Source organism: Gelidibacter mesophilus DSM 14095, from assembly GCF_000423005.1.
In the GTDB taxonomy this organism is placed as follows: Bacteria; Bacteroidota; Bacteroidia; order Flavobacteriales; family Flavobacteriaceae; genus Gelidibacter; species Gelidibacter mesophilus.
In genome coordinates this window covers 205482-263152 of the sequence record NZ_KE383968.1, presented here as the reverse complement: position 1 = coordinate 263152, position 57671 = coordinate 205482, and the positions used below count along the sequence as shown (strand labels likewise).

At 37.4% G+C, this 57671-nt stretch carries 45 protein-coding genes and 1 pseudogene (1 of these 46 only partly in view); 22 read left to right on the top strand and 24 right to left on the bottom strand.

Annotation, left to right across the window (positions count from 1 at the left end):
- The 4 genes from G525_RS0119095 to G525_RS0119080 all read left to right on the top strand — a co-directional run.
- Positions 1-10, top strand: the 3' portion of a protein-coding gene (locus tag G525_RS0119095) for an isoaspartyl peptidase/L-asparaginase family protein (RefSeq protein ID WP_027127568.1). 1076 nt of this gene lie to the left of the window's left edge; only the last 10 of its 1086 coding nucleotides appear in the window; its start codon lies beyond the left edge, outside the window; it ends in the stop codon at positions 8-10.
- A gap of 73 nt (positions 11-83) precedes the next feature.
- On the top strand, positions 84-5666 hold the full coding sequence (locus G525_RS0119090) for an alpha-2-macroglobulin family protein (protein ID WP_027127567.1): 5583 nt from the start codon (positions 84-86) through the stop codon (positions 5664-5666).
- Between the two features lie 299 nt (positions 5667-5965).
- Positions 5966-8317 carry a penicillin-binding protein 1C gene (pbpC, locus tag G525_RS0119085; protein WP_027127566.1) on the top strand — a complete coding sequence of 784 codons (2352 nt, stop codon included), beginning with the start codon at positions 5966-5968 and terminating at the stop codon, positions 8315-8317.
- Positions 8318-8377: 60 nt separating this feature from the next.
- Positions 8378-8815 carry a hypothetical protein gene (locus tag G525_RS0119080; RefSeq protein WP_027127565.1) on the top strand — a complete coding sequence of 146 codons (438 nt, stop codon included), beginning with the start codon at positions 8378-8380 and terminating at the stop codon, positions 8813-8815.
- Positions 8816-8992: 177 nt separating this feature from the next.
- Here G525_RS0119080 and G525_RS0119075 read toward each other — a convergent pair whose 3' ends face one another.
- Positions 8993-9424 carry a tellurite resistance TerB family protein gene (locus G525_RS0119075; protein WP_027127564.1) on the bottom strand — a complete coding sequence of 144 codons (432 nt, stop codon included), beginning with the start codon at positions 9422-9424 and terminating at the stop codon, positions 8993-8995.
- Between the two features lie 213 nt (positions 9425-9637).
- Here G525_RS0119075 and mfd point away from each other — a divergent pair, with 213 nt between their 5' ends.
- Positions 9638-12997: a transcription-repair coupling factor gene (gene mfd, locus G525_RS0119070; protein WP_027127563.1), complete on the top strand. Its 3360-nt coding sequence runs from the start codon at positions 9638-9640 to the stop codon at positions 12995-12997.
- Between the two features lie 92 nt (positions 12998-13089).
- Complete coding sequence (locus G525_RS21475; RefSeq protein ID WP_051210025.1) at positions 13090-14412, top strand: peroxiredoxin family protein; 1323 nt, start codon at positions 13090-13092, stop codon at positions 14410-14412.
- A gap of 42 nt (positions 14413-14454) precedes the next feature.
- Here G525_RS21475 and lysM read toward each other — a convergent pair whose 3' ends face one another.
- Positions 14455-14964: a peptidoglycan-binding protein LysM gene (gene lysM / locus G525_RS0119060; protein WP_027127562.1), complete on the bottom strand. Its 510-nt coding sequence runs from the start codon at positions 14962-14964 to the stop codon at positions 14455-14457.
- A gap of 165 nt (positions 14965-15129) precedes the next feature.
- Positions 15130-16083: a hypothetical protein gene (locus G525_RS0119055; protein ID WP_027127561.1), complete on the bottom strand. Its 954-nt coding sequence runs from the start codon at positions 16081-16083 to the stop codon at positions 15130-15132.
- Positions 16084-16295: 212 nt separating this feature from the next.
- Between G525_RS0119055 and G525_RS0119045 the strand changes: the two genes are divergently transcribed.
- Positions 16296-17297, top strand: coding sequence for an NAD(P)H-dependent glycerol-3-phosphate dehydrogenase (locus tag G525_RS0119045; protein ID WP_027127560.1), 1002 nt, complete (start codon positions 16296-16298; stop codon positions 17295-17297).
- Positions 17298-17668: 371 nt separating this feature from the next.
- Here the strand turns inward: G525_RS0119045 and G525_RS0119040 are convergent, their stop codons facing one another.
- Positions 17669-18064: a hypothetical protein gene (locus G525_RS0119040; protein ID WP_027127559.1), complete on the bottom strand. Its 396-nt coding sequence runs from the start codon at positions 18062-18064 to the stop codon at positions 17669-17671.
- Between the two features lie 214 nt (positions 18065-18278).
- Between G525_RS0119040 and G525_RS21950 the strand changes: the two genes are divergently transcribed.
- Both G525_RS21950 and G525_RS21470 read left to right on the top strand, forming a co-directional pair.
- On the top strand, positions 18279-18617 hold the full coding sequence (locus G525_RS21950) for a hypothetical protein (protein WP_051210024.1): 339 nt from the start codon (positions 18279-18281) through the stop codon (positions 18615-18617).
- Positions 18566-19375, top strand: a complete 810-nt coding sequence (locus G525_RS21470; RefSeq protein ID WP_169514466.1) for a BamA/TamA family outer membrane protein — start codon at positions 18566-18568, stop codon at positions 19373-19375. The genes G525_RS21950 and G525_RS21470 overlap by 52 nt, the downstream gene beginning before the upstream one ends.
- A gap of 98 nt (positions 19376-19473) precedes the next feature.
- Here G525_RS21470 and G525_RS0119030 read toward each other — a convergent pair whose 3' ends face one another.
- From G525_RS0119030 to G525_RS0119000, 6 genes are all read right to left on the bottom strand, one after another.
- Entirely contained in the window at positions 19474-20892 is a 1419-nt protein-coding gene (locus G525_RS0119030; RefSeq protein ID WP_027127558.1) for an efflux transporter outer membrane subunit, read from the bottom strand.
- Positions 20876-24073, bottom strand: coding sequence for an efflux RND transporter permease subunit (locus tag G525_RS0119025; protein WP_027127557.1), 3198 nt, complete (start codon positions 24071-24073; stop codon positions 20876-20878). The genes G525_RS0119030 and G525_RS0119025 overlap by 17 nt, the downstream gene beginning before the upstream one ends.
- Before the next feature lie 19 nt (positions 24074-24092).
- Positions 24093-25214 (bottom strand): efflux RND transporter periplasmic adaptor subunit, encoded by a 1122-nt coding sequence (locus G525_RS0119020; protein WP_027127556.1) that lies wholly within the window; start codon positions 25212-25214, stop codon positions 24093-24095.
- A 3-nt stretch (positions 25215-25217) separates the two neighbouring features.
- Entirely contained in the window at positions 25218-25718 is a 501-nt protein-coding gene (locus tag G525_RS0119015) for a GbsR/MarR family transcriptional regulator (RefSeq protein ID WP_027127555.1), read from the bottom strand.
- A 126-nt stretch (positions 25719-25844) separates the two neighbouring features.
- On the bottom strand, positions 25845-26864 hold the full coding sequence (gene pheS / locus G525_RS0119010) for a phenylalanine--tRNA ligase subunit alpha (RefSeq protein WP_027127554.1): 1020 nt from the start codon (positions 26862-26864) through the stop codon (positions 25845-25847).
- A gap of 128 nt (positions 26865-26992) precedes the next feature.
- Positions 26993-27349 carry a hypothetical protein gene (locus G525_RS0119000; protein WP_027127553.1) on the bottom strand — a complete coding sequence of 119 codons (357 nt, stop codon included), beginning with the start codon at positions 27347-27349 and terminating at the stop codon, positions 26993-26995.
- Positions 27350-27730: 381 nt separating this feature from the next.
- Here G525_RS0119000 and G525_RS0118995 point away from each other — a divergent pair, with 381 nt between their 5' ends.
- Positions 27731-28273: a CvpA family protein gene (locus G525_RS0118995; protein ID WP_027127552.1), complete on the top strand. Its 543-nt coding sequence runs from the start codon at positions 27731-27733 to the stop codon at positions 28271-28273.
- Here the strand turns inward: G525_RS0118995 and G525_RS0118990 are convergent.
- The 4 genes from G525_RS0118990 to G525_RS0118975 form a co-directional block, all read right to left on the bottom strand.
- Positions 28270-30459 carry a PepSY domain-containing protein gene (locus tag G525_RS0118990; protein WP_027127551.1) on the bottom strand — a complete coding sequence of 730 codons (2190 nt, stop codon included), beginning with the start codon at positions 30457-30459 and terminating at the stop codon, positions 28270-28272. The genes G525_RS0118995 and G525_RS0118990 overlap by 4 nt on opposite strands.
- A 173-nt stretch (positions 30460-30632) precedes the next feature.
- Positions 30633-31118 (bottom strand): DUF2271 domain-containing protein, encoded by a 486-nt coding sequence (locus G525_RS0118985; protein WP_027127550.1) that lies wholly within the window; start codon positions 31116-31118, stop codon positions 30633-30635.
- Between the two features lie 84 nt (positions 31119-31202).
- Positions 31203-32675 (bottom strand): ankyrin repeat domain-containing protein, encoded by a 1473-nt coding sequence (locus G525_RS0118980; protein ID WP_027127549.1) that lies wholly within the window; start codon positions 32673-32675, stop codon positions 31203-31205.
- Positions 32676-32681: 6 nt separating this feature from the next.
- Positions 32682-33587 (bottom strand): DUF6607 family protein, encoded by a 906-nt coding sequence (locus G525_RS0118975; RefSeq protein WP_027127548.1) that lies wholly within the window; start codon positions 33585-33587, stop codon positions 32682-32684.
- A gap of 105 nt (positions 33588-33692) precedes the next feature.
- On the opposite strand from G525_RS0118975, the gene G525_RS0118970 reads away from it, so the two are divergent.
- Positions 33693-35774, top strand: coding sequence for a TonB-dependent receptor plug domain-containing protein (locus tag G525_RS0118970; protein ID WP_027127547.1), 2082 nt, complete (start codon positions 33693-33695; stop codon positions 35772-35774).
- A 20-nt stretch (positions 35775-35794) separates the two neighbouring features.
- The gene (locus G525_RS0118965) at positions 35795-36430 is read left to right on the top strand and encodes an HmuY family protein (RefSeq protein ID WP_027127546.1); all 636 of its coding nucleotides are present in this window, start codon (positions 35795-35797) and stop codon (positions 36428-36430) included.
- A 76-nt stretch (positions 36431-36506) separates the two neighbouring features.
- Here G525_RS0118965 and G525_RS0118960 read toward each other — a convergent pair whose 3' ends face one another.
- The 9 genes from G525_RS0118960 to G525_RS0118915 form a co-directional block, all read right to left on the bottom strand.
- Positions 36507-37133, bottom strand: a complete 627-nt coding sequence (locus tag G525_RS0118960) for a carbonic anhydrase (RefSeq protein ID WP_027127545.1) — start codon at positions 37131-37133, stop codon at positions 36507-36509.
- A 290-nt stretch (positions 37134-37423) separates the two neighbouring features.
- Positions 37424-38173, bottom strand: a complete 750-nt coding sequence (locus tag G525_RS0118955) for a tetratricopeptide repeat protein (RefSeq protein ID WP_027127544.1) — start codon at positions 38171-38173, stop codon at positions 37424-37426.
- A gap of 1 nt (position 38174) precedes the next feature.
- A complete protein-coding gene (locus tag G525_RS0118950; protein ID WP_027127543.1) occupies positions 38175-39950 on the bottom strand; it encodes a BatD family protein in 1776 nt (591 codons plus the stop codon).
- A 42-nt stretch (positions 39951-39992) separates the two neighbouring features.
- Positions 39993-40799: a tetratricopeptide repeat protein gene (locus tag G525_RS0118945; RefSeq protein ID WP_027127542.1), complete on the bottom strand. Its 807-nt coding sequence runs from the start codon at positions 40797-40799 to the stop codon at positions 39993-39995.
- Between the two features lie 179 nt (positions 40800-40978).
- A complete protein-coding gene (locus G525_RS0118935; RefSeq protein WP_027127541.1) occupies positions 40979-42016 on the bottom strand; it encodes a VWA domain-containing protein in 1038 nt (345 codons plus the stop codon).
- Between the two features lie 97 nt (positions 42017-42113).
- A complete protein-coding gene (locus G525_RS0118930) occupies positions 42114-43118 on the bottom strand; it encodes a vWA domain-containing protein (protein ID WP_027127540.1) in 1005 nt (334 codons plus the stop codon).
- Positions 43118-44773, bottom strand: a complete 1656-nt coding sequence (locus G525_RS0118925) for a BatD family protein (protein WP_027127539.1) — start codon at positions 44771-44773, stop codon at positions 43118-43120. The genes G525_RS0118930 and G525_RS0118925 overlap by 1 nt, the downstream gene beginning before the upstream one ends.
- Before the next feature lie 13 nt (positions 44774-44786).
- On the bottom strand, positions 44787-45653 hold the full coding sequence (locus tag G525_RS0118920) for a DUF58 domain-containing protein (protein WP_027127538.1): 867 nt from the start codon (positions 45651-45653) through the stop codon (positions 44787-44789).
- A gap of 102 nt (positions 45654-45755) precedes the next feature.
- Positions 45756-46754 carry an AAA family ATPase gene (locus G525_RS0118915; RefSeq protein WP_425402527.1) on the bottom strand — a complete coding sequence of 333 codons (999 nt, stop codon included), beginning with the start codon at positions 46752-46754 and terminating at the stop codon, positions 45756-45758.
- Positions 46755-47165: 411 nt separating this feature from the next.
- Here G525_RS0118915 and G525_RS0118910 point away from each other — a divergent pair, with 411 nt between their 5' ends.
- Both G525_RS0118910 and G525_RS0118905 read left to right on the top strand, forming a co-directional pair.
- Entirely contained in the window at positions 47166-47918 is a 753-nt protein-coding gene (locus tag G525_RS0118910) for an SDR family NAD(P)-dependent oxidoreductase (RefSeq protein WP_027127536.1), read from the top strand.
- Positions 47919-47986: 68 nt separating this feature from the next.
- A complete protein-coding gene (locus tag G525_RS0118905) occupies positions 47987-49120 on the top strand; it encodes an ATP-binding protein (RefSeq protein ID WP_027127535.1) in 1134 nt (377 codons plus the stop codon).
- Positions 49121-49635: 515 nt separating this feature from the next.
- Here the strand turns inward: G525_RS0118905 and fbp are convergent.
- Entirely contained in the window at positions 49636-50643 is a 1008-nt protein-coding gene (fbp, locus tag G525_RS0118900) for a class 1 fructose-bisphosphatase (protein WP_027127534.1), read from the bottom strand.
- Between the two features lie 121 nt (positions 50644-50764).
- Here fbp and G525_RS0118895 point away from each other — a divergent pair, with 121 nt between their 5' ends.
- The 8 genes and pseudogenes from G525_RS0118895 to G525_RS0118860 form a co-directional block, all read left to right on the top strand.
- Positions 50765-51259 carry a GNAT family N-acetyltransferase gene (locus G525_RS0118895; RefSeq protein WP_027127533.1) on the top strand — a complete coding sequence of 165 codons (495 nt, stop codon included), beginning with the start codon at positions 50765-50767 and terminating at the stop codon, positions 51257-51259.
- A complete protein-coding gene (locus G525_RS0118890) occupies positions 51246-52505 on the top strand; it encodes an aspartate kinase (protein ID WP_027127532.1) in 1260 nt (419 codons plus the stop codon). The genes G525_RS0118895 and G525_RS0118890 overlap by 14 nt, the downstream gene beginning before the upstream one ends.
- 89 nt (positions 52506-52594) lie before the next feature.
- On the top strand, positions 52595-54433 hold the full coding sequence (locus G525_RS0118885) for a GNAT family N-acyltransferase (protein ID WP_027127531.1): 1839 nt from the start codon (positions 52595-52597) through the stop codon (positions 54431-54433).
- A gap of 240 nt (positions 54434-54673) precedes the next feature.
- Positions 54674-55057, top strand: a complete 384-nt coding sequence (locus G525_RS0118880; RefSeq protein ID WP_027127530.1) for a hypothetical protein — start codon at positions 54674-54676, stop codon at positions 55055-55057.
- Positions 55058-55299: 242 nt separating this feature from the next.
- Complete coding sequence (locus G525_RS0118875) at positions 55300-55701, top strand: hypothetical protein (protein ID WP_027127529.1); 402 nt, start codon at positions 55300-55302, stop codon at positions 55699-55701.
- On the top strand, positions 55686-55973 hold the full coding sequence (locus G525_RS0118870) for a hypothetical protein (protein ID WP_027127528.1): 288 nt from the start codon (positions 55686-55688) through the stop codon (positions 55971-55973). Before G525_RS0118875 ends, G525_RS0118870 begins: the two co-directional genes overlap by 16 nt.
- A complete protein-coding gene (locus G525_RS0118865; RefSeq protein WP_169514465.1) occupies positions 55939-56637 on the top strand; it encodes a hypothetical protein in 699 nt (232 codons plus the stop codon). The genes G525_RS0118870 and G525_RS0118865 overlap by 35 nt, the downstream gene beginning before the upstream one ends.
- A 39-nt stretch (positions 56638-56676) precedes the next feature.
- A pseudogene (locus G525_RS0118860) lies at positions 56677-57085 on the top strand (glycerol acyltransferase); the annotation flags it as partial.
- Between the last annotated feature and the right edge of the window lie 586 nt (positions 57086-57671).

Genomic DNA, 57671 nt, shown 5'->3' with positions numbered 1-57671 from the left:
CAAAGACTAATTTAATTAAAAATAGTGCTATCTTTGCGCACTCCTTTATATCTTGAACACCCCATTTAATACCGCCAAATTGTATGTCGTTTAAAAATTTTTCTGTCCTCGTCTTTGTGTTAGTTCTTATAGTTTCCTGTAAAAACAAAGAAGACTCGAATCCAGATACTGACAATCTTTTCAAATTTCGTGATTATATTAGTTACACCACCGCTGGACGTGTCTCGATTGCTGATCCGATAATGATCAATCTGACCAAAGATGTGGAAGGCTGGACCATTGGGCAGGAAATTTCCGATAATATTGTCACCATCAAACCTCATGTCCAAGGAAAATTATTGGTTGAAAATACGCACGCTTTAGTTTTTAAACCAGACGAAATACTGCAACCAGATACTGAGTATAGTGTGACGGTTAAGTTGGACAAGATTTATAAAAATCAACCCAAAGATTTTGGAGCCTATACGTTTCAATTCAAAACGATTGCACCAAACTTTAATGTCCTCACAAATAACTTACAGTCTTACAGCAAAAACTGGCAGTACTTGGAAGCGGCTTTAAAATCGGCAGATATTATTGACATCAAAAATGCCAAACAGCTTGTGGAAGCATGGCAAAACGGGAAGAAACTCAAGTTGCAATGGAATGAGTCTATTGAAAAATCCAAAGTTTTTGAATTCAAAATTGACAGCATCAACCGACTTGTTGAAGACAGCGAAATCTTGGTCAAATGGAATGGTAAAGCTATAAAAGCAGATAATTCAGGAGAGAATAAATTCAGTATTCCAGGCATCAATAATTTTACTATTGTGAATGTTGAGGTGGTTCAAACACCAGAACAGTACTTATCGCTTAACTTTTCTGATCCTTTAAAAAAGCAACAAAACTTTGATGGTTTGGTCACCATTCAGAATTCCAAAAATCCAAAATTTATTGTGGATGGCAACGTATTGAAAGTGTATCCAAGCTCAAAATTGGTGGGTGATGTTTTGGTAGATGTTTTTCAAGGTATTTCTAATACAGATGGATTTAAACTTAAAAAACAATTTTCAGAAACCATTTCTTTTGAAGAATTAAAACCTCAAGTGCGCTTAATTAGCAACGGAACAATTCTACCTAATTCCAACGAATTGAAATTCAATTTCGAAGCCGTTAATTTAAAGGCAGTTGATGTTCGAATTATTAAGATATTTGAAGATAATGTGCTGCAGTTTCTTCAGGATAACCAATTGCAAAGCAACAATCAATCGGCAATAAAGCGCGTGGGAAGACGGATTGCCAAACAGACCATCACCCTGCAAAATGATGTGGTTGAAAATGATGGCAAATGGAAAGCCTACAGTCTTGATCTTTCTAAATTCTTTAATGCCGACCCTGGTGCGATTTACCGAGTCGAATTGAGCATCAAAAAAGAATATTCAATGTTCAATTGTGATAATTATTCCAATGTTGAAAATTCAGATGAGGATTATTATGACGATTATTATTATAACGATTACTATGAAGAGAATTACAATGAAAGTACAACTGAAGATGAAGATCTTCGCGAAGAAGAGTATTGGGATAATTTAATCTACAGCTACCGAAATTCCAATTACAACTGGAATGAGCGTAATAACCCGTGTCACGAGGCGTACTACAATGAAAATCGTATTGTTTCACAAAACTTAATCGCATCCAATTTGGGTGTGATCGCCAAGCAAGGAGCCAATAACACCTATTATTTTGCGGTCACCAATATTTTGGATACCAATCCAGAAGCTGGAGCAATGGTGCGCTTGTACAATTTCCAACAACAGGAAGTTGGAAGAGCCACAACCGATAGTGAAGGCTTGACCACATTCAAGACCAATAAATTTGCAACTTTTGCGATTGTTACCAAAGGGAAAAACACCACTTATATCAAATTGGTAGATGGCAACTCGTTGTCATTAAGCAAATTTGATGTGTCTGGAAATAGTTTGCAACGCGGACTTAAAGGATATATCTATGGCGAACGTGGGGTTTGGCGTCCTGGAGATTCGTTGTTTTTAACCTTTATGTTGAACGACAACGACAACAAATTACCAAAAGGACATCCTGTTAAAATGGAAATCACCGACCCCAGTGGTAAACTGATTTACAAAAATATTAATACAGAAAACATCAATAATTTCTACCGATTTACCGTGCCCACACATAGTGAGGACAAAACTGGAAATTATAGTGCCAAGGTGTCGGTAGGTGGCGCTTCGTTTTATAAGAGTTTGCGCGTAGAAACAGTAAAACCCAACCGTCTAAAAATCAAAATAGATTTTGAAGATGAAGTATTGTCGAGTAATGCACCGCTAAATGGCACTTTGGATGTCAAATGGTTGCATGGAGCACCTGCAAAAAATTTAAAAGCGGAGATAAAAGCCAAATTCAGCACCTCTTACGAAGGCTTTAAAAATTATAAGGATTATGAATTTGTGGACCCAACACGATCGTTTTCTTCCGAAGAAATGAATGTTTTTGAAGGGAATTTGAATGAAGATGGGATCGCAAAAGTCGACAAGTCTTTAAATGTGGGCAAAAATGCTCCGGGATTATTGAACGTTCAATTTTTGGTAAGGGCTTTTGAAAATGGCGGCGATTTCTCACTGGATGCCTTTACAAAAACCTATGCACCTTACAATTCTTTTGTCGGATTGAAATCTCCGGAAGGGAATCGCTACGGCTCGTTCTTTACGGATGAAAACCAAACTTTTGACGTGGTTACTGTAGATGCAAAAGGCAATCCTGTAAAGCGGGAAAATCTCGAAGTTAAAGTGTATAAAATCGAATGGCGTTGGTGGTGGAACTCATCTTATGATAATCTATCCAGTTATGTGTCCAGCAATTACCATCATTCTTACTTAGATAAAAAAGTTACGACGGATGCCAATGGGAAAGGAAAATTTACACTCAACATTCCAGAAAATGAACGCGGACGGTATTTGATCAGGATTACAGATCCGGAAAGTGGTCATGCTACGGGAAGAACGGCCTATTTCTACAAGAACTGGTACCAAAATTCGCCGGATACAGATAAAGAAGCGGCAAAAATGTTGGTCTTTGCGGCGGATAAAGAAAATTATAATGTTGGAGAAGCCGCTAAGATTACATTCCCTTCAGGAACGCAAGGCAGAGCACTTGTCAGTATTGAAAATGGATCAGAAGTGTTGTCTTATAAATGGGTAGTGACTACGCAAGGTGAAACAACGGTCAACATTCCAATTACGGCTGAAATGGCGCCTAATGTCTTTGTCAATATCTCGTTATTGCAACCACATGCTACCACGGCTAACGATTTACCAATTCGTTTATTCGGTGTGATTCCAATAATGGTTGAAAACCCAGCCACCAAATTGTACCCAGAAATCAAGATGCCAGATGTGCTTCAGCCAGAACAAGAGTTTGAAGTGGTGGTGAGCGAAAAGAATAAAAAATCTATGACCTACACTCTCGCCATTGTAGAAGAAGGCCTACTGGATCTCACCCGATTTAAAACACCTAATGCCTGGGATGAGTTTTTTGCGCGCGAAGCTTTGGGCGTAAAAACCTGGGATGTTTTTGATGATGTCATTGGCGCTTACAGCGGTAGCATTGATCAGGTATTTGCGATTGGTGGTGATGCCAATGCCGCTGCCGGAAAAAATAAAAAAGCCAACCGATTTAAACCGGTGGTCAAATATTTGGGGCCTTTCACCTTAGCATCAGGTGAAAAGAAATCGCATAAAATAAAAATGCCAAACTATATTGGTGCGGTTCGGGCGATGGTAGTTGCGGGAGATGCAAAAACCGAAGCTTATGGCAGTGTGGACAAATCGGTGCAGGTCAAAAAGCCATTGATGGTCTTAGCCAGCTTGCCAAGAAAATTGAGTCCGGTAGAAAAAGTAACCTTGCCGGTTACGGTGTTTGCCATGGAATCTAAAGTGAAAAATGTCAACATTAGTTTAAAACTCAGTGATGGTATTTCAGTGGTTGGAGAGAAAACTAAAACGCTCACTTTTGCAAGACCAGACGAGCAAATGGCTTATTTTGAATTGGATGTCAGTAAAGCAAAAGGCTTCAATACTGTTGAAGTGATTGCCAGTGGCAATGGTGAGAAATCAACTTACAAGGTTGAAATTGATGTATATAATCCTAATCCAATCACCTCAAAAGCACTGGATGAAACTTTAGAAGCCAACGCTTCAAAAACGATGGATTTCTCAACCTTTGGTGAAATGGGAACCAATAGTGCAACCGTTGAGTTTTCAACCTTGCCACCTATGGATTTCTCAAGGCGTTTACAGTTTTTGGTACAATATCCGCATGGGTGTTTGGAGCAAACCACTTCAGCCGTGTTCCCACAATTATACTTGACCGATATCTTCGATTTGACCGCTCAGAAAAAGCAGGAAATCCAACAGAATATTGAAAACGGGATCAAGCGTTTGGGTAATTTCCAATTGGCTTCAGGCGGCATGAGTTATTGGATGGGAGAAAACACCGCAAATGATTGGAGCACAACCTATACAGGGCATTTTATGTTGGAAGCTGAGAAAAAAGGATTTGTACTGCCATTGACGTTTAAGAGCAATTGGTTGCGCTACCAAAAACAGGCCGCAAGCGATTGGCGTCCAAGTTATAGAACAGCAAATACTGATTTAGCCCAGGCCTATCGCCTATACACTTTGGCATTAGCGGGCAGTGCAGATTTGGCAGCCATGAACCGTTTGCGTGAGTTTAGCGAAATTTCAAATGAAGCCAAATGGCGATTGGCTGCAGCCTATGCTTTGGCAGGCCAAAAGGAAGCGAGCGATAAGATTTCGAGTACGGCAAATGTCAACTTCTTACCTCCAAAATATAATTATTATACTTACGGTTCTGTGGATAGAAATAGAGCAATGGCATTGGAAACCATGGTATTGACCAAAAATCCTAAAATGCGCGAATTGGCAGAGGATCTCGCCAAAGATCTTTCCAGTAATCGATGGATGAGCACGCAAACTACGGCTTATACCTTACTGGCAATGGCAAAAATGGTGGAGGCAAACGGCGGAAAAGCATTAAAAGTAGAGTATACGCTGAATGGCAAATCTGAAACCATCGATACAAAGAGTGCCATTGCACAACGTGAGTTGTCAGTAAAAGAGGGTAGTAATACATTTAGTTTTAAAAACAACCAAGCCAATGTGGTTTATGTTCGGGTCTTGAATTCTGGTAAATTACCTCTTGGTGAGGAAATTTCGGAACAACGCGGATTGAGTGTTTCCGTGGTCTATAAGGATTTAAATGGGAATGTTATAGATATTGGAAAATTAAACCAAGGTCAGGATTTTGTGGCGGTGGTTAAGGTAAGCAATCTTAAAAATCAGGATGTAAATGATGTGGCGCTAACCCAAATCTTTCCATCGGGATGGGAAATTGTCAATACACGTTTTACCGCTTTTGGAGACACTACCACAAGTCAAGCAAGATATACAGATATCCGGGATGACCGGGTAAACTTTTATTTCGACTTGCCAAAACGTGGTAAATACGACACCAAAACATTTACCGTCATGTTGAACGCATCATATTTGGGAACCTATTATTTGCCAGGAGTTCAAGCAGAAGCCATGTATGATAATGAGTTTTTGGTAAGAAGTAAAGGAAGGTGGATTGAAGTCAACCAGTAAAATTCCTGCGAAGGCAGGAATCTTAGAGTTTTTAAGACCGAAAGGTCGAAACTAAAGGATTTAACCACCTCGCCTTCATCCCGATTCTCGTGATGAAGCTACTTCTTCTTTAAAAGGAGGAGAAGTTAAGTTGGTTTGTAAAATTCTAAAATATAGCACAATTAAAGCCACCTTCCCTTTTTAAGGGAAGGTGGCTTTAAGCTCAGAGAAGATCTTAAAGACGGAAGGGTTATTTGCCCATTTAAATATAAATCACACTTAGACCTCACAGGTTTCAAAAACCTGTGAGGTCTTTAGCCATGAACAAACTACTAACCTATATAAAACGCCACAAATTCAAATCGGTCATTATTTTTATAGTAGTGGTGGTATATTATTTTTGTTTGCCACGGCAATTGTTCAAAGCTCCAACGGCAACGGTGATTACAAGTTCTAACAACGAACTTTTAGGAGCTATGATTGCCGAAGATGGGCAATGGCGATTTCCTCAAAATGACACCGTTCCAGAAAAATTCAAAATCTGTATTATTCAATTTGAAGATGCCTATTTTTATAGGCATCCAGGATTCAATCCAGTTTCTATTTTTAAAGCTTTAAAGGAAAACTTAAGTTCTGGTGGTGTGAAAAGAGGCGGAAGTACCATTACACAACAAGTCATCCGGCTTTCCCGAAAAGGACAGTCCAGAACCTATTTTGAGAAAATTAAGGAAATTATTTTCGCCACCCGATTGGAATTTAGAGCTTCCAAAGAAAAAATTCTCTCTTATTACAGCAGCAATGCACCATTTGGCGGGAATGTCGTGGGATTGGACGCGGCCTCATGGCGTTATTTTAATAGAGATGCCTCACAATTATCTTGGGCAGAAAGCGCCACTTTAGCCGTTTTGCCAAATGCACCAAGTTTGATCTATCCCGGTAAAAACCAAGAGCAGCTGTTCAAGAAACGCAATCGGTTATTGGAAAAATTGATGTCACAGGGCGTTATCGATACCCTCACCTATCAATTGTCAATAGCTGAAGGATTACCTCAAAAACCTTATCCGTTGCCACAAATTGCCCCACATTTGCTTCAAAAGGTGACCCAAACGCATTTTGGAAAATATGTTCAAACCACTATCAAAAAACCGATTCAGGAGCAAGTCAACAGAATTGTTTATAACCACTATAACACTCTCAAACAAAACGAAATTTATAATGCCGCCGTTTTAGTGTTGGATGTCAAAACTCGTAAAGTCCTAGCCTACGTGGGTAATACACCCACAGATAAAGAACACGAGAAAGATGTAGATGTTATTGACAAGCCAAGAAGTACAGGAAGTATTTTAAAACCGTTTTTGTATGCCGCCATGTTGGATGCTGGAGATCTCTTGCCCAACACTTTGGTAGCCGATGTACCCACGCAATATGGAAGTTACAATCCTGAAAATTATAATAAGCAATATGATGGCGCAGTGCCTGCAAGTCGCGCTTTATCACGGTCGTTGAATGTGCCGTCGGTGCGGATGTTGCAAGAATTTGGACTGGATCGGTTTCACCATTATCTAGAAGCCTTACAATTAAAAGATTTACAGTACAATGCCAATCATTATGGGTTGTCGCTCATTCTTGGCGGTGCTGAAAGTAATCTGTGGGATTTGTGTAAAAGCTATGCCTCTTTATCTTCCACCTTAAATCATTTTAACGAGACCTCCAGCGAATATTTCACTAATGAATTTTGCGAGCCCACATTTTTGGCAGATGAAACCATTGATTTCGGCAAACGTACGGCTGACAAAACCTTGTTTGATGCGGCATCTATTTATTTGACTTTTGAAAGTTTAAAAGAGGTGAATAGGCCTGAAGGCAATGAAAATTGGGAGTTTTACGACAGCTCCAAACAGATTGCCTGGAAAACAGGAACGAGTTTTGGATTTAGGGATGCCTGGGCGATCGGTACCACTAAAGATTATGTTGTTGGGGTTTGGGTTGGAAATGCTGATGGCGAAGGTCGGCCGGGATTGGTAGGGGTGCAAACGGCAGCGCCAATTTTGTTTGATGTGTTTGATGTTTTGCCCAAAAGCGATTGGTTTTCAAAACCTTTTGACGAAATGCAGGAAGTGGATATTTGTTCGCAATCGGGCCATCGGGCATCTCCAAATTGTGAAAATAGTGAACAGAAATTTATTCAGATTGCCGGATTAAAAACCGCACCGTGCCCTTATCATGTTTTGGTGCATTTGGATAAAAATGAGCAGTACCAAGTCAATTCTTCTTGTGAAGACTTGAATAATATAGTTCATAAATCGTGGTTGGTATTGCCGCCACTCATGGAATATTATTATAAAGCACAAAATCCGTTTTATAAACCCCTACCGCCATTTAGAGCGGATTGTTTGGGGGAGAGCGCTATGGTTATGGAATTCATCTATCCGAAGGAAAACAATACTATTTTTTTACCGAAGGATTTTGACGGCCAGACCAATGATTTGATCTTAAAAGTGGCACATTCCAAACCAGAAACTTTGGTATTTTGGTATTTGGACGAACGTTATTTAGGAAGCACCACAGACATCCATGAGTTTGCCATGCAACCAAAACAAGGCAAACATGTGATTACTGTTGTGGATGAATTTGGTAATGAAAGTAAACGCTGGATTGAAATTTCAGAATAATGCTTCCAAATCAATAGATAAATTGACTATTTTTGTTTTTAACCTTTCAAACAAAAAACCATGTACGAAACTGTATATGTGATTCATTCTTATTGGGCCTATTTGACCCTTTTTATGATTGTAATCGCAACTTTTAACGCGTTATTCAAGTTTTTCGGAAAAAAAGAATTCCATCCTTTAGATTTTAGAATTTCTTTATTTACGCTTATTGTAACACACATTCAATTGCTCATTGGGATTGTCCTGTTCTTTGCGTCAGATTATATCAGTCTGATTTCAGATATGGGCATGAAGGAACTTATGGGGAATAAACTCTTAAGATCAAATGTTGTGGAGCATCCTCTAATGATGATCATAGCCGTTGTTTTAATTACTATCGGTTATTCAAAGCACAAAAAGAAATTGACTTCGGTGCCAAAATTCAAAATGTTGGCCATTTTTTACACCTTGGCTCTTATTTGTGTCTTGGCAAAAATTCCTTGGGCCACTTGGTTCTAGCCAAGCATTTCGAATTTCAATTCATAAAAAAACCAGAGTTATAAACTCTGGTTTTTTTATTTGTGTGATTCATTTTAACGCAATATAATTCTGATTATTAGAACGTTAATCGACTCTAGTCCCTATCAATTATGTACGCTAATTTTTATGGACAGCAATTATGGCTTGGTTCTAATTTTATCTATTCATGTTTTTCATCTCATCAGTAAACGTATCTATATCAACTCCCTCAGCAACCAATGTCAATGCCTTGTCAACAATGTATTTTACATTATCGGTTCTAAAACCTAAGCCAATAGCAATCTTCTTCAACAAAACTTCCTCACCGTCACCTTGAATATGGTCAACATGTACCATACGTGCCAAATCAAATAGACGCTCCAAACGTCTGTCATATGATGTTGGTGGATTTATAGGATGAGAGTGGTAGTCTTTAAGAATCAACTTATAATCTTCCTCTCCAATGTCTAAGTTACGCGCTAAACGGTCCAAGAACGCTTTTTCATCATCGGTTATAACACCATCATCCATGGCTACTCTAACAATTGATGCAAAATGATCTTCATTACGCTTTTTAAATCCGCTATCAAATAAATCTGAAAATGACATATGTTTTTGTTTTAATCTTCACGTCCTGTGGGGTACAAAACTACATTTTTTTTTCATTATGCACCTAAATATTGGCTTAAAAATGGTCATTTGGTAACTTCTCATATATCTGAAGAAATTGCCTAAGGACTTGTCTTATTTTAAGATTTAATTCACAATCTTAATAGGAGGCATATAAATTCTAAACTTTATATTTGTGTAAAATAAATTGTCTTGAGTAAATCACATCTCTCGCAAGCTTATGCACAGACTTTGCAAACGCAAAATCTGCAAGCTGCTATTGCTATACATCAAAGTAAAACGCATTTAAAAGGGCTTGTTGGGTCGTCCTTAAGTTTTGTCATTACAGAAACCTTTAAGACTTCAGAACTGCCTTTTTTGTTGGTTTTTAATGATAAGGAAGAAGCTGCTTTTTATCTCAATGACTTGGAGTTGTTGATTAATAATAAAGACGTCCTTTTTTATCCGGGAAGCTACAGAAGACCTTATCAAATTGAAGAAACTGATAATGCGAATGTTCTTTTACGGGCAGAGGTCTTAAACCGAATCAATTCCCGTAAAAAACCAGCGTTAATTGTAACTTATCCCGATGCGCTTTTTGAAAAAGTTGTAACCCGAAAAGAGTTGGAGCGTAATACCTTAAAAATTAGTGTAAACGATAATTTATCTATAGATTTTGTAAACGAAGTACTTTTTGAATACCAATTCAAACGTGTTGATTTTGTCACGGAGCCTGGCGAATTTTCAGTTCGTGGAGGGATTGTTGATGTGTTTTCGTTTTCTAATGATGAACCGTATAGAATTGAGTTTTTTGGAGATGAAGTGGACAGCATCCGAACTTTTGATGTGGAAACCCAGCTATCTACCGAAAAAATCAAAAAAATCAACGTCATTCCTAACGTTGAAAATAAATTTCTAAACGAGAACAGAGAAAGTTTCTTGAAATATATGGCTTCAAAAACAGTTGTTTTTACTAAGAATGCCGATTTAATATTTTCGAGAATTGATGATTTTTTCGGAAAAGCCGAGGAGGCTTTTAAAACTCTGTCTGGCGAAGTAAAACATGCTTCTCCTGAAGAGTTATTCTGTAGTTCAGCAGTATTAAAACGACAGTTATTAGATTTTACACTGGTTGAATTTGGTCTTTCAACAGTGTTGAGTACTCAAATTGTAGAGTTTCAAACCGCACCTCAGCCCTCTTTTAATAAACAATTTGATATTCTGATTGAGAATCTCAACAGCTACCATGATAAAGGATATACCAATTATATTGCTTGTGTAAGCGAGCAACAAGCAAAACGTTTTCACGATATTTTTGAAGATGTGGTTTCGGAACGCCATAGGGCCTTAGAACATGGTGTGCATTATAAAACCGTTGTATTGTCTTTGTTTCAAGGATTTATTGATCACGACAATAAAATAACCTGTTATACAGACCATCAAATTTTTGAACGGTATCATAAATTTCATCTTAAAAATGGTTATGCCAAAAAACAGGCCATCACTTTAAAAGAATTGACCAATCTTGATATTGGCGATTATGTTACCCATATTGACCATGGGATTGGACGTTTTGGAGGTCTGCAAAAAATTGATGTTGAAGGCAAGAAACAAGAAGCTATTAAATTGATTTATGGCGAACGCGATGTGCTTTATTTAAGTATCCATTCGCTTCACAAAATAACCAAATTTAATGGTAAAGATGGCAAGCCACCAAAAATCTATAAACTGGGTAGCAATGCTTGGAAAAACTTAAAACAAAAGACCAAAACAAGAGTTAAGGAAATTGCGTTTAATTTGATTCAGGTGTACGCCAAACGTAAATTGGAAAAAGGCTATCAATACCATCCGGATAGTGCCATGCAATTGGAACTGGAAGCGTCTTTTATCTATGAAGACACCCCTGATCAAAGTACAGCAACGGCTGATATAAAAGCGGATATGGAAAGCGAGCGCCCCATGGACCGATTGATTTGTGGCGATGTGGGCTTTGGTAAAACGGAAGTGGCAGTAAGAGCTGCCTTTAAGGCTGTAGATAATGGAAAACAAGTGGCCATATTAGTGCCAACGACCATTTTGGCCTATCAACATTCCAGAACCTTTGCCGAACGATTGAAAGATTTTCCGGTAACGGTGGATTATTTAAACCGATTCAGAACTGCAAAAGAGAAAAGGGATACTTTGGAGCGTCTTGAAAGTGGTAATTTGGACATTATTATTGGCACACATCAATTGGTCAATAAAAATGTAAAATTTAAAGACTTAGGGCTCTTGATTGTTGATGAGGAGCAGAAATTTGGCGTGGCAGTTAAAGAAAAACTAAAAACCCTCAAAGATAATGTGGATGTTCTGACGCTAACAGCAACCCCAATCCCAAGGACTTTGCAATTTAGTTTAATGGCGGCTCGAGATTTATCTGTCATTACAACACCGCCGCCAAATCGGTATCCTATAGAAAGTCATGTCATTCGGTTTAGTGAAGAAACCATCCGTGATGCGGTGACTTATGAAATACAACGCGGAGGGCAGGTATTCTTTATCCATAATCGGATAGAAAATATTAAAGAGGTGGCCGGCATGATCCAGCGTTTGGTGCCAGATGCCAAAATTGGTATTGGACATGGGCAGTTGGAAGGTAAAAAACTAGAGCAATTGATGCTTGGTTTTATGAATGGTGAATTTGATGTTCTGGTCAGTACTACTATTATAGAAAGTGGACTGGATGTCTCCAATGCGAATACTATTTTTATTAATAATGCGAATAATTTTGGATTGAGTGATTTGCATCAAATGCGTGGACGTGTTGGACGAAGCAATAAAAAAGCCTTTTGTTATTTTATCACCCCGGATTATTCGGCCATGACTGATGATGCAAGAAAACGAATTACCGCTCTAGAACAGTTTACAGAGTTGGGAAGTGGCTTCAATATTGCCATGAAAGATTTGGAAATTAGAGGGGCTGGTGATTTGTTGGGTGGTGAACAAAGCGGATTTATCAATGATATTGGTTTTGATACCTATCAAAAAATATTGAATGAAGCCATTGAAGAGCTAAAGGAAAATGAGTTTAAAGACTTGTATCAAGATGACCATGTAGAAAAAGATTATGTCAAGGACATTACCATTGATACGGATTTTGAATTGTTGTTTCCAGATGATTATGTGAACAATATTGCAGAGCGTTTAAATTTATACACCAAACTTAATGAAATTAAAACCGAGGAAGAACTTCAACGATTTGAAACAGACCTCATTGATCGGTTTGGTGAAATGCCAAAACAAGTGGTGGATTTATTAAATAGCGTACGCATCAAATGGGTTGCTACACAAATTGGTTTAGAAAAAGTAGTGATGAAACAAGGGAAGATGATAGGTTATTTTATTAACGATCAGAAAAGTGCATTTTATCAAAGTAACGGGTTTACCAAAGTCTTACAATATATCCAATCTTATCCTGGAAGAGCAAGAATGAAGGAAAAGGACACGCGAACAGGCCTGCGTTTATTGCTTACCTTTGAGCATATAAAAACAGTTAACCAAGCCTTAACAGCCTTAAAACCCATAGTGGCTTAGTTATTGAAGATAACCATCAGATATTAAAACTTGCAAGCTTTTGAACTCCATAGTGGGATGACTTTTGGATTAAAAAATAAAATAACGATCGAATGAAAAAATTGATTTTACTGATAACACTTTTGCCAACACTTTTGATGGCACAACACACCATTGAAGGCAGCTTTTCTCCGGTAGAAGATTTTACCTATGCTTTTCTCTATAAATCAAGTCCTACAGGAGCAGAATATGTGGATAGAACTAAGGTAGACGAAAAAGGGCAATTCAAAATTGAATTGGATACTACCCATCCATCTGGCATTTATAAAATCGTTTATGGTGTGCCTCAGGAAACTAATAACTTTGATCTTATCTATAGCGGCAAAGAGGATGTTGTATTAAACTTTAGTTTAACTGAAGGTCTAGAGTTTAAGGAGTCCAATGAAAATAAATTATGGACGTCATATACCAATAGCATTGAAATGATCAACAGGGCCATCAGCAATTTTTACGCTCAAAAAAGTGAGGATAAAGAGGCCTTTACGGACATTTTCAAAACCTTAAAAGAAACACAGGACGCTTTTGAATTGGCTTCCAAAGGCACTATTGCTTCGGTTTTTATAAAAGCGAATAAGCCCTATATTCCGGAAACTTATGAGGATATTTCGACCTATTCAAAAAACCTGAAAGACACTTATCTTGAGAATGTAGATTTCAGTAATCCACTTTTACAAAGCTCAGAGTTTTTGACGGATCGGGTGATGGCGTATATTTTTGGGATGTCGCCAGATGCCACAGAAGATTTCTATAAACATCAGATTGATAATTTGGTCACCTATATTGGGAATGGCAATTCAGAAATAAAAATGGCTCTTTTACAGGCTATTTGGTCTAATATGGTGCAAATTGAAGAGACTAATGTGGCCAATTATATTACGGATACTTACTTAATGGTCCTTGCCAAAGAAGCAAATAATACGGTGTTGGTACAGGTTTTAAATAGCTATAAAAACACTTCCATTGGTGCCATTGCCATAGATTTTCCTATTGAAATGGAGAAGGATGGCAAAAAGGTTGCCTCATCGTTGCATAATTTAGAGGGTGCCAAGAATTATTTGCTCATTTTTTGGAATAGCGGATGCTCACATTGCTTAGAACAACTGCCTGAAATCAGAAAAACAGTGGATGAAATTGATGCCAAAAAACTAAAAGTTATCGCTTATGGCACGCAAGGGGAAGATGAGGCTTGGGATAGGGAAATTTTGAATTACCCTAAATTCATTCATGTTATTGATAAAGCAACCTCAGGACGCTATTTGGGTGGTGAATACGGCGTAGAAGTGACGCCAACGTATTTTATATTGGATAAGGATAAAAAAATTGTTGCAAAGCCCGACTCCTTAGAAGAATTACAAAACATCTTGAATGACTTATAATAAAAAAAGAGTCTATTTTTTAAAATAGACTCTTTTTTTGCGCTATGCTAAACTCGGAATTCTGAGTACTTGTCCTGGATAAATTTTATCAGGATCTGTAAGCATCGGTTTATTGGCATCAAATATTAAAGGATACTTCATAGCATTACCATAATAGTTTTTTGCAATTTTCCCTAAAGTATCACCTTTGATCACTGTATGAAATCGTGCTTCAGGCTCAGCATGATCTACGCTCATTTGATCGTCTACTGATGCAATTCCGTTAGTGTTACCAACAACTAAAACCACTTTCTCCTTGGTGGACTGATCTAAGGCTTTTCCTGTAATTGTGGCCATGTCATCATCAATCTTAATTTTTAGATTTTCAACTTCCAATCTCAAGTCTTTAATTGTTTCTTCTAGTTTTTTGGCGCCCGCCTCGTTTGTTTTAAGTTCTTTTACAGCAGCTTTCGCATTTGCAGCATCTTTTGCTTCCGCTTGTTCTTCAGCGTCTGTTTTTCCAACACCAAAAACCTTTGCTCCGGCGTTTTTAATAAATGAAAATAGTCCCATGTATTTTATGTTTTTTAAGTTTTAACTATTGATTTGAGAGGTAATTTACAACATCTAATTGAAATCCGATTATCGGAAATAACAATATATTGTTAAAATAAAAGAGAACGCTCATCTGAAATAAATCAGATGAGCGTTTCTAGAAACTAAATAACCAACCAAAACTTAGTTTCTTTCGTTTACCCTTGGGTTATCTTTTTTAACAGATTTTTGCTTACGTTTTTTCAGTAGGCCATCTGATTTTAATTTGCTTTTGCTTTCAAGAGATTTACCTTCGGCAGTTCTCATGTATTGAATATAGCCACGCCCAGTAAATTCATAAGTCGTACCAGAATTGGCATGGTATAACTTTATCCTCTGATCATTAATAACGCTCAATTCGAAAAATTCATTGTCAAAATAATCATAATCTAATGTTAATGTTTTAAGGTATCTATTTCCTGAAATATTACCTACACCATAAATACCCGTATAGTCCCAATAAATATTATCAGGATTACTGATATTGACGTCTTGAGAACTCCTAAATTCAGAGTCATTGCCTCCCGCTAAAAACTGTAAATAATTTTCATTGTCAAAATCATTCAGAGCGCCTGTTTGACTCACATAAGTTTTTTCCCAGGCATTATATTCCTGCAAGAAATAGTTGATATTGTCATAAAACACGAAGTCATAATCAAAAGTTGATTTTTGATACCCATGTAAAAAGTACGAGGTGTCATTAAAAGGATTATACAGTTCAATGGTGTCGTAATCTACTTGATACACGTCAAAACTTTGAAAGCCATCAAGGTCATGGTACACATCTAAGACCATATCATAAGCATCATATTCTCCCACATCAATTCCTAATCCGTTGCCTTGTCCGTTTGGTCCAAAACCAACCAAGTTATTATTGGCAAACAGAATACCATTTTTAAAAGTAAGGGTAAATGCAATTTGTAAAAAAGGAGTTTCACCATAACCTGCTGTTTGATTGATGTCAACATACCATAAATCATAAGAACCTAATAACTGATTTATTGAAATAGGGGGTTCTTCATAGACTGCATTTGAAGTACAGGAGGTGAATAAGGTTGCCGCTATGACAAATTCGAAAAGTAATTTTATAGTCTTCATCTGTTCTGTTTTATTCTAGGATATCGCTTATGGCATTTCACAAATCAAGTCTAATACTTAAATGTTTTTGCCAATTTCACAGGCCAATATTTTAGGAGGTTCGTGGTTCATTGATTTCAAAACACGTGCCAAAATTTTGCTAACAGGACTTTTGAAATGGATATACCGCTATATTTTGTGTATTTTTGAACTGTATTAATCTTTAGATATTTATGAGTACACCAATAAAATATGCCGTTTTTGGATCCGGAAGTTGGGCCACTGCCATCGTGAAAATGCTCTGTGAGAATTTGGAGGAAGTAGGTTGGTATATGCGGAGTGTTTATATTAAAGAGCACTTGCTAAAAGAACAGCACAATCCTAGTTATTTAAGTTCTGTTGAGTTTAAAACCTCACAGTTAAAACTCAGCAATGACATCAATGAGATGGCAAACTACGCTGATGTTCTAATTTTTGTGATTCCATCGGCATTTATACATGACGAGTTACAGAAAATGACCGTGGATGTTAAAGATAAAATCATTGTATCTGCAGTAAAAGGCATCATGCCAGAAACCGGAAAATTGGTGGGAGAGCACTTCCACGATATCTATCAGGTTCCATTTGAGAACATCGCAGTTATTTCTGGTCCTTGCCATGCCGAGGAGGTGGCATTGGAACGTCTATCTTATTTAACTATTGCATGTGCAGATGAAGAAAAAGCCAAAGAAATTTCAAAAAATTTGGCGAGTGACTACATCAAGACTTCCACGAGTGATGATATTATCGGTATCGAATATGCGGTAATGCTCAAAAACATCTATGCCATAGCAGCTGGGATTGCGCATGGATTGGGGTATGGTGATAATTTTCAGAGTGTTTTGATGAGTAACGCCATTAGAGAAATGAAACGTTTTATTAAAAAACGCCATAAAATGAAGCGCAATATCAATGATTCTGCATATTTGGGCGATTTATTGGTAACAGGCTATTCGCTATTTTCCCGAAATAGAATGTTCGGAAATATGATAGGGAAAGGCTATACCGTTAAATCGGCACAAATGGAAATGAATATGGTCGCGGAAGGCTATTATGCTACCAAAAGTGCCTACGATCTTATTGATAAAAATGAAAGAAAAGACAAGTTGCCTATCATTGCCGCAACTTATGCGATTTTATACGAAGGAAAAGATCCGAAACGAACGTTTAAGAAATTAACGGAGAAATTGGATTAGAAAAAGAGGTTAAAACACGACGTTGGAGGCTGGCAGTTTTTGTCGCGGAGGCGCAGGAGGCGCGAAGTTCTTATAAAAACGTTGATTAATTCGTGTTATACAATTTTTTAAATTGATTGAGAGCTGCCTATTTGTTTATAAATAATGGACAACTATATGTTTTGCAGCATCAGTAGAATCTGTGAAATTGGTGTCTAATTAATTCAAATTTTAATCGCATAAAGTAGCCTTAATTCCTAGGAAGGCAGGAATCTTTATTTCCAACGTCGCGTCTTCTATGTTGTCCATGATTTTGATTGGATGGTAAGTAGTAGCGTTAAAGCAAGGATTTTTTGTTTTAATTATGAGATTCCTGCCTGCGCAGCAATTGGTTATTTGACCAAAACCCCCTTCACCTTCATTAACGGAATATTCTGCAACGCCTTTTCGTTAATAGTGTTTTTTCTGAAAAGAAAGTTTTTTTCGTGCATGGTATTGCCTTCAAAAAAAGTAACTTTGAATTCATTGTTTAAGGCAAATAAGTCTTCTTGCATCAATTCAATCTTCGCATAACTTTTCTTGGGAAGCACGTCTAATTTCTTCCTGAAAATGGAGGTCATCTTTTTATCGGAATAACCACTGGTAACAATCAATACCACTTCTAAATCAACGTCTTTGTCATTGATAATATAAGCATTCCAATCTTGTGTTTTGTAAATATCATTATACTTATTAACAACCGCCACATATACGTCTTCAACTTTTGGGATTTCAATATCTTTTTTCATAACAATAATACACGCGTTTCGATTAGGATAAAATGGATTGTGGATGGCAAAGTTAATACTTTATGGTTAAATATATACCTGTCACAAATTAGGAGAATTCAAGAATGGACCTTCTGGATAAACAGATAAAATTTTATTAGTTGTATATTAGTTATTAGCAAACTTACAGGATTGTAAAATATATTGTAATTTTTTAGCTACAAAACTTCTTTTTATGAAAATAACAACGGCCAAGTTATCTGTATTTATTTTGCTTTTAATGGGCATGTCCTGTTTTTCACAAAAGTCAAAAAAGGTAAAAGACAGCATTAATGGCGCGGAGTTTAACGTAGTTCCCTACATCAACTATAATAAAAATTTAGACTTTATGTTTGGCGTAATCCCTATGTATATGTACCCATTTGACAAGGAAGATACAATTTCACCAAAATCTTTGTCTGGGCTTTCCGCAGTTTACACTACCAATAAATCTTATTTTTTAATGGGTTCACTAAATTATATTTGGCAGAAGATACATGGCGTTTTAATTTATTCGCATTTTATGGAAATTTGAATTCTCAGCTTTATATTGATGACTTTGAGGCCCCTGGCTTTTATGATTATAGAACAAATACGGCTATGGTAAGCTTGGGTTTTGATCGAAAACTTGTTAATAATTTATATGGTGGGATGTCCTACACCTTCGCGCATTCAGAATCATTGGTTGAGCAAGATATGGGAGAAACGGATAATACCACCCATGGCATACAGTTTAAAATAACTTCAGATACACGGGATAATGTGTATTACGCAAGAGCAGGAAGAAAAGCGAATTTTAGATGGCAAACCTATCAAAAATGGTTAGGTAATGTTGAAACAGCCAATAAAATTACAGTGGCATATAATCAATATTTTTCGGTTAGAGATGATACCGATGTTGTGGCCGCACGAGTTTATGGTGTTTTTGGTTTGGGAGACATCACTTTTGAACAGCAAGTAGTGATTGGTCGCCAAGACATTCGTGGGTATTCTGAAGCCAAATACCGAGGTGACGGGAAAGTTGCAATACAAGGAGAATACCGATGGAATTTTAATGATAAGATGGGCCTGGTCGGTTTTGCCGGATTGGCAACTATTTATGGTTCAGATACTACGGAATTTAACGGAAACTTTATCCAGGCATTGGCGCAGGATACCGTTACAGGGCTTTTAAAAAGAGCCAATTTAATATTGGATTGGATGGTGCTCTTGGCAAAGATGATTGGGGAATTTACTTTAGGATTGGAGAAGCCTTTTAATTTTTTTCTGTTTAATGAAATAAAAATGACCTAAAGTTTTACTAAAAGAAGAGTGTCCAAGGGTATGCTTACAACATAAAAAAGACTTGGTTGCCCAAGTCTTTTTTATATAAAAATTGTAAAAAATTAAGTCTATTTCCAACCGCCACCAAGCGCCTCGTAAAGTTCAACAATAGTTAGCAATTGCTGTAACTTACTGTCAATGACGTTGAGCTCAGAATTTAAAACACTTTGTCTGGTAATTAATAAATCTAGGTAGTTGGCATACCCGTTTTTTAATAATTCTAAGGAGTTTCTTTCGGCATTCCTCAAAGCTTCAACTTCCAGATTTCTAAACTCAAATTTTGTGGTTTCAGCGTTATAGGAATACAAAGCGTTGGAAACTTCATTCCCAGCAACCAATAATGAACGTTTGAATTCTAGCAAAGCTTGTTCTTGCTGAACATCAGCAACTTCTTTTTGAGTTCTGATCTTACGTTGATTGAAGATTGGTTGCGCCAATCCTCCTACAATATTTGCAAATAAAGAGTTGTAGTTTAACAATTCATCCAATTGCAAACTTTGGAACCCTCCAGAAGCTGAAATGGTTAATGAGGGATAAAAGTTCGCTCGTGCCACATTGGTCAGCTCAAAAGCTCTCACTAAATTGTATTCGGCTGCAATAACGTCAGGCCTATTTCTTAATAAGGTAGTTGGAACCCCTATTTTTAGATCAGTTTGTAAATGTTGTTCATCTAGAATATTTCGCGCATAGTTTTGTGGCTGTTGCCCCAGTAGAATGCTCATCACGTTTTCAGTCTGAAAAATGGCAGTTTCCAAATCTACTTGCAAGGTTCTGGCATTGTTGTACTGTGCGATGTTTTGGTCTACAGCTACTTGAGTTACAGTTCCGGCATCCTTTAAAGCTTGAAGCGTGCTCACGGTACTATCCCTCACCATCACGGTTTTTTTGGTAACTTCCAACTGTGAGTCTAAAGCAAGCAATTGGTAATAAGTTGCTGCAATGTCAGATACTAATCGTGATTTTACGGCTTGATGAATAGCTACAATTCGTAAATAATCAGCTTCAGAAGCACGTTTATTACTTCTTATTTTGCCCCAAATATCAGCTTCCCAAGATAAATTTGCGGTTAAATCGAACTGATCTGAAGACCTGCTGGATAGAAAAGAACCTAATTGGCTATTTTTTGACATTTCTTGATGCGTCACAGAGGCGCCTCCGTTAATCGCTGGAAAATACGCTGCTTTTCCTTGTTTTACGTACGCTTCCGCTGCCAAGACCTGTTGCATGGCCACGCGGATGTCAATGTTGTTCTCAAGTCCTTTCTCGATATACTGAACCAAATACGGGTCAGTAAACAATTCTTTCCAAGACAGGTCTGCCATAGAAAGCGTATCTGTTTGTAAAGCATCTGTTCTGAACAGATTATCGGTTTCATCAACTTGTGGTCGGTCATAGTCTTTTGCTACAAAACAACTTTGAAGGGTAAATGCTGAAACGGTCAACATTACCATATATTTAAATGTGCGAGTTTTAAGCATTGTTATCATGATTTTGATCGTCGTTAAGTTCTAGTGATTGTTGATTGGCTTCTGCCTCAAGTGCTATAACACCTTTTGGTGCTCCTGAAATTTTTTCCTGTAACCATTGGAAAAACATAAACAGAATTGGAATGACAAACACCCCAAGAATGGTTCCTATCAGTACGCCACCAACGGCTCCTGTACCAATGGAACGGTTTCCTTCTGCCCCCACACCATTTGCAAATACCAAAGGCGATAATCCGAAGATAAATGCAAATGAGGTCATTAAAATAGGTCGTAAACGCGCTTCGGCGCCATGGACGGCAGCCGCTACAATGGATTCTCCTCTTCGTCGTCTCTGCAATGCAAACTCCACAATTAAGATGGCATTCTTAGCTAAGAGCCCAAGTAACATAATCAAGGCAATTTGGAAATAAATATTATTTTGCAATCCTGTAAGTTGGGTTGTAAAATAAGCTCCAAAAACCCCTAATGGTAAGGACAGAAGAACAGAGAAAGGGATTAAATAACTTTCATACTGCGCGGCCAGCAAGAAGTAAACAAATACTAACGACAATATAAAAATAGTTGTGGTTTGATTACCTGCGTTAACTTCTTCTCGGGTTAGCCCAGAATAGGCGGTAGTATAATTGGCAGGTAAGCTTTGCGAAATTTCTTCCACTGCTTTAATGGCATCACCAGAACTATAACCGGGTGCAATTGCCGCATTTAACTTTACAGAATTAAATAAGTTAAAACGGGTTACAGACTGTGGCCCATATACTCTTTTTAAGTTCACAAAGGTTGTTATTGGGGTCATTTCTCCTGTACCTGTGCGTACATAGAGTTTACCCAAATCACCTTCTTCGCCACGGTCTTGCGGTAACGCTTGTACATAAACGCGGTATTGTTTACCAAATCGAGAGAAATCGGCGGCAAATATACTTCCAATATAACCCTGAAGGGTTGAAAATATATCACTAATTGGCACACCCAGTTCTTTTGCTAATTCAGCATTCAATTCAATTTCAAACTGCGGATATTTTGTGTTGAATGAGGATTGCGCATATTGAATCTCTGGTCGTTGCGAGAGTTTATTTGCAAAATCCTGAGTCACGTTATCCAGATCCGTAAAACTTCCGCCAGAACGGTCCAAAAGGTTGATCTCCACACCGGCAGAGTTTCCAAACCCTGGAATACTTGGCGGTAAAAAGAAGATAATATTGGCCTCAGGAATCTGTGCGGCTACACCAAACATTTGTCCGGTAATGCTTTTCGAAGAAAGCGACTCATCCTTACGATCTTCCATATCGTCCAAACGAATAAAGCCCAATCCGAAGTTGCTACCTGCACCTCCTAAGAAACTACTTCCTTCAATCAGTGATCCTCCTTTAACGCCTGGAATCTCGATTAGTTTTTTATAAAGATCGGCATTTACTTGATGTGTTCTATCTATGGACGATCCAGGAGGAAGTTCAACGTTTACGAAAACAATACCTCTATCCTCATCTGGAACAAATCCAGTTGGCAATACCGAAGACGACCACCATATTGCAACTACCGATATGATAAGCGCAACCACGGTAATCCATTTATTTCTATAGAGAAAATGGACCGATTTACCGTATTTAGTGATGGTAGCATCAAAACCTCTGTTGAATCCGTCAAAAAAGCGTCCTAAAAAGCCCTTTTTCTTTTTGTTTTGCTTGTCGTCATGACCTTTTAAGAATAAGGCACATAACGCAGGACTCAAGGTTAAAGCATTCACAGCCGAAATAATAATGGCCACAATAAGCGTGACTCCAAATTGCTCGTAGAAAACTCCCGTTGGACCTTGAATAAATGTGACGGGTACAAATACAGCTGCCATGACCAAGGTAATGGAGATAATCGCACCAGTAATATCATGCATGGCGTCAACAGTTGCCTTTTTTGGGTCGTGTTCTCCTTCATCAATCTTGGCATGGACGGCTTCAACCACTACAATGGCATCATCAACCACAATACCAATAGCCAATACCAACGCGAAAAGTGTTAATAGGTTAATGGAGTAGCCAAAAAGATTCAAGAAGAAAAACGTACCAAGAATGGATACCGGAACTGCAATGGCAGGAATTAAGGTGGATCTAAAATCTTGTAAGAAAATGAAAACAACCAAGAATACAAGTAAAAACGCCTCAGCTAAAGTGGTGACCACCTTTTCTATGGAAGCATTTAAGAACGTATTGGTGTTATAAGGAATAAAGACCTCGACACCTTTAGGTAAATCGGCCTTAATATCTTCCAGTTTTTTCTCGATTTCAATAATAATATCCCTAGCGTTGGAGCCTTTGGTTTGGAAAATACCCATGTTAACCGCTGGTAATCCATTGGTAATAGAACCTCCAGTGTAAGATTGTGCACCCAATTCAATATCGGCCACATCAGAAAGCCTCAAAAATTGTCCATTGCCTAACGCTTTAATGATAATTTCACTATACTGCGCTTCAGTTTTAAAACGTCCACCATATTTGATCACATAACTAAATGCTTCTCCGTCATTTTCACCCAAAGATCCAGCAGCTGCTTCCAAACTTTGTTCACGCAATGCTGCGGTAACATCTGTCGGAATCACCCCGTAGGCTGCCATTTTTTCTGGTCGTAACCAGATACGCATGGCGTAATCTTTTGCTCCAAACACGTTCACATCACCAACACCGTCAACCCTTTGTAATTCTGGAATGACGTTGATTTTTAAGTAATTCTGTAAAAATACGGCATCATAATCAGGATTGGTACTGTAAAATGACGTAAACATCAAGGCACTGGTTTGCTGCTTTGAGGTGGTAACACCAGTTTGCAATACGGCTTGAGGCAATTGCGAATTGGCTCTTGCGACACGGTTTTGAACGTTTACTGCGGCAATATCAGGATCAACATCTTGATCAAAAAATACCGTAATGGTTGCGCTACCTGTGTTTGATGCACTAGAGGTAATATAAGTCATCCCCTCTACACCGTTGATTTGCTCTTCTATAGGAATGATGACACTTTCCAAAATAGTTTCAGCACTTGCACCAGGATAATTCGCATTTACTGAAATTGTTGGGGGCGCAATATCGGGATATTGCGTTATCGGTAATGCGGTAAGACCAAGGACACCCAAAATCACGATGATGATGGAGACGACCGTCGAAAGAACTGGTCTTTCTATAAACATTTTTATCATAACTTCTTATCTTACTTTATTATCTGAATACTTTTTCAATTGGTTTTGCAATTGTATCAAAAGGTACTTCCATAGGTTTTATCTGTGAATCACCTCTTAGCTTTGCAACACCTTTAGCAACAATTTTATCGCCTTCTTGAAGTCCTTCAGAAACTACATAAACGTTGTTGACATCAGCTAACACGGCGATACGTGTTGAAACAGCCATATCTCCTTCAGCTAATTTATAAACATAATAACTGCCTTGCTGCTCATAGGTAGATTCCTTTGGTACAACCACAACATTTGAATACGTTTTTGGGACTCTAATTTTTCCACTGTTTCCGTTGGTCAATAATCTTGCATCATTATTAAAAACGGCACGAAATGAAATAGAACCTGTATTCGCATTCACTTGAGAATTAATGGTCTCAATGGTGCCTTCTTTATCATAAATGCTTCCATTGGCCAAAACCAAGGTTACTTTAGGGAAATTCTTGATTTTTTCCTGTATGTTTTTGCCTTCCGCGTTTTGAATAAAATCGAGATACTCTCTTTCATTCATGGAGAAATAAGCATAGACTTTACTAATGTCAGACACCGTGGTTATAGGCTCTCCTGATGGACTTACCAAGGTTCCTTTACGAAGTCTGATGGAGCCCACATAGCCGTCCACTGGACTTTTGATATTGGCGTAGTCAATGTTGGCACCAATACTATTATAAGAACTTTGTGCTTGCAATAATTTTGCTTTTGCAGTTTCTAATTGTACGTTACTGATAATATTTTTTTCAACCAATGGCTTTAGCTTGTCCACCTCAACTTGAGCGGCATTAACGTTGGCTTTTGCTCCAGCAGCATCCTGGCTAAGCGTCTGGGTTTCTAATCTAAAAAGGGTTTGTCCTTTTCTTACCATTTGGCCTTCATCCACTAACACTTCTGTAATATATCCGGATATCTTTGGGCGCACTTCACTGTTATTAACACCTTCAATGCTTGTTGGATAAGTAGTAAACCCAGTGACCGTTTTTTGTGGGAGTGTTGTCACCTGAAACGGCGTAGGGCCTTGTGGTCCTTGTGGGGCTTGTTCTTTATCTCCACAGCTCAAGAAAAGAGCTATAAAACTAAGGGAGACTACTAATGGAAGTTTAATTGTTTTCATTGATTACAGTTTAGTGTTTTTTTCTAGAATTTTTGATTTTAATGTGGATACAGATTTGGTGACTTCATCTAAAAACTCGATGTAATTATCATGAAAGTCTAAATTGAACTTTGATCCATCGGCATCGCTCAATTGATTGGTCTTTTCTTTGTGTGCTTTAATTTCTAAATGCAATTCTTTTTGCTGAATCCAAGATTCCATCATGGTATCAATATTTTGGATGATGCTATCTTCGTTGATGGTATAGTATTTTTTTCGATCGCCAGTTTTGGTGAAGTAAAGGATTCGTTTTAAATCGGCTAAATGGTTTAGATGCGTAGAAATAGTACTTTTACTAGCACATAAATCATTTACCAAATCCTCAAAAGTGGTTCCGGACTTGCCAGTTAGAATGATATAAGCCAGAATACGGGCAGCTACGGGAGCAATTTGTTCTTTCTGCTCCATAAAGACGCCTAGTCTTTCAACCAGATTTTCTTTGTCATTTCGGATTTTACTCAACATTATTTTTAAAAATTTTATGCAAATATAAGTGAGGTTCGGAACAATCCGAACTAGACGAAGTTAAAAAAATGTTAAATAAAAAAAACCGACGAAATCTCATCGGTTATGTTTTTGAATCTTAAGGATTTATAAAGACGATTTAAATTGTTCTAAAAACCGAACGTCATTTTCGCTCAATAATCGGATATCACCAATCTGGTGTAAAAGCATTGTAATACGATCGATTCCCATTCCAAAGGCGAATCCAGAATAGACTTTTGAATCGATACCACAGTTTTCAAGAACGTTGGGATCAACCATCCCGCACCCCATAATTTCCAACCATCCTGTACCTTTGGTGATGCGATGGTCAATTTCAGTTTCCAGTCCCCAATACACATCTACTTCCGCACTTGGCTCCGTAAACGGGAAATAGGAAGGACGCAAACGGATTTTGCTTTTCCCAAACATTTCTGTCGTGAAATATTGAAGGGTTTGTTTTAAATCGGCAAAACTCACGTCTTTATCAATATACAAACCTTCCACTTGGTGAAAGAAACAATGCGAACGTGATGAAATGGCTTCGTTTCTAAACACACGTCCAGGAGAAATAGTACGGATTGGTGGTTTGTTGGTCTCCATATAGCGTACCTGCACAGAACTTGTGTGGGTCCGTAATAAAATATCAGGATTGGTTTGAATAAAGAAGGTATCCTGCATATCTCTTGCCGGATGGTATTCTGGCAAATTCAGTGCGGTGAAATTATGCCAATCGTCTTCAATCTCAGGACCTTCACTAACGTTGAATCCAACACGCGAAAAGATTTCAATAATTTGATTTTTCACGATTGAAATCGGATGACGCGCTCCAATGGCAATAGGTTCGCCCGGACGTGATAAATCGCCAAAAATGCCTATGACCTCTTCCTTGCTTTCCAGTTCTTCCTTTAGCTCAGTGACTTTGTCTTCAGCAGTGTTTTTCAATTGATTGATGACCTGCCCAAACTCTTTCTTTTGATCATTCGGAACGTTTTTGAATTCTGCGAAATAAGTATTCAATACGCCTTTTTTTCCTAAGTACTTGATGCGGAAGGCTTCAATTTCGTCTTTGGATTGCGCTTTAAACGCTTCGACTTCAGTGATGAGGTCTTTAATCTTGTCTATCATAAATCAAAAAAATGAATGGCAAATTTAAGGTTTTTCGTGTAGAAACCTACAAGATTTTGTAAACCTTGTGGATTCGAATTCATAAGACCTGTCAGGTTTTTAAAGCCTGACAGGTCTGAATATGGGACTTACTCAATATATTCGGTTTCAATAAAATAATTGACAATGGCTTCTTTCATTAAGACACTCTGTTCCCCAGCTTTTAAAGGTGGAAGCTGTTCTTTGACAGTATAATGTGGCCATTTATCCTCATCAAAATAATCAAATTCGTAGTAACCATAAGGTTCGAGCAATCGGCAGATGGCAATGTGCATCAAATCTAATTTATGGTCTTTCTTAAATTTTCTATGGATTTGCCCTAATTCTTGCACACCAATCAAATAGATAATGGCATCTAGGTCTAATATATCGCCTTCAGCGAATTGGGTCGAAAGTTTTTTGACTACTAACTCCCAGCGTTTTTTTAATTCTACGTCTCTTGACATCTTCATTTCCTGCGAAGGCAGGAATCTTTTTTAGTTAATAATTCATTGCTATTACAAGAATAGCTTTGACATTTTTAATTTCCTCCATGGTTACTGATTTCGAAGTCTGGTTATTGAACTCGTTGAAGTAAAGGCAGGAATCTTTTTAGTCAGTACTGAAATTTAAATTGCATTCGAAATTGAAAATTAAATCAACCTTTATGTGGGTTTTTGTCTTAAAGTCCATTCCGTCAATACCAAAATAGCATTGACCGCTTTTAGTTGAATGTTCATCACACAATATAAAACCCTTGGGCAAAGTTAAGAAACAATGCATTCTGATTAGAATTTATAAGTCTAAAAATCCGAAATTTATGTACGTTTGCTAAAATACAATAGCTTATGAGTGTTTTGGATATCGTTTTGGTAGCTCTTATTCTTTTCGGACTGGTTCGCGGATTGATGAAAGGGTTATTTGTAGAAATAGCTTCTGTTGTTGCATTGATTGCGGGCGTGTACGGCGCGATCCATTTTAGTCATTACGCCGCTACATTTATTGATGACAATTCAGAATGGAATGAGAACACCGTTCAAGTTGTTGCGTTTGCGGTCACCTTTCTAATGATTGTTCTTGTGATAGCCTTGGCAGGAAAAGCCTTGACAAAACTTGCTGACTTTGCTGCTTTAGGCATTGTCAACAAATTGTTGGGGGCACTCTTTGGTGCTTTAAAAATCACGTTGATCTTGAGCGTGGTTTTAAATATTTTTGATAGTATGAATAGTGCGATTCCGATGACCGACGAACAAAGTATTGAAGATTCTGTACTTTATACGCCAGTGAAAGCTTTAATGCCTGCGATTTTCCCGATTATTTTAGAAAAGAAAAAAGCGTTGGAAGGCGATGATTTAGAAGCGGATAATTCTACTGGGGACCCTAAGATTTAATAACAATCTGATTTTATTTGCTTGGCATAATGACTCAAGGGTTTTTTATTGCACTCTTGGCAAACGATGCCCAAAGTTTCCATAACGTCCTTATACATGGCCATAGAACCACAGATCATAATCACGCCATTATTTTCTAGAGTTTTCGCAATGTTGGGACCATCTCTTTTCAATAATTCCTGCACATACACACATTCGTGTTGCTGGGAATAAGCCAAATTCATAGCGCTCAGTTTCTTGTTTTCGAGTTTGTTTTCAAGATGCGACTTGTACAGATCTAGGGATTTCTCATTACGTAACCCGTAGTACAACTGTGTTTCGGTTTTTTTGTGATTTTCATCTAACATCCCCAAAAATGGTGCAATTCCGGTTCCGTTGGAAATAATGACTATTTCTGACGCTTTTTTCGGGACATGAAAATGGGCATTTTCAATGTGACGTGCGTCGCAAATATCGCCTACTTCTAAATTGTTGAGATAACCCGATCCCAGACCGTTTTCGTAATACTTGACGCTTAACTGGATATTGCCATTGACCTTCCCGATAGAATAGAGTCGCTCTCGATAGTCATTATTGGGATAGATGGCCAATAAATCGCCAGACCTAAAAGAAAGATGTTTTTTGGGTTTTAAGGTGATGATAAAGGTATCGTCCGGATTGTCATCCACCTTGGTTTTCGAAATTACTATAAAGGATTTAGTGCGTTTGGGTCTGGAAATCAAAGTGTCTTTCGGGATGGAGAGTGACAGTTCTACTTTGTCAGACCAAATTTTAACCCACTGCTCAAAACTTTCAAAAGATTTGTCATTGATGGTAAAAGTTGGAACCAATTGTTCCGTGTTTTCTTGGAGAAGGGCATGGTCTACATCAAAAGCGAATTTACAGAAATCAGGGTAGGCGAGGGAGCCAAACCCCACCACTGAAAAACTGAATCTTTGATTTTGTTTGTACAGTTCTAGGCGTTTTAAGAATTTGTTGGCGTTTGAAGGAGGATCACCTTCCCCGTAAGTTGCGGTCATGACAATAAGATGTTCCGCTTTTTTAAATTTTCGATATTTATTGAGTTCTGTAATGTAAACACTTTCTCCAGCGGCAATTAATTCTTTTTGAAGAGCGTTGGCAAAAACCAAAGTGCCTCCATTTTCTGAGCCTACCAGAATAACGAACCGCGCATTGCTTTTCTTGAACTTGTTCCTCAATTTGGCTCCACGACGTTTTAAGGTCATGGCAAATCCGGAATAAATAAAGAAAAGGATATTGACCGACGCAATTATTAGGATTACAGACCATAAAATACTTCCCTGACCGGTATGTAACGTTAAACTTAAATTGGAGAAGAAGGTCACCAAAGGATATTCTATGGTGCTTATGACATCGCCGTTAAATTGGTTCACGACAATTTCCTTGTTTTTCAGGTACAGGGTGTAGAAGTCTTCAGCATCATCGGAAAATGGAAACTCAACAGATTTTAATTCAGAAAGTTTAGTGTTGATGAATATGGGCATCTCCGCAAAAGATTGTGGAGGAGAAGCCGTGAGCAAGTCATAATCTATCTCATGTTGTGGCTGCGTTTGGGATAGCAGATCAAATCTTTCCATGGATAAATAAACCCCTGTAACGGTAATAAGGATGATAGGGATGAGAGATAGACGTCCTAAAACAACATGCCAATATTGGGCAAAATCATCATTGACAATTTTTGAAAAGAACTTTTTAAAACTTCTCTGCCGTTTTATAATTAAGATGGTTCCCGAAACTGCAATTAGGAACAGTAAAAACGAACACAGACCTACTAAAATTCGTCCGGTACTTTTTAGAAAAAGCGATCGGTGCAAATTGGTAGTCCATTGAAAAAACTTGGGAGTTTCAATTTTTTGGCCCAGATATTCGGCGGTTTTCGGGTTGAAATAGCCTTCTAATGATTCGCCTTCATCATTGATTACGGAAGCCAGTACAAAATCGTTGTGATCCACTTCCAAGGTCAGCACCTCGGGGTAGGTTGAGGTAAAAGCTTCGAGGCTTTCAGCTAAAGTAATTTGATCAAAACCATCGGTTTTATAAGGTTGAATTTTTTCGGAAATGGGTTGGAATGCCAGAACAATCCCAGTAACGGAAGCCAAAAAAATAAAAACAAAAGAAGATACCGCCAGTGCAAGATGGCTATATCTCCAAATGGAGATGGTCATATGCTAAAATTGTTAATAGAATCAAGACCGCTTCGATGTTGGAACAAAGATTTAAGACTTGATTGTGATACAAATCGACATTCAATTTTTTAAAAATGATGAAGACTTTAAACAGACCTGTCAGGTTTTAAAAACCTGACAGGTCTTACTTTCTTCACATTTTTTTCTGCTTTTTAATTTGGCATTAAACGCACGTATCTAATAAATCCACTGCCTTCTTTCTTGCTTTTTACGGTTTCTGAAGTCAGTTCAAACTCTACATCCTTGACATGGTATTCTTGATCTTCCACCGCGGTTTCAAAACGGATTTTATAACCGGTATTAATTTTTGAATCTTCAATATCCAAAATAGTGATGGTACGTGCGCCTCCGGAAATTGTCGCTCCGGTAATGGCATCTAAATTGGAACGTTTTTTACCTTGGAATTTTTTCCACCATTCTTCAATGGTATTGTACCATTCAGAATCGTCGCCTTGAACGTATAAAGTTTTTTTATAATTGCCTTTGGGATCTATCAAAGAGATGACTACATAGGCGCCTTCACCAGTATAATTTGTCATCTGTATCATGCATTTGTATTTCGAGGTAGGAGGCATCGTGGTGAACGATAATATCCCGAAAAGAACCAGGCTTAAGATGGCAATGTGTTTTAGTTTCATGTATTATATGTTTTAACCTACAAGATGTGTTGATCTGTATCTTGGAGGTGTTTTAATTTTGTTCGTCAGAGGTGCACTAATTTTTTACTTTAAGAACTCTACGGAAATGTTCTGATTTTTCAAGAGTTCGTTCTCTAAAGCCAAATCGTAGGCGGTTTCATCAAAATCGGTTGCGAGCTCTTTCTTGGCGCCTATCGAAAGCAAATATTTTAAAATATCCGAATCTTTAGCAGACATCGCAGCTTTGTGTAAGGGTGTGATGCCTTCTTTGTTGGCGGCATTCACATCGGGGTGAAACTGTTGAATAAATTTAAGCGTAGGCAGGTCGTTTTTGTCCAATGCTAAATGGTATAAGGTGTTGCCATTGGATTGTGGTCTTCCAAATACAAAGCCGTGATTTTTAAGAAGTGCTAGTTTTTGGTTGAACAAATCGTCTTTATCCTCAGCGTAGGTCTTCATCAGATAAACGGATAAATCATTGCCATTGGCATCCTTAACAGCAACATCAGCGTTTTGGCTTAATAAGAAATCCACCACATCAACACTATTATTGGTGACCGCCAAAGCTAATGCCGATTCCCCTTTTTTATTGGTTTGATTGATATCCTTAACGGTTTTTGCAAATAACTTGACGACTTCAAGAGAGTTTCGTGCAGCAGCATTTATAAAAGGGGTGTTGCCATTAGCGTCTGCTTGGTTGACATTTACACCTTTATCGATAAAGTAGTGGATTACCGCCATGTCCTTACTTCTTGATCCCAAAGCGTGCAACGGAGTGACGCCATCCTTTGAAACCACATTGGGGTTTAAGCCAATCCCTTCTAAATAAGTATAAACGTCCATCCCGTTAGATTTACCGCGAGTGCCCTGACTGGCAAAAATGAAAGCGTTGTCATTTCCTTTATAACCTTTTTCAAGCAACTGGTTCATCAAATCAATATTACCAGTTTTGGCTACATAATTAAAAACACCGTCACCGTTTCTGTCCACGCTGTTCAAATCAACGCCTTTGGAAACAAAATAGTCGATAAGGCTGAAATCGGTATCGTAAGGTGCAACCAACAATAAAGCGTTTGCGCCGGCAGGTGTTAAGTCTGTTTGTAAATTAGCGCCATGTTTTAGCAGTAAATCATAAACTTTAGTGTCCTTTTGCCCTGAACCTGCGGCAAAATTCAAAATGGTACTCCCTTTATTGTCCGTGATGTTGGTTTTTGCACCCTTCTCCAAGAGATATTGCATGAGCGGCACATTACCTTTATTGGCTGCCCAAAAGATATAGGTACGATTGTCATGGGTTATCTTATTGACGTCATTTCCTTTCTGGGAAAGGGCAAATTTAATCGTTTCCAATGGAGCATCCGCCAAGATGGCTTGACTCACACCATCAAAATTACTGGCATTGGCTTGAGCAATATCATGACCTTCTTTGATCTTTAATTGGAGGGTTTCTACGGTGGGTTGGGTGCTCCAAAACTCCCGATCCAAAAATATATTGTCTTGGGCAAGAATTGAATGACCAACAAATAGTACAGCGAGGAGTGTTAAATAGTTCTTCATGGTCAATTATTTTACAAATGCATCAATTACTGGATTAATCTGTGCGCTGGTCTTGTAGTTCTCGTCATCCATAATGTATTTGAACAATACTTTATTGTCAACTTTTTCTTCCAAAACCAAATCTTTGTCGCGGGCGAATACTTCATCCCATTTTTGACGAACAACTGCCCATTTTTCATCGTTTTCTTTCCAGTAGTCTTGAGCGGCTTTACATTTACTGTCGTCCACTTTCACGTAAGTATTATGACCTTTTTCCTCAGCCATAATCACATCCGACTTTCCGTCTTCACGTATTAACTTGGTATTATCTTGGTCGTGGATCCACCCATTTGCGGTTATTTCATGACGGTTGGTTCTGCCAGTAACATTATAATCACTTCTGACGGTTTCTTCGCGTCTTGGCAACGGTGCATCCGAAGTGTTTTCCCAATAGCTTTTGCCATCCACATGTACCCAAGTGGCGCTGCCTTCATAACGTGGGCTGTCATCTACCTGAAATACGCGTTGGGTCCATTGGCCTTTGACCTGTTCTTTTGGAAGGCTTACAAACTTCCATTTGTTATCATGATCGTATTGATACAACTTGGTATTCTCAAATTCCCAATCCTGACGCCAATGCTTTACGATCATTTGATTTTGAGGCGGTCCAACAATGAGCAAATGCTGTAAAACAATTTTGTTGTTCTCATCTTCAAGAAGCTCTACCCATTCCATGGCCTTGTCGTGTTTTGTAGGAGAAGGGAGATAAGTGGAGTCTTTAGCATATTGAAAAGTTTCAGCAAATTTAAAAGTCACATCGTAACAGCCACACATGTCTTTTATGGCTTTTTGATCTTGGGCTTTTTTGTTTTGTGCGTTCACATTCATAATAAATGCAGCGGAAAAAACAGATAAAAGGATTAGTTGTTTCATTATTAGTGTTTTGGGTTGTTTTGGTTTTTTTTAATTGAAATTTTTATTAAGCTTATTTAGATTCAATTAAAATAAGCATATATATTTGCAGCAAATTTATATAGAATGGGTCTAAATAAAAACAATATTGCCATCTTTTTTCTTACTTTCTTTACTGCGCTTGGTTTTTCGCAAGAAATACCGACTCCTCAGGATACCACAAAAGTTGAACATTTAGAAGAGGTGATCATAAGTGCCACGCGCACTCATAGGCAATTGTCATCATTACCGCTTCCTGCCCATTTAGTTTCAAAAAAGGAAATACAACGCGTTAACTCCTTGCGTTTAGGTGATATTTTAAATGAACAAACCGGACTGATCACCGTTCCAGATTTTGGTGGGGGCGAAGGGATTCAGCTCCAAGGCTTGGATTCTCAATACACGCTCATCTTAATTGATGGCGTGCCGTTAATTGGTCGTTCTGCGGGTACTTTGGATGTGAGCCGAATTACCGTTGGAAATATCAAACAAATAGAAATTGTTAAAGGGGCATCGTCAAGTTTATATGGAAGTGAGGCTCTTGGCGGCGTCATAAATATCATCACAGAGCATCCAAAATATGGTTTTAATGGGAACATTTATTCGAGGATAGGGACTTTTGAAACCTATGATACCGGTGCCAACATCGGTTATAAAAAGAATAAATTGGCGGTCAATGCTTTTCTAAATAATTTTAGAAGCGATGGCTATGACTTGAATGAGAGCGATATCACAAATACTGTAGAGGCTTATAAAAGTTACACGTTAAACACAAAACTCGACTATGATTTTACAGAGAATACGTCCTTATTTGTATCCGGAAGATATTATACACAACAACAAGATTACGTCGCCTCTGAGGAGTTAAAAGGGGAAAGTGAAATTGATGAATGGAACACCCATTTAAAACTGAGCCATACCTATAGTGATAAATGGAGTAGTTACTTTGAATTTTATGCCACGCGCTATAAGGCAGATGAGTTTTTGAATAATCCAGATGCTTCCCGATTTAGTGAGAGTGATTTTAACCAGTTATTGGTCAGGCCCGAAATTAGAGGGATTTACAATCCAAGTAAAAAGAGCGCTTTTATTGGTGGATTAGGTTGGAATGTTGAAACCTTGACCCGAACCGATTTCGCCGCAAGTCCAAAATTCAATACGCCTTATGCTTATTTGCAATACGATTACAATCCTACCGATAAGCTTAATGTGATTTTAGGAGCCCGTTTTGATAGCCATAGTGAGTATGATTCACAATTCAGTCCAAAAGCGGCGCTTCGTTATAAACTTTCTGAAAAACTAGCTGTAAAAGGTTCTGTAGGTTATGGATTTAAGGCACCTGATTTTAGACAATTATATTTTGATTTTTCCAATGCCACGGTCGGGTATACCATCTTGGGCTACAACGCCGTAATCACAAAGCTTCCTGAAATGCAAGCCGAAGGGCAAATTGCCAATGTATTGGTGCCCCTTACTGATTTTGAAAATGATTTGAATCCAGAAAACTCCATTGGTATTAATATTGGTGCCGACTATAACCCTTTGTCTTCCTTGAAATTGAACCTCAATGTGTTTAGAAATAATATTGATGATTTGATTGACACCCGCGTTATTGCGAACAAAACCAATGGTCAAAATGTATTTACCTATTACAATGTTCACGAGGTTTACACTCAAGGATTAGAAATTAATGCTCACTATAAAGTAAGCAATCAATTAAAATTATCGGCAGGATATCAATTGTTATATGCGAAAGATAAAGCGGCTGAAAAGGCTTTTGATAATGGGGAGATATACGCCAGGAAAACGCCCAGTTCATCAGCATTTCAATTGGGGAAAAGCGATTATTTTGGACTCTACAACCGCTCGCGTCACATGGGTAATATAAAAGTTTTTTATGACTTACCGCAATGGGATTTAGATGCGAATATTCGTGGTACTTACCGCAGTAAATATGGGCTTTACGATACAAACGGGAACGACTATTTGGATACCTATGATGACTTTGTTGATGGTTATGCTATTTGGGATTTCGCCATTAACAAAACCATTCTTCAAAACTATCGGTTAGGCTTCGGAATCGATAACTTATTTGGATTTACTGACACACAGAACATCAGCAATATTGCTGGACGTATTATTTACGGAAAATTGAACATTCACTTTTAATAATTATATATATAAACACTATGACAACAATTAAAACAATTAAAATTTTAGCCCTAGCAGTCCTATTTATCGGATTTGCATCATGTAGCAGTGATGATGACGCCTCAACTCCCAAAAAAGAAGTAGAGTCACAATCCATTACTAATTTAAAAGCCGTACAAAGTGCAGATTATACCACAAATCCTCCAACAATAACTGGAGATTTTATCAAGTTTTCATTTGATAAGGGAGCCACTACAACCGGAGATGACTGGGATATCGCCTTTAGAGGTTCCACAATTATCGTTAATGGGGGAGAAGCCACTACAACTGATCAGCCGGTCAGAACAGCTATCGCAGCCGCATATATTGCTTCAGGAACTTTAACCAGTGTTACATCGGTAGATCCGTCATTATTGGTTTCGGACAGTGCGTCAAACGGTTTGGCAATACCGGCAGTGTCGGGACAGGGATGGTATAGCTACAATCCCACAACACATATAATTGCGCCTATCGCTGGAAAAATTATTGTGGTTAAGACACATGATGGTCGCTATGCAAAACTAGAAATTTTGAGTTATTATGAAAATGGGGAAGCCAATGAAGATATGAGTAATTCTCAGTTTTACACATTTAACTTCGTCTATCAACCAAACGAGGGAGTGACTACTTTCTAGTATTTAGAAATTTACTATCCCCATAATGAAAACGCCACTTCTTGGATATTGATCCCAGTGAAGTGGCGTTTTATTTTTATTCCAAATGATAAATCTCCATAATCTTACTGAGGTATTTATCGAAATCAATTTTCAAATCGATCAGCCTGCCAGTTTTAACATCAAATACCCAACCGTGTACCTTTAAGCCTCGATCTCTATTTGCTTTTTGAACGGCAGCCGTTTTGATCAAATTGACACATTGTTCCTGAACATTGAGCTCTACCAACCGGTCATAGCGCTTTTCTTCATCTTCTATCGCATTCAATTTATTGCGATGGATGCGATAGACGTCGCGAATATTACGAAGCCAAGGGTTTAAAATCCCCAGGTCTTCAGACTGCATTGCCGCTTTCACACCCCCACAAGCATAGTGACCGCAAACAATGACATCTTTAACTTGTAACTGATTGACTGCATAATTGACTACGGACATGACATTAAGGTCAATACTAATAACCATATTGGCAATATTACGGTGTACAAAAACCTCTCCAGGACCTAAGCCCATAAGTTCTTCTGCCGCAACACGGCTATCAGAACATCCTATAAATAATAATTCAGGGTTTTGTCCTTTGCTTAAAGTTTCAAAGAAATTAGGATCTGACCTCAGTCTTTCCTTGATCCAAGTTTTATTGTTTGCAAATACTTTATTTAAATCCATTTTGATTAGATTTTATCTTGGAGTTTCCTTTTTAGTTATGGAATTCACGCTTTAAAAGTAGTAAATAATTAGCTTTTGTAGAATCAAAAATTGAATAATGTAGAGATTGTCCTGTGTGTATAAAAGGTGATCGGTATAAAATGAAATTACAAACGTATTGTATCACAATAGGATAGCGTTTTAAATTTATGGATTTGAATGTTTGTACATTGCAGAAATAAATATCTCAAAAGCGTGAAAGTTTCATTCTTTTGAAGCACATGGCTTATAAAGATGTAAACTTAAAAATACTAAAGCGCCTTGATGGCCTCAGTAGGTATCCAGCCTGTTTTGCCATCTGCAAGTTTAATTTTTTTCCAATTTTGGACGGTATCCAAAATTTGAACTTTAGTCCCTTCATGAAGTTTAAAAGATTCAGAGCTTCTGAGGTTAGGTTCGCTTTTTACTTGACTTTCTTTGGCGAAAACTATGGCGGGATGATCCTTTTCTATAAGATTATAGTTATTGAACGCCAAGGCCACGGCACAACAAGCCAAGATTAAAAAAGTCATTGCGGTAATGAAGGCCAATCGTTTTTTTGTAGCGCCATAATTAAAATAGTAAACCAGGTAGAACACTACAAAAAGTATCATCAATAGAACAGACAATTTAGCCCAGTTGTCAAAAGTGAGCCAATTGGTGATGTTTTTTGAGAACTTAGCAAATCCAATTTCTGGAGTTTGATCAATGGCGTCAATGGTCATATTACGTGCAAATGCAATATTGTTTTGTATTTCTTTATCATTTGGCGACAGTATTAATGCCTTTTCGTAATAATAAATGCTTGGTGCAATATGGTTGAGTTTATAATGGGCATTGGCTAAATTAAAGTACAATGCCGCAGAATGGTCTCCAGATTTAAGAATGCTTTCGTATTTTGAAATGGCATCTTCAAAATCGCCTTTATTATAAAAGTCATTTCCTTGCTCAAAAAGTGTTTCATTTTGACCAAACGCTATGGTGCCGATTAATATGGTCAGTATGTAAATAAAATGCTTCATCTTATCTAATCTGTTTATCAATGACTGAAATTGTTTTGGCCGCCTTGTCATAATCATGTTGCATGGTTACTTCGGAAAATGGCGTATATCGTGCTAACTCACAACTGTCCAAAATGGTCAGGAAGTCGCTCATCACTGATGGCTCCACTTGTCGTTTTAAAAGTAATTCTTCAATACGGTCCTTGCTCAAATCGCTGGTCTCAATATGTAATTTAGCTTTCAAATAATTATGAAGGGCTTTTTCAAGTGCTATATAAAATGCTTCTTTTTGACCTAAAGATTTTTTGGCTTCTCCCAAATATTTTTTCGCAAGTTTGTCGGCCTTTCGAATTTTATTCCCCTTAACATCCGCTCGACGCTCAGCTTTTTTCTTACGGAATACCATCGCCATTGGGATGGCCATAAGCGGCAATAACAAAGAACTCCAGTACCACGTAGAGTTTAAGAAAGGCTCAGATATAATAGGTTCAAGATTAGCCTCACTTTTAACGAAAGCAAATTGATCGTTGTTCATGACAACGCGTTGTTTTCCTTCGCCAGTTGTGGCTAAATTGGCATCCGTACTGGTGCTGTTAGTTGGGCCATCAAGGACGTTGATTATGAGTTGTCCTGAGGAAATCGTTTTATATTTTTCAGTCTTTAAATCGAAATAGGAGAACTCTACATCTTGAATAGGATATTTACCTTTGAACTGTGGAACAATCGTATAACTATCCGCAATTCCACCTTGCATCCCATCTAGACTTGTTCTGATATTTTCTGTATGCTCGGGTTCATAAACCTCCAAAGAACTTGGTAAGGTCAGTTTAGGTAATTGGAACAGTTTTAAGTTGCCATTTCCAGTGACTTCTAAACGGGCCTGCAAGGATTCCGTGGCATTTAAATCGGTTTTAGAAGCGGTCAATTTGAAATCAAAATCACCGACAGCACCAGTAAAACTTTCTGGTTTACCTTGTTCAGGTAATGCTTTGACCTGTAATGTCTTACTTCCCGCAGATACTGTTTTATGGACTTGCGACATCATACGTCCCCCAAAAAAATCCCGCTTATTTGTTGGAACTTCCACGGTGATGTCTAAACTTAGAGGTTCAATCTCAAGTTTTCCTGATTTTTGAGGATATAATACCGTTTTTCTTATCACCAAGTAGCGGTAATCTCGTCCTTGAAATTGTCCGTTTTGTATTTTATTTCCTTTAAGATCTACATTTTGACTCCAAAAATCACTGTATTTAGGACTGTCAATTTCTCTAAAATTACTCACGCCAATATCTGGAGAAACATATAATTTATAAACTACAGTTATGGCCTCGTTGAGGTATGGATTTCCTTTTGATATTTCAGCAATGAGATGAAGGTTGTCGTCAGCGACATTTTCAACATCGTCCGGATCATTTGGCCTACTTACTGCTGAGGTAATTTGAACGGTTACTGGTGATGTTTTGTAAACCTCGCCTTCAATTTCTATCGTGGCTTGGGCAATAGTGATGTTGCCAGTCTTTTTTGGGGCTAGAAAGTAACTGTATGTTTTTGAAAACGAACGCACACCATTCACCCAAGAATGGCTTACAGACTGATTTGGTCCACCAACTACCGTGAAATCATTGAAATTAGGTGGATTAAAATTATCACCGTCCGTATTCATTTCAAAGTCTACACGCAAACGTTCATTGATTCCAAGTTTGGTCTTGCTTACTTTGGCCTCAAACTTCACTTGGGCCGCAACAAAACTTGTACTTGCTACAAATAAAAATAATGATATGTATGCTTTTAATTTCATCTTTACTACCAACTGTTTACTGCCAACTGCTAATTTCTTTTTCTACCAGTCTTTATCAGTTTTAACTTTAACTCCTTTTTGTTTGTCAGCGTTTACTTTTTCCTGAACTTTCTGTTCTTGATTGTTCATGGCTTCCAATAAGTTATTTATTTGTTGAGGGGATAATTTTCCAGGCTGCGGTTTTTGTTCTTGATTTTCATCCTTTCCTTTTTCATCTTTCGGCTTGCCATCGTCTTTTTTGTCATCACCATCTTTCTTATCCTGATCTTTTTCGTCCTTATTATCTTTTTTATCCTGATCCTCTTGGTTTTTATCTTTATCCTTATCGTCTTCTTGATCTTTATTTTCGTCCTTATCTTGATTTTCGTCAGGCTGATCGTCTTTTTGCTGCTCTGCACATTCTTTTGCTAAACCAAGATTGTATCGGGTCTCATCATCAGAGGGATTATTCCGAAGTGCACTTTTGTAGGCTTCAACGGCTTCTTTACATTGTTTGTTTTTCATTAAAATATTTCCAATATTATGGAACGCCTTGTGCTTGTCTGCTTTATCCGTTGCGTTTTTTGCTGCTTGTTGCTGTCTGTATAAAGCTTCTTCGAAATTGCCTTTTTTGTAATAAGAATTGCCCAGATTATAGGTGCCAGCAACTGAAGTTGGTTGCTCGGAGATAGCCTTGCGATATTCTTTTTCAGCCGAAATAAAATTGTCGCTCTCCATAAGTGCATTGGCGTCATAAACCAAATCATTGGCCTTCTTTAAAGTCAGCAACTGTTCCTTCTCACTCTCCTTATCCTGAGAAAAAGAAAGCAATCCCGTTAATGTTAAAAATATGACTAGTAATGTTCTCATTGCAAATAATTTATAAATCTAAATAATCAAACAACATGCCCCTTATAATGTTATCTTAAAATATGAGGCAAAACGGCATCTTTAACGTTCTTTTAACCGTAATATCTCTAAAACACTCCGGTTTTTTGTGAGCAACGACGTTCTGAGCCTTTAAAAGTGTTAATTTAAAATTATGCGAATTAAAAATTTTCATTGAATAAATTCAAACGTTTTAACCATGAGGTACGTCTTTCCAACAACAGGACATCAATCAATAAAAAGAAAATAGCCGCGCCTAAGAACCATTGAAATTGCGATTCAAAATCGGCAAATTGTTTGGCTTCAAATTCAGTTTTGTCCATTTTGTTTAAAACATCTCGCATGTGCTCCACTACTTTTGTGGTATTTTTTCCATTGATATAAGAGCCATGGGCGACATCAGCAATAGTTTTTAAGGTATTTTCATCTAACCGTGTCACTACGGTTTCACCATTTTTGTCTTTCTTGTAATTTACGATAACGCCATTGCGTTTCTCAGGAATGGGACCACCTTTTACATCGCCAACACCAATTGTAAAGATTCGGATACCTTCTTCGTAAGCTTCTTTTGCGACATCTGTAGCGAGTTCCCCATGATCTTCACCATCAGATATGATGATAAGAATTCTATTGGTGTCTTGGTCGTCATCATAATAGTCTCTAGCCAAATTAATCGCCTCATGAATGGCGGTACCCTGTGAGGAGAGCATATCAGTATTCATGCTTTGAAGAAACATTTTTGCTGAAGCATAATCTGTTGTTATTGGAAGTTGTGGAAATGCCTTTCCGGCATAGGCGATGATTCCAACCCGATCACTCGCTAAATTGTTGAGGATTTGAGTCACCAATTGTTTTGACTTCTCCAAGCGATTGGGAGCAATATCCTCTGCCAGCATACTTTTTGAGACATCAACGGCAAACACAATATCTACACCTTCGCGTTTTACAGTTTCGAGCTTTGTTCCTAACTTAGGATTGACCAATGCCATAACCAAACATGCAAAAGCGAGGGAAAGTACGATAACTTTTAAGATGGATTTAAAAAGCGACGTATTTGGACTCAATTTCTTCAACAAGGGTTTGCTCGCAAATTTGCGCTGCATACGATGTTTCCACCATTGCAACAGCAAAAATATAAGTATGATCAATGGGATGACCATTAATCCCCAAAACCATATTTTTTCTTCTAATTGATACATGTTTAGTATTCAGTGTTTGGTATTCACGTCCCAGTTAATAATTGCGAATACACAAATATGTTTTATTTCCTCTTGTTATAAGTGTACTAACTTAATTCTAATTAAAACTTCTAAAGAGCGTAGAGCGCAATAAAAATTCCAAAAGCAATAATCCAAAAGCCAACCATATTAAAGGACGGTACTTTTCTTCGTATTGAGAATATTTAAACTCTTCTACTTCTGTTTTTTCCAACTTATTGATTTCATCATAAATAGCTTCCAACTTCTTGTTGTTATCGGCTCTAAAATATTTTCCTCCAGTTACTTTGGCAATGTTTTTCATTAATTCCTCATCAATTTCGACGGGTTGGCGCTCATATCTGAAATTGCCATTTGGTAAAAAACCGACAGGAGATAAGGCCATGCCATTAGTTCCAATGCCAATAGTGTATACTTTAATATCATAGGCAACAGCAAGCTCACTGGCCGTTTTTGGGTCGATAAAACCAGAATTATTAACACCATCGGTCAATAAAATAACCACTTTGCTTTTTGCTTTACTGTCTTTAATTCGGTTAACCGCCGTTGCCAAACCTGAGCCAATGGCTGTTCCGCCTTCAATAACGGTATTGTATTTAATGTCGTTGAGCGCCCGCAATACAATGGCTTTGTCACTGGTAATTGGCGTTTTGGTATAGGCTTCTCCTGCATATTCCACAATACCAATACGGTCATTGGGTCTGCTTTTTATAAATTCTGAAGCTACTTTTTTCAAAGCTTCCAGCCTGTTTGGCAACAAATCCTTGGCCAACATACTTGCAGAAACATCAATGGAGATGACAATATCAATCCCTCTTGTGGTTTTTGTTTTGGTAGATACATCTACAGTTCTTGGTCGCGCTAAAGCGGTAATTACCAAAGCAATTGCCAAAAGTCTTAAAACAAATAAGAGATGTCTTGTTTTTGGCAACCACGATTGGGTGATTTTAAACCCTTTTATGGTAGACATCTTCAGTTCTGCTGTTTGTTTTTTGTGTTTGAACACATACCATATAATGAGCAACGGTAGCAGTAGAAACAGCCAAAAGAACTCTTTATTTAAAAATTCAATTCCTTGCAACATCATTCTACTTTTTTAAGTTCCACAGAATTTAAAACACGTTCCATAATGTCTTCTGCATATTGATCTTCTGCATCCCAAACCAAAACAATGGTCTGTAAAATATTCTTTGTCGTAAATGCCAGAAAAACGTATTTACCTTTACGGTATTGATCGGTTAAAACGACAGGGAACGAAGCCGTTCCATATACTTTCAGGCCTTCGGCCGCATTTGGTGTGACAAATTTCTCTCTTTTGGTAATGATGTCCTTTACATTATTTTTCTCCAACATAGCGAGACCGCCTTGAATGGCAAGATTCAAATCAATTTCTGTAGAATCAGGGATATTCAATTTTGACGTACTCACCATTATGTTCAAGGAACTCAAAAGTGTGCCATAACCGAACGCCGTTGTTTTGGCATTGGCTATTGTATCAATAGATTTGGATTCAACACGCTCTAAAACGGCTGGTGTGGTAATGTAAATTGGAGGGATTCCATAATCACTGGTGACCCAGTTACCTTCCAACAGTTCCTTACTGTCATTACCAATAATGGTATCTTTTACGTAGTCAAAACCATATTTTATTGAGAAACCTATAAACGTTGCGATTAACAAAAATACAGTAGCCACTACTGTAATAAGTATTTTACGACGTTTCTTTTTACGTGCCGCTTCTTCTTTATATTGCTGATTGAGTAACTTCTCTTCCTCTGTAGGTTCAGGTAGGGCCTGTTTAACGTTATCAATCTCAAGATCAATAGTGTTTCTGTCAATCTTGGCCAATTCAACATCAGGTGCAGACTTGGCAAATTTCACTAAATCGGCGCGCTTTAAAATGGTTTCAATATTTCGGATATCATCTTTGCTCAGCTCAATTTGATTGCCATCCTTGAGTAAATTTAAACGGTAAATCAACTCATCCGTAGTACTTTCCAAAGCTCGATCGTAAACTTTTTCATCTAAATACCGTCTTATGATAAAAGTCAACTCAGAATAATACCCTTTAAGTTGGGCCTGCTGTAAATAATCAGATTCATCCAATTTTTTTAAGGCCATTTTGGCGCGCTCATAAGGTGGAAGCAGTGCAATTTTCTCTTCTTCAGTCAATGGCTTTTTACGCCAAATAAACCAATACATTAAAAAGGCAACCAACGCAAGAATAACAATGATGATTAATGCGTTTTTCCACCAATTGCTACTACTTTTTTCGACTTCTATAAAAGGCTTAATATCATAAAGCCCTTGTTTTGTGGAATCGACAAGAATATTATTGACTTCAACCTTTAAAGAATCGGTAAAATACTCTTTGGTACCTATAATGATTTTCTGTCTGGGAATAGTATAGCTGCCAGAGTCAAACTGGGTCAAGCCGTATTTTTTGATGAGGTTGTATTTTGTGTTGTTGATAGTGGTATCCGTTTTATAGGATTCTATCATTTCCAAAGGCGTAAAAGATTGGCCTTCCGGAAAAACAACCAAATCCGTCGAGTCGGACTCTACTTCAATTTTATAGGTAATCTGCTCTCCAATTTTGATTTTTGTAGAATCGATAGATGATTTTACTTGGGAAAATGAAAAGAGAGAGAAAAGAAAAAAGGAAATGCAAAGAACGCTTGAAGCTTGAAGCTTGAAGCGTGAAGTTCTAATAGTAATATGTCGAAAATCGTGATTCATAAATCGTAATTCGTTACCCTCGGCGTTTAAAATAGCCTAATAATTTTGTGACGTAGCTCTCGTCCACGCGACAATCAATAACACCGGCACCTGATTTGGTGAATGTTTCCTTGAAATAGTGAACACGTTCGTTATAATACTTACCGTAATCTGTTCTGATTTTTTTGGAAGAGGTATTGACCAACATGTATTCGCCTGTTTCCTGATCCTGCATCTGAACAACTCCCAAATTAGGGATGTTTTCTTCACGTTTATCATATACTCTAATGCCAGTAACATCGTGTTTGTTTGCGGCGATTTTGAGCGTTTGCTTATAATCGTCCGCCATAAAATCAGAAAGCATAAAAACGATTGCCTTCTTTTTCATTACTCCAGAGAGAAATTTTAAAGCTTGCGTGATGTCCGTTTTCCTACTTTTTGGCTTAAACTCAATCAGCTCGCGTATAATCCGCAGCACATGAAATCGGCCTTTTTTAGGTGGAATGTATAATTCGATGGCATCGGTAAATAGAATCAAACCAATCTTATCGTTGTTTTGAGTGGCTGAAAACGCTAAGGTAGCTGCTATTTCAGTAATCACATCATTTTTGAACTGTTCCTCAGTACCAAACCATTCAGAACCTGAAATATCAACCATTAGCATCATGGTCAATTCGCGTTCCTCCTCAAAAATCTTGATATGAGGTTCATTGTAACGTGCCGTAACGTTCCAATCAATATTACGCACATCATCACCATATTGATATTGGCGCACTTCACTAAAAGTCATACCACGTCCTTTAAAGGTAGAATGGTATTCCCCTCCAAAGATATGATTAGACAAGCGGCGCGTCTTAATCTCTATTTTGCGTACTTTTTTTAAAAGCTCTTTTGTATCCATTTTTTTTTGAGTCTGCAGTTGGCAGTCTTCAGTTTTTAGTCGTTGTGATTCAGAATTAAGTTGCACTATACTGCCAACTCCATCTGAACACTGCGGACTAATTTATGGTACTTCAATTTGATTAACAATTTTGTTGATGATATCAACAGAAGTAACATTTTCAGCTTCGGCTTCGTAAGTAATTCCAATTCTATGGCGCAATACATCATGTACAACGGCACGAACATCTTCAGGAATGACATAGCCACGTCGTTTGATAAAGGCATAGCATTTAGCGGCAATCGCTAAGTTGATACTACCACGTGGTGATGCACCAAATGAAATCAATGGTTTTAAATCGGCAAGCTTATATTTCTCAGGATATCGGGTTGCAAAAATGATATCAAGAATGTATTTTTCAATTTTCTCGTCCATATAGACTTCACGGACGGTTTCTTGTGCTCTTAAAATTTGATCTGTAGAAACAACAGCATTTACCTTTTCATAAGACCCTTTAAGGTTAGAACGGATAATAAGTTGCTCTTCGTCAATTTTAGGGTAATCAATAACCGTTTTCAGCATAAAACGGTCAATTTGAGCTTCAGGGAGAGGGTAAGTACCTTCTTGTTCAATAGGGTTTTGGGTAGCCATAACCAAAAACGGTCTGTCAAGTTTAAAGGTTTCATCACCAATGGTCACTTGTTTTTCCTGCATGGCCTCTAATAAAGCCGATTGTACTTTAGCAGGAGCTCTATTAATCTCGTCAGCAAGCACGAAATTTGCAAAAATTGGACCTTTTTTGATAGTGAAATCGTTCACTTTCATATTATAGATCAATGTACCCACAACATCGGCAGGTAGTAAGTCTGGCGTAAATTGAATCCTGCTAAAACTGGCTTCAATAGCTTGGGACAAAGTGTTAATTGCCAATGTTTTTGCTAAACCTGGCACACCTTCCAACAAGATATGGCCCTGTCCCAACAATCCAATCAGTAAACGTTCAACCATATATTTTTGGCCAACAATTACTTTATTCATTTCAAAAGTAAGTAAGTCAACAAAAGCACTTTCTCTTTCAATTTTCTCGTTAATGCTCTTGATATCAACTGTATCTTCCATCATAATAGAATTTATTTTAGACTCAAATAGGGTCTGAATTTTTGAGTAGTGCAAATTGTTAAAATTTTTATTGGAATGCTGTTAATAATTGGTTAAAAATTGAATCGTATCAGTGTAACCCTGACACTTTTAATATTATTTTAAGGAATGAAAATGTTTTTTGATGATTCTGCTTTCTAATCTTTTTTAATCCGTTTAGACCAGCCTTTTTTTTAATCCCTAGGTTATCATTTCAGGAGAATAACGACTTAAGTGGTCACTTTTAAGTATTTTTATCGAACAATTTCTGAGAAGGCAGTAGACCTTTAGATTTAAGAGAGCAAATCTCTTGTAAGATCAAAGAAATGGATCTTGATAGAAATCAATTTTAATAACATCATAAAAAGAAATTCTCGTTTCACGGGAACATATGACATGAGAAAGACAGCATTAATAACAGGTGCCACAAGTGGCATTGGACGTGCCACAGCACACGAATTTGCAAAACGAGGACTGAATTTAATATTATGTGGCCGGCGTCAAGAGCGTTTGGACACTATTAAAAAAGCCTTGGAAAAAATAACCGATGTGCACACTTTAAACTTTGACATTCGTGATAAGGATGCCACTTTTGAGGCTATTGCATCGCTCCCTGAGAAGTTTAAGAAGATTGATATTTTAATCAATAATGCAGGGAATGCGCACGGATTGGATCCTATCCAAACTGGAGATACAGACGATTGGGATGCCATGATGGACATCAATGTAAAAGGTTTGCTTTATATCAGCAAAGCCATCATCCCGCAGATGACGGAGCGGCAATCGGGACATATCATTAATATTGGATCTTCCGCAGGAAAAGAGGTTTACCCCAAAGGAAATGTATATTGTGCCAGTAAGCATGCCGTCCTTGCCATTACGGAAGGTATGCGAATAGACTTAAATCCATACGGAATTAAGGTGGGTGCCATCAATCCTGGATTGGTAGAGACTGAATTCTCCCAGGTGCGTTTTAAAGGTGATGCCGTTGCGGATAGTGTTTATAAGGGCTATAAAGCATTGCAATCTGAGGACATTGCAGAAATCATCTATTTTGCTATTTCCAGACCTGCACATGTGAATATTGCCGATTTGTTGGTGCTTCCTACAGCCCAAGCGTCGTCAACAATTATCAAAAAATCGAACTGATTATTTTGAATTAATTAGTGAATTTCAACTATTAAATTAAAAGATTCCTGCCTTCGCAGGAATGTGCCATGATCAACAAAAGACTTCTCATAAAAAATCTTTTAGCTCACAATGATGAGAACAGCTTTTATGACAAGAAGCGGCAGGTTGATATTGGCGAGAAAGAAGGAAAAGCAAAATTTTTAAAGCACATCTGTGCCTTGTCCAACAGCAACCCAAAGAACAATTCGTATATCGTTATTGGCGTGGAAGATGAAGACAATAGCATTAAGGGCGTTGACTTTTTTGATGACAGTAAGATTCAAAATTTGATCAATGCCTATTTGACCAATCCGCCTATTGTCCAATATGAAAATATTCCATTTCCACATTTACCAGATGATAAAGTAGTGGGTTTGGTGACCATCAGACCCATTGATGGTTTGACCTCATTAAGAAAAAATATTTGGAAATATTATGGTGGCTCCGTGTTTTTTAGAGATGGAAGCATCAGTATGCCCAAGGTTTACGATATTGAGATAAAGGATGTCAACTCTAAAATTGTGGAGGCCATTGAAAATCACTCTCAAAACAATATCCAACATACACTGGATGGGGTTTTTGATTTTTTGGGCAAACGAAAGGATTACAATCCAAAATACAAGGTTTTTAAGGAGTATTTTGTGTTATGTTGGGCGGGACAGAAAAAAATTATTCAGGATAAAACGTTTTACAGTCGGGTGGATATTGAGCTTATCAACGAGCAGGTACGTCTGTTTTTTTCAACTTTGGATGAAGTGACCATTACTTATAATGAAGATTCGTTTAAAATTATAGAATATGTAAGCCTAGGGCTTCAAAACACCTACTCTTATTATCCTTTGGAAGAAACGCATATTACCTTTGGTAATAATGCCACCTATCATATTGAAACCAAATTGCTTTTTGAGGCGCCTCAATATGACAAAAAGGTGTTGCATCACATTTATAATTCCAATAATGCCATTTTGGAGAAGCTTAAAAAGGGATTGAAGCTCAATACCAATGAAGAAGAAGATTTAAAAAATTTGCCGGCAACTTATCTCATTTGCTATTTGAACTTGTTTCACGATGCCGTTGACAAACTGATTGAAGCCAAATTGTATTTAAAAGATTACAGTGAAACGGTTTATAAGAATTATAAAGAGACCTTGCGCATTTTACGAAAAGTGAAATACAGTTAGCTTCTCATTTTTTTCTTAGCGTGCCGTTCGTCGAACTTTTTAAACTTTTATTACCATTCATATAGATTTATTGACCAATTATAGTTTTTTGTGAGTTGTTTCAAAAAATAGCAGCATTTTTACAGTGCTATTAATCAATTACATATAATCCTGTCTCTCCCGATAAAAATTCGGCATTGAGGCAGGATTTTTTTTTGATGTGTTTTGTCGAGGTTTTTTTAATAGAGACGACTTTCAAGGATTGGTAGGAATTACTTTTGAAAAGTGCCGTTGGAATTTACTGTTTTTAGTTGCTACTTTTTTGAGACACGAATTTCACAAATAGATGTCGACAAGTGCTTTTGGATTTTGTCAGAGAGTTGGATTTATGGCTTATGAGGGTTGACTGAATGAGATGTATATTTCAATCAACCATGCAGATTTTTATTTCTAAGTTAATTTGGAATTTGGTGCTAATGAATTAGTCTAGAATTTCAATGAGTCTTGCAGTTGTTATCGCTAAGTTCCATTTTAATTTATTTCGCATTTTGTACGAACTCCTCACATTTTTCCACCATGTTCTTGCTGCCACAGATAAAAGGAACACGTTCGTGGAGTTCTGTAGGTACGATATCCAGAATACGTTGAAAACCATCACTGGCCTTTCCATTGGCCTGTTCCGCTAAAAAAGCCATCGGATTACATTCATAGAGCAAACGTAATTTTCCTTTTTCGTTTAAAGAGCTCTTTGGATAGATATAAATACCGCCCTTGATCATGTTTCTATGAAAATCAGAGACTAAAGAACCTATATACCGAGATGTATAAGGTCTATCTCCTTCCTCCATCTGACAGTATTTGATATAGTTTTTTATGCCTTGCGGAAAGTGGATATAGTTGCCTTCATTGACCGAATAAATACGGCCATCTTCCGGGAATTTCATATCCGGATGCGAGAGATAGAAGGTACCAATGGCTGGGTTAAGTGTGAATCCGTTAACCCCATCCCCAGTGGTGTAAACCAACATGGTTGAGGTGCCATATACCACATAGCCAGCTGCTACCTGTTGATTTCCTGGTTGAAGAAAATCTTCAAGGGTTACGGGAGTTCCAATTGGGGTGACACGTCTGTAAATCGAAAAAATGGTACCGACGGATACATTCACATCAATATTTGAGGAGCCATCCAAAGGGTCAATTAGAACTACATATTTATTCTGATAATTTTCATCTTGGCTATTGATGGCAATAAAATCGTCTTCTTCTTCACTGGCAATCCCACACACAATATTTCGGTTGGTCATGGTTTGGATGAACTTTTCATTGGCATATACATCCAATTTTTGTTGGTCTTCCCCTTGAACGTTTTTGTCCCCTACAGAACCAATAATATCAACCAATCCCGCTTTGTTGACTTCATAATTGACTACTTTTGCAGCAAGTCTGATGGAGTTGATAAGGCTGGAAAGTTCACCTGAAGAATATTTAAAAGAAGCTTGGTTTTCAATAATAAATTCACCTAAAGTTTGATGCTTGCGAAACATATTGTGTTTTGGTTTTGTTTTTGCAAATATCGCTTTTTTTAGTCAACTACATCGTTTTCGTGCAATATTAATAACTTTAATTTTTAGAGTTTAGGTTATATTTGAATCCAATTTTTAAATGATGAATTTCAAAATAAGAAAGGCAGTTCGAGATGATATGCCGCAAGTACTTGATTTGATTACAGAATTAGCAATTTTTGAAAAGGAACCGGATGCAGTAGAGGTGACAATTTCAGATTTACAAAATGACGGATTTGGAAATCATCCTGCGTTTGATTGTTTTGTTGCCGAAGTTGAAGATAAAGTGGAAGGCATTGCCCTGGTGTACAGCCGTTATTCTACTTGGAAAGGCAGGATTTTGCATTTGGAGGATTTGATTGTCAGCCAAAAAATGCGTGGCAGTGGCTTGGGAACAGCGCTTTTAGATGCAGTTGTTTTGTATGGCCATCAATTGGGAGTAAAACGTATTTGTTGGGAAGTCATAGATTGGAATGAACCAGCCATTGCATTTTATGAAAAGAAAGGTGCAGATGTTAAGCGCGATTGGGATGTGGTGCACTTGAATGAAGAAGGGATTAAGAATTATATAGCAACATTAAATAATGCACGTATTTAAATTTGGAGGCGCATCAGTTAAAGATGCCGTAGGGGTTAAAAATTTGGAACGTGTCCTTAGAAAAGTCGGTTTTGAAAATACCCTAATTGTGATTTCTGCCATGGGAAAAACCACGAATGCCCTAGAAACCGTGGTTGGGAATTATTTCAATACCAAAAGTGAATTACAGAGTTCCCTACAAGATGTCAAAAAATACCATAATGCCATTTTATTAGACCTTTTTGATACTGATAATGAAGATGCCCATCCTGTGTTTAAAAAGGTGGCGGCTTTATTTGATGAGTTACGAAGCTTTTTTGATCGGAATAAATCACCAGACTATAATTTTGTATATGATCAGACCATTGGATATGGCGAGCTGGTTTCAACACTAATCGTGAGTGAATATCTAAATTTAGTTGGGATTGGAAACAAATGGTTAGACGTGCGCGAGTGCATCAAGACTGACAATTACTACCGCCGCGCCAATGTGAATTGGGAAGCCTCTCAGCGTGCCATCAACTCTAAAATGACGAGTGGTGTTTTGAATATTACACAAGGTTTTTTAGGTAGCGATGACAATAATTTTACAACCACTTTGGGTAGAGAGGGGAGCGATTATACCGCCGCTATTTTTGCATACAGTCTTAATGCGGAAAATGTGACCATTTGGAAAGACGTTCCAGGCGTATTGAATGCCGACCCCCGTTATTTTGAAAATGCCCAATTGCTCAACAAAATCTCGTATCGAGAAGCCATAGAATTGGCGTTCTATGGGGCTTCCGTAATTCATCCTAAAACTTTGCAGCCATTGCAGCAAAAGGAAATACCTTTATTTGTGAAATCATTTCAAGATCCGGAGCAGGCGGGAACAAGAGTTGGGAAAGGCCATGGCATAGACCCTATGATTCCTTGTTTTATCGTTAAAAAACAACAGGTATTGATTTCCTTGTCTTCCTTGGATTTTTCATACATTGTTGAAGAGAATATCAGTGAAATTTTCAAGCTGTTGCATCTGTATAAAATGAAGGTGGATGTCATTCAAAATTCAGCCATCAGTTTCTCAGTATGTGTGGATAATATTTATAATAATTTGCCAAATTTATTGCAGCATCTCAAGGCGAAATTCAAGGTTACTTGCCATGAAAACGTGTCCTTATACACCATACGGCACTATAATTCAGATGCGATAGCGCAATTGGAAATTGATAAAACCATATTGTTAAAGCAGTTGACTCAAGAAACAGTTCAAATGGTTACCCAATAGCATTTAAGAGCTATAATTGTTCGTTAAATTGTCGTTTTGAGCGTGTTCTCAAAACAGATTTATTAAAAAAAATGATTAGGTTTGTAGCCATGACCAAACAGCAGGAAAAAGGATTAGTAAATGCAAAAGAAGTAGCAAAAGCCATAAATATTAATAAGTATGGTGTTTTTGGTACGTTCGGCGGTTGGGTGCTTATGAAAGTCCTTAAGATCTCTGCGATTAATAAGGTTTATGACCGCAATAAACATTTGAAGAATGTAGCGTTTTTGGATGCTATTTTGGACGATTTGCAGATACGATTTGAAATTCCAGAAGAAGATTTAAAACGGTTGCCCAAAGACGGCGCCTATATTACCGTTTCCAACCATCCGCTTGGTGGTATTGACGGCATTCTTTTGCTCAAATTAATGTTGGAGCAACGCGAAGACTTTAAAATCATTGCCAATTTTCTTTTACATCGTATTGAACCGATGAAACCTTTTATCATGCCCGTTAATCCTTTTGAAGATCGAAAGGATGTCAAATCCAGTATTGCTGGGTTTAAGAGTGCCATTTCGCACTTACGCGACGGACATCCGCTAGGGATTTTTCCGGCAGGTGAAGTTTCGACCTATAGAGATGGTAAGTTGGTTGTTGACCGCCCTTGGGAAGAATCCGCCATGAAGTTGGTTCAAAAAGCAGAAGTTCCTGTGGTGCCTATTTATTTCCATGCCAAAAACAGTCAGCTTTTTTATAAGCTCTCCAAACTGAGTGATACGTTCAGAACCGCCAAATTACCTTCTGAGATATTTACCCAAAAGCGACGCCTTATTAAAGTAAGGATTGGAAGACCAATATGTGTTGCAGATCAAAAAGAACATACTAGACTTACTGAGTTCTCTGAGTTTTTAAGAAAGAAAACCTATATGTTGGCCAATTCCTTTGATCCAAAAGGAAATATTCTCAGCAATTTATCCTCCTCCTTAAAAGTGACCAAGCCGGTCAAAAATATAGTGACTCCTGTAAGCATGGAGAGCATGAAGAAGGAAGTGGACTTTTTACGTGACCATGACGGCCGACTTTTGGAAAGTAAGAATTACGAGGTGTTTTTTGCTGAAGCCAAAAGCATTCCCAATATTCTTAGGGAAATAGGGCGCTTGCGCGAAATCACCTTCAGAGAGGTGGGTGAGGGCACCAATGAAGCTATTGATTTAGATCATTTTGACAACTATTACCACCATATGTTTTTATGGGACAATGCAACCCATAAAATGGCAGGAGCTTACCGTATGGGATTGGGCTCTAAAATATTTGCCGCTTATGGGATTGACGGATTTTATCTTCAGGATCTCTTCCGTTTTGAACCTGAACTCTATAAAATGATGAGCGAGTCCATTGAAATGGGGCGCGCTTTCATCATCAAAGAATACCAATTAAAACCCATGCCTTTATTTCTCTTATGGAAAGGGATTGTTCACACCACGTTGCGCTATCCGGAGCATAAGTATTTGATTGGTGGTGTAACCATTAGTGATAAATTTACCAATTTCTCAAAATCGTTAATGATTGAGTTTATGAAATCCAATTACTACGACCCTTATATTGCGCAATATGTGCGTCCTAAAAAGGAATTTAAAGTAAAATTAAAGGATGCCGATAAGGACTTTCTTTTTGATGAAACAGAAGCCGATTTGGTAAAATTCGATAGGATTATTGACGAACTCGAACCGGGAACACTACGCCTTCCTATACTCATCAAAAAATACATCAAGCAAAACGCCAAGGTGATTGCCTTTAACGTTGACCCCTTGTTCAATAATGCCGTGGACGGCTTAATGTACATCAGAATAGCCGACTTACCAGAAAGCACCGTAAAACCAGTTATGGAAGAATTTCAGGCCGAAATGGAACGGAAGTTTGCGGAGAATGGGGATGGTCCGGAAGTTTAAATATTTACTCTCAGTATTTCTAAAGTTGATCTTCCTTAAAAGTTAAACTTTGCTCTTAAATGACTCATTGCGTTACGGTTTTGCCATCGTTTTCAGGAATGACAAGATTTTTAGAGTCATTATTTCAAGTGGTAAATACCGAAATCTATCTCCTAAAATCGAAATGATTTGATTTTTTATTTCTAAATTTAGAATGGAAGTAATTGATTTGATAATAATCCAGAACTAAATGATTATGCATTGTTTGGTGTTTCTGAAACCATTGATTGGACATTGGCTAAATCATTTGAAAAAGAAAATACAGTTGCTGTTGAGGTTCCATTATTGTTGAAACAGGATTTCAATTTGGTCACTGATCAATCCAACAATTTACTTGATGCCACACATCGATTGGTATTCATTAAAAAAAATGATAGTGAGATAGTTTCTTTTATCATTAGTATTTCATCATTTAATCAGGAGTCAAAAGTTGTAAATGACCTTGATAATTTTAATTATTTCGATATCTCCAATGACTTTTCTGGTAGAATAGTTGTTATTGACAACGCTGCTAACATCACAAATAATAATGTTATACTTATAATAATGTTATACTTAGCGAAAAAGACAAAACAAGAGACATAGAGGTATATTCCAAAGCACCCTCTATAGGTTGTTATGAAGTAGTTGAGCTTTTTAACATAGGGCCGCCGCGACGAACAGGCATAACTTTTTGCCTAGATGGTGGGCCTGGTATTCGTGACGAAGGTTCACCAAATTATCCTTATCATGGAGGAGGTAGGGGATCTTCTAATACTACATACGATGTCCGTAACAATTTAACTAACTCATGTGCGAAAGCTATTTTTAATCAGCTCGAAATTGAAATGATAAAGAAAGATTTGTTGCAGGAAATAATGAAACCAACTTCAAAGGTGAATTTAACCTTTGCGGAGTCTATATTGAAGCTGTTTAATGACTCCAACACATTTAATTTATCGATTAATAATGATAATTTAAAAAAAAATGTTAATGGTCGTACTATAGGAGCATCAATTACCATTGGTAATGATTACTTAAAAAAAGCTACAGACTTATCAATAGCTAGGACGATGGTTCATGAAATGGTTCATGCATATTTGGGTGTAAAATATGCCAACTACATTACCTTAAATGACTGGGATTTTAAAAATGAAATGGATAAATACGCTACAGATAACGGATATAATCCCGAAGGTACAGCTATAGAAAAAACAGATTTCACCATGAATTTATGGGGCAGTATGTAGATGCTATGGCTATTTCCCTTGTAAGTTGGGATGTGAAATATGGTGGTGGTGGTGTTAAAACGAAGGATTTAAGTGGGAATGATGTATTAAATTGGGGATATTATAGAAGTATAGCATTTGGAGGGCTTTATTATCAAGATACAACAGGGAATAATGCTGAAACAGATTCTTTTAAAGCTTTAGTACCTAATAAATCAGATAGGGACAAAATCAAAAATATATTAAAAAATGAACAAGATGGGAACGCTAATGCCAAAGGTAAGAAATGTTAATACAATCATATTTATTATGGCTGGAACTCTTTTTTACAGTTTAAACGCCCAAACTATCTTTAGTGGTACATATTGTATTGATTATGATATGAATGATTTCTCAAATTGTTTAACATTTGAGTCAGAAAAAAATTTCAGATATGAATACAATGGTGACACTGGAATGTTTGAATATGGTCAAGGTGAATATCAATTTATTGAAAATCATCTTATTTTAAATTATAATAAAACTGAACCAATAAAAACGGGTTATCATTTTTCAGAAATTTGGATTAATTCTAAAGATTCTATTAATCTGCAATTCCATACTTTTAATTTTGATAGTGTTCCGCTTCCTGCTGTAAGTGTCGTTTATAAAGATAGCTTGTCAAAATACGGTTTCACTGGGGTGGCATCAAATGAAAAAGGTTTTGCTATAATAAATTTAAAAAGAGATAGAACTGACTTGCAGGTTAAAATTTCAAACGTTGGTTTTAGATCTTATGAGTTTTCACTGGATAAAAATTACAACTATAATATTTCTGTTTTTATGCAAAAAGTTGGCGAAGGTGAGCCAATTAGAAATCAGATAGATACCATACGAATTGAAAAAATAAGAAATAAATATTTTACGGCTAAGAATAAAAATGGAAGTGTCACCACATGGCGGAAGGTTGAGGATTAAAGGCTAACTATAATATGTATTAGCCAATACAATTACCTCGATAAGTTTACCGATTTTTCAAAATCGCTGATGATAGAGTTCATGAAGTCTAATTACTATGATACCTATATCACGCAATCTTAAAAAGGAATTCAAGGTCAAGTTAAAAGATGCCGACAAAGATTTTTTGTTTGATGAAACCGAAGCTGATTTGGTGAAATTTGATAAGATTATTGACGAGCTCGAACTGGGCACTCTGCGTCTGCCTGTACTTATCAAAAAACACATCAAGCAAAACGCCAAGTTGATTGCCTTTAACGTTGACCCCTTGTTCAATAATGCCGTAGATGGCTTAATGTATATCAGAATAGCCGACTTACCAGAAAGCACCGTCAAACCTGTGATGGAAGAATTTCAGACGGAAATGGAGCGAAAGTTTGCGGAGAATGGGGATGCTCCTGAAGTTTAGAAATGCATTCTCATTATTTCAAAAATGTTCGTTTTAAAAAGTTAACGAAAAGTTAAATTTTGCTTATAATGACTCATTGCGTTACGGTTTTTCCGTAGTCTCTAAGATCGATAGGCTATCCAAAGCCATTAAATATAGTGGTAAAACAACTATATTTATCTTCTATAATCTATTTATATCGGTTTTTAATTTCTAAATTTATAATGTTAGTAATTGGTTGAAATTCTGAGTTTTACTATAATTTATAGTGATTATTAATTCATAGGGAATAAAATCAATTTACTTTATAATCTAACCACTAATTTGCAAAGTATGAAAAGTACATTAACAATTATTTTTAGAATTGGGGTTTTAATCTTGGGCATTTCCATTTTTTTACAAGTTGTGAAACCGATAGTATTGCGCCAGTTGAAATAATCCAGACAGAACATGTACAATCAGCAAAATCTTGGTTTGAAAATAATCCAGGACTAAATGATTATGCATTGTTTGGTGTTTCTGAAACCATTGATTGGACATTGGCTAAATCATTTGAAAAAGAAAATACAGTTGCTGTTGAGGTTCCATTATTGTTGAAACAGGATTT

Bases quoted from the DNA above. Each gene is read 5' to 3' on its own strand.
- G525_RS0118870 (WP_027127528.1), top strand. From the start codon at position 55,686: ATGGGGCAGTATGTAGATGCTATGGCTATTTCCCTTGTAAGTTGGGAT.
- G525_RS0119055 (WP_027127561.1), bottom strand. From the start codon at position 16,083: ATGAAGACTATAAAATTACTTTTCGAATTTGTCATAGCGGCAACCTTA.
- G525_RS0118945 (WP_027127542.1), bottom strand. From the start codon at position 40,799: ATGAGAACATTACTAGTCATATTTTTAACATTAACGGGATTGCTTTCT.
- G525_RS0118925 (WP_027127539.1), bottom strand. From the start codon at position 44,773: ATGAATCACGATTTTCGACATATTACTATTAGAACTTCACGCTTCAAG.
- G525_RS0118885 (WP_027127531.1), top strand. From the start codon at position 52,595: ATGACCAAACAGCAGGAAAAAGGATTAGTAAATGCAAAAGAAGTAGCA.
- G525_RS21475 (WP_051210025.1), top strand. From the start codon at position 13,090: ATGAAAAAATTGATTTTACTGATAACACTTTTGCCAACACTTTTGATG.
- fbp (WP_027127534.1), bottom strand. From the start codon at position 50,643: ATGTTTCGCAAGCATCAAACTTTAGGTGAATTTATTATTGAAAACCAA.
- G525_RS0118985 (WP_027127550.1), bottom strand. From the start codon at position 31,118: ATGAAACTAAAACACATTGCCATCTTAAGCCTGGTTCTTTTCGGGATA.
- G525_RS0118995 (WP_027127552.1), top strand. From the start codon at position 27,731: ATGAGTGTTTTGGATATCGTTTTGGTAGCTCTTATTCTTTTCGGACTG.
- G525_RS0119025 (WP_027127557.1), bottom strand. From the start codon at position 24,073: ATGATAAAAATGTTTATAGAAAGACCAGTTCTTTCGACGGTCGTCTCC.
- G525_RS0118980 (WP_027127549.1), bottom strand. From the start codon at position 32,675: ATGAAGAACTATTTAACACTCCTCGCTGTACTATTTGTTGGTCATTCA.
- G525_RS0118895 (WP_027127533.1), top strand. From the start codon at position 50,765: ATGAATTTCAAAATAAGAAAGGCAGTTCGAGATGATATGCCGCAAGTA.
- G525_RS0118865 (WP_169514465.1), top strand. From the start codon at position 55,939: ATGGGAACGCTAATGCCAAAGGTAAGAAATGTTAATACAATCATATTT.
- G525_RS0118920 (WP_027127538.1), bottom strand. From the start codon at position 45,653: ATGGATACAAAAGAGCTTTTAAAAAAAGTACGCAAAATAGAGATTAAG.
- pheS (WP_027127554.1), bottom strand. From the start codon at position 26,864: ATGATAGACAAGATTAAAGACCTCATCACTGAAGTCGAAGCGTTTAAA.
- G525_RS0118910 (WP_027127536.1), top strand. From the start codon at position 47,166: ATGAGAAAGACAGCATTAATAACAGGTGCCACAAGTGGCATTGGACGT.
- G525_RS0119015 (WP_027127555.1), bottom strand. From the start codon at position 25,718: ATGTTGAGTAAAATCCGAAATGACAAAGAAAATCTGGTTGAAAGACTA.
- G525_RS0118955 (WP_027127544.1), bottom strand. From the start codon at position 38,173: ATGAAGCATTTTATTTACATACTGACCATATTAATCGGCACCATAGCG.
- G525_RS21950 (WP_051210024.1), top strand. From the start codon at position 18,279: ATGAAAATAACAACGGCCAAGTTATCTGTATTTATTTTGCTTTTAATG.
- pbpC (WP_027127566.1), top strand. From the start codon at position 5,966: ATGAACAAACTACTAACCTATATAAAACGCCACAAATTCAAATCGGTC.
- G525_RS0118965 (WP_027127546.1), top strand. From the start codon at position 35,795: ATGACAACAATTAAAACAATTAAAATTTTAGCCCTAGCAGTCCTATTT.
- G525_RS0118970 (WP_027127547.1), top strand. From the start codon at position 33,693: ATGGGTCTAAATAAAAACAATATTGCCATCTTTTTTCTTACTTTCTTT.
- G525_RS0118935 (WP_027127541.1), bottom strand. From the start codon at position 42,016: ATGTATCAATTAGAAGAAAAAATATGGTTTTGGGGATTAATGGTCATC.
- G525_RS0118950 (WP_027127543.1), bottom strand. From the start codon at position 39,950: ATGAAATTAAAAGCATACATATCATTATTTTTATTTGTAGCAAGTACA.
- G525_RS0118890 (WP_027127532.1), top strand. From the start codon at position 51,246: ATGCACGTATTTAAATTTGGAGGCGCATCAGTTAAAGATGCCGTAGGG.
- G525_RS0119080 (WP_027127565.1), top strand. From the start codon at position 8,378: ATGTACGAAACTGTATATGTGATTCATTCTTATTGGGCCTATTTGACC.
- G525_RS0119045 (WP_027127560.1), top strand. From the start codon at position 16,296: ATGAGTACACCAATAAAATATGCCGTTTTTGGATCCGGAAGTTGGGCC.
- G525_RS0118960 (WP_027127545.1), bottom strand. From the start codon at position 37,133: ATGGATTTAAATAAAGTATTTGCAAACAATAAAACTTGGATCAAGGAA.
- G525_RS0119030 (WP_027127558.1), bottom strand. From the start codon at position 20,892: ATGATAACAATGCTTAAAACTCGCACATTTAAATATATGGTAATGTTG.
- G525_RS0118975 (WP_027127548.1), bottom strand. From the start codon at position 33,587: ATGAAACAACTAATCCTTTTATCTGTTTTTTCCGCTGCATTTATTATG.
- G525_RS0118875 (WP_027127529.1), top strand. From the start codon at position 55,300: ATGATAAAGAAAGATTTGTTGCAGGAAATAATGAAACCAACTTCAAAG.
- G525_RS0119040 (WP_027127559.1), bottom strand. From the start codon at position 18,064: ATGAAAAAAGATATTGAAATCCCAAAAGTTGAAGACGTATATGTGGCG.
- G525_RS0119075 (WP_027127564.1), bottom strand. From the start codon at position 9,424: ATGTCATTTTCAGATTTATTTGATAGCGGATTTAAAAAGCGTAATGAA.
- G525_RS0119020 (WP_027127556.1), bottom strand. From the start codon at position 25,214: ATGAAAACAATTAAACTTCCATTAGTAGTCTCCCTTAGTTTTATAGCT.
- G525_RS0119000 (WP_027127553.1), bottom strand. From the start codon at position 27,349: ATGTCAAGAGACGTAGAATTAAAAAAACGCTGGGAGTTAGTAGTCAAA.
- G525_RS0118990 (WP_027127551.1), bottom strand. From the start codon at position 30,459: ATGACCATCTCCATTTGGAGATATAGCCATCTTGCACTGGCGGTATCT.
- G525_RS0119090 (WP_027127567.1), top strand. From the start codon at position 84: ATGTCGTTTAAAAATTTTTCTGTCCTCGTCTTTGTGTTAGTTCTTATA.
- G525_RS0118905 (WP_027127535.1), top strand. From the start codon at position 47,987: ATGATCAACAAAAGACTTCTCATAAAAAATCTTTTAGCTCACAATGAT.
- lysM (WP_027127562.1), bottom strand. From the start codon at position 14,964: ATGGGACTATTTTCATTTATTAAAAACGCCGGAGCAAAGGTTTTTGGT.
- G525_RS0118915 (WP_425402527.1), bottom strand. From the start codon at position 46,754: ATGATGGAAGATACAGTTGATATCAAGAGCATTAACGAGAAAATTGAA.
- G525_RS0118930 (WP_027127540.1), bottom strand. From the start codon at position 43,118: ATGTTGCAAGGAATTGAATTTTTAAATAAAGAGTTCTTTTGGCTGTTT.